Source organism: Streptomyces sp. NPDC052301, from assembly GCF_044593395.1.
Lineage (GTDB): Bacteria > Actinomycetota > Actinomycetes > Streptomycetales > Streptomycetaceae > Streptomyces.
In genome coordinates this window covers 1-55,071 of record NZ_JBIUBE010000027.1, presented here as the reverse complement: position 1 = coordinate 55,071, position 55,071 = coordinate 1, and the positions used below count along the sequence as shown (strand labels likewise).

The 55,071-nt window shown below is 68.8% G+C and carries 52 protein-coding genes and 7 pseudogenes; 33 read left to right on the top strand and 26 right to left on the bottom strand.

The genetic code is table 11. From position 1 onward, the window contains the following. The first annotated feature begins 521 nt into the window (after positions 1-521). The 4 genes from ACIHEJ_RS40295 to ACIHEJ_RS40280 all read left to right on the top strand — a co-directional run bounded on the left by ACIHEJ_RS40295 (position 522) and on the right by ACIHEJ_RS40280 (position 3,263). Entirely contained in the window at positions 522-743 is a 222-nt protein-coding gene (locus tag ACIHEJ_RS40295) for a hypothetical protein (RefSeq protein WP_400142861.1), read from the top strand. An 8-nt stretch (positions 744-751) separates the two neighbouring features. Further along, a complete protein-coding gene (locus tag ACIHEJ_RS40290) occupies positions 752-1,162 on the top strand; it encodes a hypothetical protein (RefSeq protein ID WP_400142859.1) in 411 nt (136 codons plus the stop codon). A 452-nt stretch (positions 1,163-1,614) separates the two neighbouring features. Then, entirely contained in the window at positions 1,615-2,595 is a 981-nt protein-coding gene (locus tag ACIHEJ_RS40285; protein WP_400142857.1) for a helix-turn-helix domain-containing protein, read from the top strand. Between the two features lie 284 nt (positions 2,596-2,879). After that, entirely contained in the window at positions 2,880-3,263 is a 384-nt protein-coding gene (locus ACIHEJ_RS40280) for a peptidase inhibitor family I36 protein (RefSeq protein ID WP_400142855.1), read from the top strand. Between the two features lie 173 nt (positions 3,264-3,436). On the opposite strand, the gene ACIHEJ_RS40275 is transcribed toward ACIHEJ_RS40280, so the two are convergent. Then, a complete protein-coding gene (locus ACIHEJ_RS40275; RefSeq protein ID WP_400142853.1) occupies positions 3,437-4,309 on the bottom strand; it encodes a hypothetical protein in 873 nt (290 codons plus the stop codon). An 820-nt stretch (positions 4,310-5,129) separates the two neighbouring features. Between ACIHEJ_RS40275 and ACIHEJ_RS40270 the strand changes: the two genes are divergently transcribed. From ACIHEJ_RS40270 to ACIHEJ_RS40255, 4 genes are all read left to right on the top strand, one after another. Next, complete coding sequence (locus ACIHEJ_RS40270) at positions 5,130-6,524, top strand: patatin-like phospholipase family protein (RefSeq protein ID WP_400142851.1); 1,395 nt, start codon at positions 5,130-5,132, stop codon at positions 6,522-6,524. 263 nt (positions 6,525-6,787) lie between these two features. Continuing rightward, positions 6,788-7,582, top strand: a complete 795-nt coding sequence (locus ACIHEJ_RS40265; protein ID WP_400142849.1) for a hypothetical protein — start codon at positions 6,788-6,790, stop codon at positions 7,580-7,582. A gap of 398 nt (positions 7,583-7,980) precedes the next feature. After that, on the top strand, positions 7,981-9,024 hold the full coding sequence (locus tag ACIHEJ_RS40260) for a hypothetical protein (protein WP_400142847.1): 1,044 nt from the start codon (positions 7,981-7,983) through the stop codon (positions 9,022-9,024). Between the two features lie 89 nt (positions 9,025-9,113). After that, positions 9,114-9,611, top strand: a complete 498-nt coding sequence (locus tag ACIHEJ_RS40255; RefSeq protein WP_400142846.1) for a DUF1877 family protein — start codon at positions 9,114-9,116, stop codon at positions 9,609-9,611. An 18-nt stretch (positions 9,612-9,629) separates the two neighbouring features. Here ACIHEJ_RS40255 and ACIHEJ_RS40250 read toward each other — a convergent pair. Together ACIHEJ_RS40250 and ACIHEJ_RS40245 are read right to left on the bottom strand one after the other, a co-directional pair. Further along, a pseudogene (locus ACIHEJ_RS40250) lies at positions 9,630-10,503 on the bottom strand (IS5 family transposase). A 64-nt stretch (positions 10,504-10,567) separates the two neighbouring features. Then, positions 10,568-11,044, bottom strand: a pseudogene (locus ACIHEJ_RS40245) (IS5 family transposase); the annotation flags it as partial. A gap of 123 nt (positions 11,045-11,167) precedes the next feature. On the opposite strand from ACIHEJ_RS40245, the gene ACIHEJ_RS40240 reads away from it, so the two are divergent. Further along, positions 11,168-11,833, top strand: a complete 666-nt coding sequence (locus ACIHEJ_RS40240) for a nitroreductase (RefSeq protein WP_400142845.1) — start codon at positions 11,168-11,170, stop codon at positions 11,831-11,833. A gap of 374 nt (positions 11,834-12,207) precedes the next feature. Further along, a pseudogene (locus tag ACIHEJ_RS40235) lies at positions 12,208-13,463 on the top strand (IS256 family transposase). A gap of 112 nt (positions 13,464-13,575) precedes the next feature. Here ACIHEJ_RS40235 and ACIHEJ_RS40230 read toward each other — a convergent pair. Next, complete coding sequence (locus tag ACIHEJ_RS40230) at positions 13,576-14,535, bottom strand: ArsR/SmtB family transcription factor (RefSeq protein ID WP_400142843.1); 960 nt, start codon at positions 14,533-14,535, stop codon at positions 13,576-13,578. A 102-nt stretch (positions 14,536-14,637) separates the two neighbouring features. Between ACIHEJ_RS40230 and ACIHEJ_RS40225 the strand changes: the two genes are divergently transcribed. Next, entirely contained in the window at positions 14,638-15,891 is a 1,254-nt protein-coding gene (locus ACIHEJ_RS40225) for an alpha/beta hydrolase family protein (RefSeq protein ID WP_400142841.1), read from the top strand. A gap of 54 nt (positions 15,892-15,945) precedes the next feature. Next, the gene (locus tag ACIHEJ_RS40220) at positions 15,946-16,254 is read left to right on the top strand and encodes a hypothetical protein (RefSeq protein WP_400142839.1); all 309 of its coding nucleotides are present in this window, start codon (positions 15,946-15,948) and stop codon (positions 16,252-16,254) included. A 66-nt stretch (positions 16,255-16,320) separates the two neighbouring features. Here the strand turns inward: ACIHEJ_RS40220 and ACIHEJ_RS40215 are convergent, their stop codons facing one another. From ACIHEJ_RS40215 to ACIHEJ_RS40205, 3 genes are all read right to left on the bottom strand, one after another. Beyond that, the gene (locus ACIHEJ_RS40215; RefSeq protein WP_400142837.1) at positions 16,321-17,196 is read right to left on the bottom strand and encodes a hypothetical protein; all 876 of its coding nucleotides are present in this window, start codon (positions 17,194-17,196) and stop codon (positions 16,321-16,323) included. Continuing rightward, positions 17,193-17,720 (bottom strand): hypothetical protein, encoded by a 528-nt coding sequence (locus ACIHEJ_RS40210; protein WP_400142835.1) that lies wholly within the window; start codon positions 17,718-17,720, stop codon positions 17,193-17,195. Before ACIHEJ_RS40210 ends, ACIHEJ_RS40215 begins: the two co-directional genes overlap by 4 nt. Before the next feature lie 69 nt (positions 17,721-17,789). After that, entirely contained in the window at positions 17,790-17,954 is a 165-nt protein-coding gene (locus tag ACIHEJ_RS40205) for a DUF4253 domain-containing protein (RefSeq protein ID WP_400142892.1), read from the bottom strand. Positions 17,955-18,390: 436 nt separating this feature from the next. On the opposite strand from ACIHEJ_RS40205, the gene ACIHEJ_RS40200 reads away from it, so the two are divergent. From ACIHEJ_RS40200 to ACIHEJ_RS40190, 3 genes are read left to right on the top strand one after another with little or no spacing between them, the layout of a single operon-like run. Beyond that, a complete protein-coding gene (locus ACIHEJ_RS40200; RefSeq protein ID WP_400142833.1) occupies positions 18,391-18,645 on the top strand; it encodes a polyprenyl synthetase in 255 nt (84 codons plus the stop codon). Next, positions 18,638-19,690, top strand: coding sequence for a polyprenyl synthetase family protein (locus ACIHEJ_RS40195; RefSeq protein WP_400142831.1), 1,053 nt, complete (start codon positions 18,638-18,640; stop codon positions 19,688-19,690). The genes ACIHEJ_RS40200 and ACIHEJ_RS40195 overlap by 8 nt, the downstream gene beginning before the upstream one ends. A gap of 60 nt (positions 19,691-19,750) precedes the next feature. Further along, on the top strand, positions 19,751-20,914 hold the full coding sequence (locus ACIHEJ_RS40190) for an oxygenase MpaB family protein (protein WP_400142829.1): 1,164 nt from the start codon (positions 19,751-19,753) through the stop codon (positions 20,912-20,914). A gap of 191 nt (positions 20,915-21,105) precedes the next feature. Here ACIHEJ_RS40190 and ACIHEJ_RS40185 read toward each other — a convergent pair whose 3' ends face one another. The 3 genes from ACIHEJ_RS40185 to ACIHEJ_RS40175 all read right to left on the bottom strand — a co-directional run bounded on the left by ACIHEJ_RS40185 (position 21,106) and on the right by ACIHEJ_RS40175 (position 23,691). Further along, on the bottom strand, positions 21,106-21,417 hold the full coding sequence (locus ACIHEJ_RS40185; RefSeq protein WP_400142827.1) for a hypothetical protein: 312 nt from the start codon (positions 21,415-21,417) through the stop codon (positions 21,106-21,108). Positions 21,418-21,886: 469 nt separating this feature from the next. Further along, positions 21,887-22,720: a PIG-L family deacetylase gene (locus ACIHEJ_RS40180; RefSeq protein ID WP_400142825.1), complete on the bottom strand. Its 834-nt coding sequence runs from the start codon at positions 22,718-22,720 to the stop codon at positions 21,887-21,889. A 743-nt stretch (positions 22,721-23,463) separates the two neighbouring features. Further along, complete coding sequence (locus ACIHEJ_RS40175; RefSeq protein ID WP_400142823.1) at positions 23,464-23,691, bottom strand: hypothetical protein; 228 nt, start codon at positions 23,689-23,691, stop codon at positions 23,464-23,466. A 281-nt stretch (positions 23,692-23,972) separates the two neighbouring features. On the opposite strand from ACIHEJ_RS40175, the pseudogene ACIHEJ_RS40170 reads away from it, so the two are divergent. The 6 genes and pseudogenes from ACIHEJ_RS40170 to ACIHEJ_RS40145 form a co-directional block, all read left to right on the top strand. Beyond that, positions 23,973-24,104: pseudogene (locus tag ACIHEJ_RS40170) on the top strand (IS110 family transposase); the annotation flags it as partial. Between the two features lie 449 nt (positions 24,105-24,553). Further along, positions 24,554-25,108: a hypothetical protein gene (locus tag ACIHEJ_RS40165; protein WP_400142821.1), complete on the top strand. Its 555-nt coding sequence runs from the start codon at positions 24,554-24,556 to the stop codon at positions 25,106-25,108. A gap of 169 nt (positions 25,109-25,277) precedes the next feature. Beyond that, on the top strand, positions 25,278-25,793 hold the full coding sequence (locus tag ACIHEJ_RS40160) for a hypothetical protein (protein ID WP_400142819.1): 516 nt from the start codon (positions 25,278-25,280) through the stop codon (positions 25,791-25,793). A 498-nt stretch (positions 25,794-26,291) separates the two neighbouring features. Further along, positions 26,292-26,822, top strand: a complete 531-nt coding sequence (locus ACIHEJ_RS40155) for a (2Fe-2S)-binding protein (RefSeq protein WP_400142817.1) — start codon at positions 26,292-26,294, stop codon at positions 26,820-26,822. Next, complete coding sequence (locus ACIHEJ_RS40150) at positions 26,809-27,798, top strand: FAD binding domain-containing protein (RefSeq protein ID WP_400142815.1); 990 nt, start codon at positions 26,809-26,811, stop codon at positions 27,796-27,798. Before ACIHEJ_RS40155 ends, ACIHEJ_RS40150 begins: the two co-directional genes overlap by 14 nt. Continuing rightward, positions 27,795-30,002: a xanthine dehydrogenase family protein molybdopterin-binding subunit gene (locus ACIHEJ_RS40145; protein ID WP_400142813.1), complete on the top strand. Its 2,208-nt coding sequence runs from the start codon at positions 27,795-27,797 to the stop codon at positions 30,000-30,002. Before ACIHEJ_RS40150 ends, ACIHEJ_RS40145 begins: the two co-directional genes overlap by 4 nt. A 153-nt stretch (positions 30,003-30,155) precedes the next feature. Here ACIHEJ_RS40145 and ACIHEJ_RS40140 read toward each other — a convergent pair whose 3' ends face one another. From ACIHEJ_RS40140 to ACIHEJ_RS40120, 5 genes and pseudogenes are all read right to left on the bottom strand, one after another. Beyond that, positions 30,156-30,602, bottom strand: a complete 447-nt coding sequence (locus ACIHEJ_RS40140; RefSeq protein ID WP_400142811.1) for a hypothetical protein — start codon at positions 30,600-30,602, stop codon at positions 30,156-30,158. A gap of 182 nt (positions 30,603-30,784) precedes the next feature. Further along, a pseudogene (locus ACIHEJ_RS40135) lies at positions 30,785-30,979 on the bottom strand (hypothetical protein); the annotation flags it as partial. Positions 30,980-31,986: 1,007 nt separating this feature from the next. Then, positions 31,987-32,373, bottom strand: coding sequence for an ArsR/SmtB family transcription factor (locus tag ACIHEJ_RS40130; RefSeq protein ID WP_400142809.1), 387 nt, complete (start codon positions 32,371-32,373; stop codon positions 31,987-31,989). A gap of 193 nt (positions 32,374-32,566) precedes the next feature. Next, entirely contained in the window at positions 32,567-32,941 is a 375-nt protein-coding gene (locus ACIHEJ_RS40125) for a hypothetical protein (RefSeq protein WP_400142807.1), read from the bottom strand. Between the two features lie 452 nt (positions 32,942-33,393). Beyond that, complete coding sequence (locus ACIHEJ_RS40120) at positions 33,394-34,344, bottom strand: RNA-binding protein (protein WP_400142805.1); 951 nt, start codon at positions 34,342-34,344, stop codon at positions 33,394-33,396. 387 nt (positions 34,345-34,731) lie between these two features. Here ACIHEJ_RS40120 and ACIHEJ_RS40115 point away from each other — a divergent pair, with 387 nt between their 5' ends. Next, positions 34,732-35,259, top strand: coding sequence for a CGNR zinc finger domain-containing protein (locus ACIHEJ_RS40115; protein ID WP_400142801.1), 528 nt, complete (start codon positions 34,732-34,734; stop codon positions 35,257-35,259). 290 nt (positions 35,260-35,549) lie between these two features. Here ACIHEJ_RS40115 and ACIHEJ_RS40110 read toward each other — a convergent pair whose 3' ends face one another. Then, positions 35,550-35,816: a DUF3592 domain-containing protein gene (locus tag ACIHEJ_RS40110; protein WP_400142799.1), complete on the bottom strand. Its 267-nt coding sequence runs from the start codon at positions 35,814-35,816 to the stop codon at positions 35,550-35,552. A gap of 99 nt (positions 35,817-35,915) precedes the next feature. On the opposite strand from ACIHEJ_RS40110, the pseudogene ACIHEJ_RS40105 reads away from it, so the two are divergent. After that, a pseudogene (locus ACIHEJ_RS40105) lies at positions 35,916-36,215 on the top strand (IS5/IS1182 family transposase); the annotation flags it as partial. A 69-nt stretch (positions 36,216-36,284) separates the two neighbouring features. On the opposite strand, the gene ACIHEJ_RS40100 reads toward ACIHEJ_RS40105, so the two are convergent. The 4 genes from ACIHEJ_RS40100 to ACIHEJ_RS40085 all read right to left on the bottom strand — a co-directional run bounded on the left by ACIHEJ_RS40100 (position 36,285) and on the right by ACIHEJ_RS40085 (position 39,812). After that, positions 36,285-37,025, bottom strand: a complete 741-nt coding sequence (locus ACIHEJ_RS40100) for a class I SAM-dependent methyltransferase (protein ID WP_400142797.1) — start codon at positions 37,023-37,025, stop codon at positions 36,285-36,287. 159 nt (positions 37,026-37,184) lie between these two features. Further along, positions 37,185-37,964, bottom strand: coding sequence for a hypothetical protein (locus ACIHEJ_RS40095; protein WP_400142795.1), 780 nt, complete (start codon positions 37,962-37,964; stop codon positions 37,185-37,187). A gap of 344 nt (positions 37,965-38,308) precedes the next feature. Beyond that, complete coding sequence (locus tag ACIHEJ_RS40090; protein ID WP_400142891.1) at positions 38,309-38,716, bottom strand: hypothetical protein; 408 nt, start codon at positions 38,714-38,716, stop codon at positions 38,309-38,311. Positions 38,717-39,185: 469 nt separating this feature from the next. Continuing rightward, positions 39,186-39,812, bottom strand: a complete 627-nt coding sequence (locus tag ACIHEJ_RS40085; RefSeq protein WP_400142793.1) for a hypothetical protein — start codon at positions 39,810-39,812, stop codon at positions 39,186-39,188. Positions 39,813-40,049: 237 nt separating this feature from the next. Here ACIHEJ_RS40085 and ACIHEJ_RS40080 point away from each other — a divergent pair, with 237 nt between their 5' ends. Beyond that, positions 40,050-40,301, top strand: a complete 252-nt coding sequence (locus ACIHEJ_RS40080) for a winged helix-turn-helix transcriptional regulator (RefSeq protein WP_400142791.1) — start codon at positions 40,050-40,052, stop codon at positions 40,299-40,301. A gap of 928 nt (positions 40,302-41,229) precedes the next feature. After that, positions 41,230-41,388: an SCO3870 family protein gene (locus ACIHEJ_RS40075; RefSeq protein ID WP_400142890.1), complete on the top strand. Its 159-nt coding sequence runs from the start codon at positions 41,230-41,232 to the stop codon at positions 41,386-41,388. 371 nt (positions 41,389-41,759) lie between these two features. Here ACIHEJ_RS40075 and ACIHEJ_RS40070 read toward each other — a convergent pair whose 3' ends face one another. Beyond that, entirely contained in the window at positions 41,760-42,254 is a 495-nt protein-coding gene (locus tag ACIHEJ_RS40070) for a hypothetical protein (RefSeq protein ID WP_400142790.1), read from the bottom strand. Positions 42,255-42,344: 90 nt separating this feature from the next. On the opposite strand from ACIHEJ_RS40070, the gene ACIHEJ_RS40065 reads away from it, so the two are divergent. Further along, positions 42,345-42,740, top strand: a complete 396-nt coding sequence (locus tag ACIHEJ_RS40065; RefSeq protein WP_400142789.1) for a hypothetical protein — start codon at positions 42,345-42,347, stop codon at positions 42,738-42,740. A gap of 313 nt (positions 42,741-43,053) precedes the next feature. Here the strand turns inward: ACIHEJ_RS40065 and ACIHEJ_RS40060 are convergent, their stop codons facing one another. Beyond that, entirely contained in the window at positions 43,054-43,704 is a 651-nt protein-coding gene (locus tag ACIHEJ_RS40060; protein WP_400142788.1) for a formylglycine-generating enzyme family protein, read from the bottom strand. 406 nt (positions 43,705-44,110) lie between these two features. Between ACIHEJ_RS40060 and ACIHEJ_RS40055 the strand changes: the two genes are divergently transcribed. From ACIHEJ_RS40055 to ACIHEJ_RS40035, 5 genes and pseudogenes are all read left to right on the top strand, one after another. Next, entirely contained in the window at positions 44,111-44,884 is a 774-nt protein-coding gene (locus ACIHEJ_RS40055; RefSeq protein ID WP_400142787.1) for a 3-oxoacyl-ACP reductase family protein, read from the top strand. 327 nt (positions 44,885-45,211) lie between these two features. Then, a complete protein-coding gene (locus ACIHEJ_RS40050) occupies positions 45,212-46,882 on the top strand; it encodes a PP2C family protein-serine/threonine phosphatase (RefSeq protein ID WP_400142889.1) in 1,671 nt (556 codons plus the stop codon). Then, on the top strand, positions 46,879-47,967 hold the full coding sequence (locus tag ACIHEJ_RS40045) for a B12-binding domain-containing protein (RefSeq protein ID WP_400142786.1): 1,089 nt from the start codon (positions 46,879-46,881) through the stop codon (positions 47,965-47,967). The genes ACIHEJ_RS40050 and ACIHEJ_RS40045 overlap by 4 nt, the downstream gene beginning before the upstream one ends. After that, entirely contained in the window at positions 47,964-48,350 is a 387-nt protein-coding gene (locus ACIHEJ_RS40040; RefSeq protein WP_400142785.1) for an STAS domain-containing protein, read from the top strand. Before ACIHEJ_RS40045 ends, ACIHEJ_RS40040 begins: the two co-directional genes overlap by 4 nt. Positions 48,351-48,478: 128 nt before the next feature. Next, positions 48,479-48,710: pseudogene (locus ACIHEJ_RS40035) on the top strand (IS5/IS1182 family transposase); the annotation flags it as partial. Positions 48,711-50,026: 1,316 nt separating this feature from the next. On the opposite strand, the gene ACIHEJ_RS40030 reads toward ACIHEJ_RS40035, so the two are convergent. The 4 genes from ACIHEJ_RS40030 to ACIHEJ_RS40015 all read right to left on the bottom strand — a co-directional run bounded on the left by ACIHEJ_RS40030 (position 50,027) and on the right by ACIHEJ_RS40015 (position 52,845). After that, positions 50,027-50,476, bottom strand: coding sequence for an ATP-binding protein (locus tag ACIHEJ_RS40030; protein ID WP_400142784.1), 450 nt, complete (start codon positions 50,474-50,476; stop codon positions 50,027-50,029). A gap of 101 nt (positions 50,477-50,577) precedes the next feature. Further along, a complete protein-coding gene (locus ACIHEJ_RS40025) occupies positions 50,578-50,925 on the bottom strand; it encodes an STAS domain-containing protein (protein ID WP_400142783.1) in 348 nt (115 codons plus the stop codon). A 624-nt stretch (positions 50,926-51,549) separates the two neighbouring features. After that, positions 51,550-52,167, bottom strand: coding sequence for a VOC family protein (locus ACIHEJ_RS40020; RefSeq protein ID WP_400142782.1), 618 nt, complete (start codon positions 52,165-52,167; stop codon positions 51,550-51,552). Positions 52,168-52,296: 129 nt separating this feature from the next. After that, positions 52,297-52,845, bottom strand: a complete 549-nt coding sequence (locus ACIHEJ_RS40015) for a hypothetical protein (protein WP_400142781.1) — start codon at positions 52,843-52,845, stop codon at positions 52,297-52,299. Between the two features lie 302 nt (positions 52,846-53,147). Here ACIHEJ_RS40015 and ACIHEJ_RS40010 point away from each other — a divergent pair, with 302 nt between their 5' ends. Both ACIHEJ_RS40010 and ACIHEJ_RS40005 read left to right on the top strand, forming a co-directional pair. Further along, positions 53,148-53,783 carry a phospholipase D-like domain-containing protein gene (locus tag ACIHEJ_RS40010; RefSeq protein ID WP_400142780.1) on the top strand — a complete coding sequence of 212 codons (636 nt, stop codon included), beginning with the start codon at positions 53,148-53,150 and terminating at the stop codon, positions 53,781-53,783. A 538-nt stretch (positions 53,784-54,321) separates the two neighbouring features. Further along, complete coding sequence (locus tag ACIHEJ_RS40005) at positions 54,322-54,723, top strand: TraR/DksA family transcriptional regulator (RefSeq protein WP_400142779.1); 402 nt, start codon at positions 54,322-54,324, stop codon at positions 54,721-54,723. Positions 54,724-55,071: the final 348 nt, after the last annotated feature.

Genomic DNA, 55,071 nt, shown 5'->3' with positions numbered 1-55,071 from the left:
CCATCCGGAGATTCGTTGTGGTGATTATGTGAAATTCGGCTGTGACGAAACTGTTGATATTACTGATCCGTACAACAAGGTCTGGGCCCATGGAGGAAACAATGTGTCAGCGTGCGGTTTGCGGGTCATGCCGGAAGGCGACCTATGAAGGCTGCGGAAGGCACGTGGAGCAAGTGCTCGCCGACGTGCCGGCATTCCAGCGATGCACGTGCGCGCCGACGCGGCGCACAGGTGCAGGCCCGGGGGAGTCCACACCTCGAACGAGGCCGGTGTCGGTCCGACCGGGCGCCGAGGACGGCTGGTGGGCCCGGCTCATCGCTTGGATGAAAAGACCAGCATGACGTCATCAGCGGGCCGTCCGCAGAGCGCGACGCCGACGGCTCCGGCCCGGCTGGTACCGCAGCTGACGTCGATGTCGAGGGCGCCACGGTGCGCCACCGTGTGGTGGCGCTGCAGTCCGCGGACGGCGTCCCCGAGCGAGTACGCGTGGCCACGCGATGCCGGTCAGTAGGGTGATGAGTATGTCTGACGGGATCGCCTGGATCGGCGCACACAGCGCCACAGACGGATCCGCTGCCCTGCCAGGCATGCTCGGCGGGATATCGCTGACCTGTGCCCGCGGCGTGGACGCGGAAGAGTTCCTCATCGCGCTGGGCGCCGACTTCGACGAGCTGTCCGCCCGCCCCCCTGCAGGGACGTCACCGTGCCGGCAAGGCGCCGAGGCGATCAGCCACCTGACGTGAACCGCGCCATGTACGGCACACACGGGGAGGGGGTGTACGTACTGGAGGACTGGGGCACGGCGACGTGGTACACCGGCTTCCGGAAGGTTGAGTCGATGCGGCCGAGCCCGGACGAGGAGATCGTCTGCGTGACGATGAACCGGTGGAGCCCGCCGCGGAGGATCGTCCATGTACCAGGTGACGGGCACGCCCGGCAGGCCGAGTTCGGAGAGGACACCGGGGAGGGTTCCGCACTGGACGCGGCGCTCCGGGCCATCGGGGACGTCGGGGAGGCCGCAATGGTGGCGTACTACGAGGAGTGCGGGCCCCGGCTGCCGGCGGCGGTGTTCACCGCTGTCGGCGACTACTGCGGCCTGGTCATCGATCAGGAGGCCGTTCAGGCCGGCGACCTTTCCGCGCTCCTGCTGCCCATGGTGTGACGACGAACAGGGAACGGCCCCCCACCCCCGCATGCACGGGGTGGGGGCCGTTCCTCACTCCTGAACGGCAGTTAACAGACGTGTCCTGAAACGCGGTCGCTCCGCAAGTGCGGGGATCCCGTGAAGGCCGGTGCGCAGAACTCGGCGGACGCAAAAGGCGGTTCAGGATTCACCTCTGCCCCGGCGCCCCGGCCCCGCATCCGCGCGACTGTCTGGCCCCGGGCCGAGCCCGATCCGGGGCGGAGGGGTTTGGTTCGGGGCCCCGGCCGCCTGCCGGCTCGCCCGGTTGGTTGTTCGGCGGGCAGGCCGTTGGCGTCACCGCGCTCCTGCGACTGGCTGGTTGTGCACCGACGGGGAAGGGCACGCGCACGTTGCCTGATTCGGTTCTGTCGATGCAGGGCGTCGACTGGTAAGCCGGTGCACGTCGCCGATTGACCCGGAGCGGGAGGATCATGGAACGGGTTTTCGACAGCAAGAACTTCACTGGGCAAGAGGCTCTGGCCGCGTGGACAGAGGTGACCCGGCGGGCGGTGATGCCGAAAATGTTCCGTGCTGTGGACAGCGATGTGTTCCGCGGCTGGTTCGACGAAATGTCCTTGGGGTCGGTGCAGGTCTCGTCGATGGCCTACTCCTCGATCACCACGTCCCGGACACCGAAATTGATCCGCGTCTCCGACCCGGAGTGCCTGTATGTCGTGGCGCCACTTTCCGGCCCTCATTTCATTGAGCAGAATCGGCGCAGCACTCTCGTCCGGCCCGGGGAGTTGGTGCTTTTCGGTAGTTCTCGGCCCTTCGAGTCGTACGCCGTCGGCAAAGCGATGCTCATGCAGTTCCCGATCGCCCTGCTACCGCTCAGTGTTCGCCATGTCGACCAGATGGTCGCCTGCCGGCTGCCCGGCGACAAGGGAATCGGTCAGTTGTTGGTCGACTACTTGGCCCGTGTGACGGACGACCACACGTGCTACACACCCGCAGACATGCCTCGGCTGGGCACGATCGGTCTCGACCTGGCCGCGGCCGTTCTCGCCCATCATCTGGAGCGTGAAGACGAGATTCCGGCCGACAGCCGGCAACGAGCCCTGTACACCCGCGTCACCTCGTTCATCCGAGATCATCTCGGCGACCCCTCGCTCAGCGTCGACGGCATAGCGGCGGCCCACCACATCTCCGTCCGTTCACTGCACCGGCTCTTCCAAGCGCACGGCGCGAGCGTCCGCGCTTCCATTCGCGAGCAGCGTCTGGAAGGCTGCCGCCGCGACCTGGGCGATCCGATGCAGCGTCACGTGCCCGTCAAGGCCATCGCCGCCCGCTGGGGTTATCCCCGTCCCGCCGATTTCACCCGCGCCTTCCGCTCCGCCTACGGCGTTGCGCCTGTCGAGTATCGACACCAGGCCCTGCAGCGCCCACGTGCGGGCAAGACCTCGCGTGCATGATCTTTCCCTCTCCTCGCCCCTCCGAGTGATCATTCGTTTCTGGCGCTCCGAGTCAACGGTTTGGCACGGCTCGCCAAGGCGATGGGTGCTGCGTGCCCCGAGACTGGATGCGCCTGAACCGTGCCGCGTTCCGGGCGGTCCAGTAGGAGGGGAAGCCTGAGAGGCATCCCGCGGTGAATGTCAGGCTCACGACGCGACCGCTGCCTTGCCGGAACGACGCACTCAGGGCGCACAAGTGTCAACCCACTGAAACTCGGCATCGAGTTCGACGAAGAGGAGTCAGCATGCGCACAACCAGGAAGTTCGGAGCCATTGCCGGCGGCATCGTGCTGACCGGTGGTCTGCTGGCAGGAAGCGCAGCGGCTGCCGGTGCGGCTCAGGCCGCGCCGCAGGCGGCGTCGGACTGCCCGTCGGGCTGGTTCTGCGTCTGGTCCGGGCAGAACTACACCGGCCACATGCAGAAGGTCGCGGGGAACAACGCGGACCTCACCAAGTACTCGGTCTTCCAGAACTTCCGCTCCTACTACAACCACGGGAAGTCCTGTGACTTCGAGGGGTTCTCGGAGAAGAATTACCACGGATCCAGCGGAGTCGCCCCGAGGGGAGACAAGGGGAGCAGCAGCACGCCCGGCTGGGTGAAGTCCAACAAGTGGGTCAACTGCGGCTGACCGGCGACCAGCCCGGCAACAGGCCGGCGCCCCGCCAGGACATCCTTCGGGCCGCCACCGCTGTGACCCGACTACGTCCTGTCGAACTCGCCGCTTCCGGGGGGCGCCGGCCTTCCTGCGGGCCCGGAGGTGGGCCGTCTGCGGGACGGATGCAGAGCGACTCCAGAGGGCGGTCAGCTCTGGGGCAGTGCTCCGGGGGTGAGTTCGACGCGCAGGTCGTCACCGTCCTGCAGGATGTACGTCGCGGCCTTCTCATGCGTCCAGCCGACCGGGATGAGGTAGTAGCGCCCCGACCGGTCGATGAGGCGCCGCAGCCCGGTGTAGCGGTAGCGGAAATGCACCGCCGGACCGAGGTCCTGTACGGCGACTCCCGGTCCGGCGATGCTGTACCGCTCGGTGGTGAAGACGGTCACCCCCGTGAGTCGTACGACGTGGTGGCCGAGCCCCCGCGCGTCGTCGTTCCCCATCTGCGCGGCCGCCGATGTGCCCGACCACAGCAGGAGCAGGACGACGGCGAGGGTGCGCGCGTCGGCGCGGCGGGGGCCTGTGCCGGCGAACCCGGTTCGGCGGGCGTCGAGGCGAGCCAGTTGGATGCCGACGGCGAGTACCAGCGGGGCCGGCCAGTCGTACCGGACGACGCTCGGCAGGACGGCGAACAGCGCGACACCGGCGGCTACGACCAGCAGATGACCGCGTGTCAGCAGGGCCAGCAGACGCGACCAGGCGGCTGCGAGCCGGTCGGCGTGGGGGATGCGACGGGCAAGGGGGAGGGTGGTCGGGTTCCGGAGGACCAGAAAGGCCATGGCGAGCCCGACGACCAGGGGCCTGTTGACGACGCGGAGGCTCTGGATCGCCAGCTCGGCGTATCCGATGCCGAGGGTGAAGACGTCGAGGCGGAAGTAGGCGTAGTAATTGGCAAGGTAGACGGCGCCCAGGTAGAACATGAGCGCCGTGATGAGGGAGGCCTGCGTCACGGCGGCGCCGAGCACCGTGGGCAGGGACGCGGCACGGGCAGCCGTGCGGGCCGGCGGGTCGGAACAGCTCATCGGGTTCCCGTCGGGTCGGCCGTCGGGCATGGTGTGCCCGGTCCGGACGGCGAGGGCTTCGGCGAGGAGCCTGTGCTGGGGGGCGCATCACCGGTCCGGCTCGACACGCCGGACGACGTTCCGCCGGCCGCCTCCGATGTGGTTCCACCGCCCGTCTGCGGCGTCCCCGTCGGCCCGCTCGGCGGGCAGGTGCCTGTGCCGCCGTCCGAGCTTTCCCCGTTCGCGCTTCCCCCGGAGGAGCCGCTCCCGCCCCCCGGGTCGATGCCCGGCGGAGGCAGGGGTCCCGCGGAGGCGGAGGGCGGCGGATCGATGGGGGGAATGGGATCACCGCCGTACGGCGGCACGCCGCCCCCCGCCGATGACGCACCACCCGCCGCCGCGGCACCGCCGACCACGTGGCCCTGGGACGGCACGGGGCTCGCAGAACCGCTGGTTGCCGAGGAGACGACACCGGTACCGGGGGTCTCCGAGTGTGGACGGCTTTGATGCGTACAGCCGGCACATAAGCCCCCCACGACGGCACTCACCACGACGGTGCATAAGACCCTAGCCAGCCCTGCAGGCATGCTCCTCCCCCTTCAAGGGCCCACCTTCAACAGAAGACCTTCCCCGCCCCTCTTGCGGTCAAGCCATGCTCGGTGCCGCCGACTTGTGCCACTGGCGGATGCCCTGTTCGATGCAGCCGAAGGGGTACCGGGCCATGCGCGCGCCGTGCGGGTGTGTGCCGGTGCCTGGCCCCTGGCGCCGTGAATCTCTCGTCGACGGCGGCAGCTTGCCGCGAAGACCGACGCGGATCAGTCGGCGACGGTAGTGTGCGTGCGTGAGTCAGAAAAGGGGCTTACGGGCCGTACGTGCTCGACCGCAACGTCGGCGCACAGGGCTCGTGCTGTCGGGCGGGGGTTTCCGGGGGGCGTACCAGACGGGTTTCCTGAAGGCTGCCGAGGAGTTCGGATTTCAGCCGGACGTCGTGAGCGGCACGTCGGTGGGAACGCTGAACGCCTTTCTGCTGCGCTACCTGACGCCAAGCCAACTCGTTGCGTACTGGCAAGAGAAGGTCACCTTCGGACACTTCTACCAGCCTTATCCAGTCGGCACAGTGGTCCGGTTGGTCTGCTGGTTCTTGCTCGCACCCTGGATCCCCCTCTACTGGATGTTCGGCACGTTGCGCTTCGGCGGGGCGCAGGGCCAGCTGCTTACGGACACCGAAACGGCCATCTCCACGAAGCAGAGGAACCCCTGGACGCTCACAGCCCATGGTTGCATTGTGTTCATCCCCGTCCTCACGACCGGTGCCGCTTGCTCGTTCTTCGCGGGTGATTTCGGCGTCTCGACGGAGTCCGGTGAGTTCGGTTACGGCCTGGTGCTGTTCGCCCTCGGAAGCGCCGTCGTCGTGACGATGGCACCGCGCATCGCCCGGCGTGCGGAGAGCAGCGGTTTCACTCTGTTCCGCTCCTTGCTCGACGTCAGACTCGAAGAGGTCGTCCCGCCCGGATCCAAGCCGCGAGCAGGAGCCCCGCGGGTCTTCGCCACAGTGTCGGTCGCGGAGCGCATCTTCGACTACTCGAACATCGAGTACTACCCGCCACCTGGTCGGCAGTTGACCGGACTGGAGCGGGTGACAAGTGTGTTGAGGGGCGACATCGAACCCGTAGTGCGCCCCACACTGATGCCGCACTACGTGCACATCAAGGAACGCAGTGACTCCCTCGCCATCGCCGCTGCGAGCGCGGCGTTGCCACTCGGCATGCTCCCGGGACGGCTGCACGACGGCCGGCTCTTCCGAGATGGTGGCTCCGCCGACAACATTCCGGTCTTTCCCCTGCTGGACCAAGGCCTCCACGAGATCCTCATCCTGGACATTGCCAAGAACCGGTGGGATCGGGAAGCATTCCTCTCCGGTCTCAAGGGTGCCTGCCGCAGGCAGTTGCTCCGGGCCGTAAGCGCCGAAGCCATGACCATCGCGACGGACCGGGTCGAGGAACGCAGGGGCCTGCGGGGAGCGAGGACCGTCGCGAAGATCACCAATGAGCTCGACGGACGATTCGGGTTAAAAACCCCGCGTGTCCCGGAAATCCACCATGTCCGGCTGTGCGAGAAGCGAATCGGGCTCACAACGGTCTGGGCGTCGCGGCGCCGCATCCAGGCCATGCAGGAGCACGGATACCAGGCAGGCCGTGCCTTTTTCGCGGCGCGCCGCGACGCTGGGACGGTGTGACGGCGACCGCTGCCCTGCATGAGCACATGGCACTGCCAACAGAGGGGGACGCAATGTGGAAGTACATCGCGCAGGATGGGCGTTGGGGGCTGTGGCTGGTCTGTGCCTGTTATCTGATGGTGGTGTACATCACCTCCCGGGGGCTGATCGCTGCCCCGAGATACCGGCTGCTCCAGGCGCGGATCCGGGACTGCCGCGCACGGGCGGCGGTCGTTGCTGCGGCCCTTTCACCCGATAGCCCCGGCGCACCGACCTCGCCTGCCATGGCCTCGGCCCTCACCGCTGTCACCGAACGGCTGGACGCGCTCGAGAGGAACGGGCAGGTCGTTTGGCGACTGCTGCCCCGGCATTCGGTCGTCGCCATCCCGCTGTCCAAACTCTCCGCGGCCTGGCGGACGGTGCACGAGGCGGAGACGCAACTCCTGCGTCTGGAGCCGCAAGAGGAAATTGCGCTGCGCGCCCAGTCCCTGCGACTGCGCCTGATCACCGATCCCGGCCCGGTCAACGACCGGCTCGTGAGGGAACTCGCCGAGCACCACGGTGACGTCTCGTCCGAGCGCGCCATCCTCGTCGCCGCCATGGAGCAACTACACGACACGGAGGACACCGAGTACGAGCGCGAGTACGAGCTTCAGCGCACCGCGCTGTGGCTGGCGCTCACCGGGCTGGGCGCTGTCCTGCTGATCGGGCTGGTCTTCGACCACCGCCTCTCCATGCTCGTCGGCGGCCTCGGAGGCTTTCTGTCCCCCCTGATCGGCGTCATGCGTTCCCAGCGGCCGTCCTCCTGGGGAGTGCTCGTCCTGGCGCCGGTGGGTGGGGCGCTTGCGGCACCAGGCGGGCTGCTCCTGGTACGGATGCTGGCCGATCCAGAGCTCAATCTCCTCGGCCGGGTCTTTCTGGAGAACTCCTGGAGCGCCCCCTCGCGCCCCATCTCCTTGGCGATTGCCCTGCTGTTCGGCTTCTCCGGCACCCTGTTCTCCCGCCTGGCGCTCGCCGCCACCGGCCAGATCGCCCCCCTCCCAGCCCGTACGGCCCAGAGTGTGTCGACGACGGCGTGATTCCCGAAGCGAGTACGGCATGCGGGCGGCGGGTTCAGGCTCTGGGGAGTGAGAGGCGGGCACATACCGACTTCCCGGATCTGCGAGCAATGCTCAAGACCAGCAGCGGTGGCGGGCTGTGAACGCACCCCACCTCGTCGCCCTCGTCCGCGCTGGAGCCCGCTTCGAACGAGGACAACTCGTCGAACGAACCGCCACCGTCGTGGCATGAGTGACCCACCATCGGCACTGAGCCTGCGGTTTGCGAGGGAGCGTTCGTCAGGGTGGCGCGTGCCCGGTCCGTCTGGATGACGAGACCGGGCTCCACCGTCCGGCGGACGTGAACGCTCCCGGTGGTGGACGTACACGAGCAGGGTGATGTCCGAGGCTGGAGTCCCCGCCGAGAAAGGGGCATCCAGGTGGAACGCTGGGACCGGGTCGGACGGTGCGCGGGATACGGGGCGGCGCTGGCAGTGTCGTCCTATTTGTTGATCAAGGTGTCGTGGGTCGTCGGCTCGCTGCTGGGACTGGCGCCGATCGGGAAGGGCTTCAACCTGGCCGGTTGGGTCCTCCTCAATACCGTGACCATCGGCATGGCGGGGATCGGTATCGCCCTGGCGCTCGCCCTGGTGCGGCCCTGGGGCATGCGGATACCTGGGTGGCTGGTGGCCTTCTGCGCCTGGGCAGGGGCAGGATTCCTCGTGTCGATCCTGCCGTACGCCGTGCTCAGTACGGTACTGGATGCCGTACGCGGCGACACAGCGAACAGTGGGGGCGACGACTCCGCCATGCCTGGCTGGGGAGGCGCGCTGATCCAGTTCAGCTTCATCGGGATGGGGCTGGGGCTGGCCCTCGCGCTCCCCGCCTACCTGCGGCGTCGCTGGCCGGAAGCGTTCACCGCACGAGTCGGGGACAGCCCCCGTACCGCTGTGCCATGGGCCGCTGCCGTCGCAGCCGTCGTCGGACTTGCCTGGCTGCACTGGGCAGTTGGCGGCACCCTCGGAGTCGCACACCCGGCGGAGCGGAACACCGATGGGTACCTGCTGACGGGCGTGGGTGCGCTATGGGCCATCGCCGGATCCGCCGCCATCTGGACGCTCGCCCGACAACGTCCCGCCCGAGTGCCCCACCACCTCCTGCTGACGCTCGGCTGGCTCGGGTCGGGCTCGCTCTTCGCGTGGAGCGGCTGGAAACTGCCCCTCACCCTGTTCGTAGCCCTGGCCCACCCGACCGACCTCACCCTGCCGGAAAACCTCGCCGTCGCCGCAGTGCTGCACCTCGCCGCCGTCGTGGCGGGCGCCGGCATGCCGAGATCACTTGTCGGCTCACGCCCACGCACCACCGCTAGGGCCTGTTGCGAAAGTCCGTTCGGATGTGTACCTGTCCGCAGTGCTCGATCTCGACGATACGCGGCGCTCGGGTGTCGGAGGGCGTCCTGGCAGAGCCGGGCATCCCGGCGTTAAGAGACGAGCATCGCGCCGTCAGTGCCGTCGAGTAGGTTCTCTCCGTTCGGCCCGACAGGCGGGCCGCCGAACTGGGAGGACTCGTCGCCGTGAGCATCCACATGCACATGCGCGCCGTCGCGGAATCCGAGATCCGGGACGACCACACCTGGCTTGCAGCGTTCATGTGGGAGGCTTGGGAGAACCACCCCGACGAGTACGCAGCGGGCATCGCCGAGTCGATCGACAAGGTCTGGGGCTCCGTCAATGACCTGTATGCCGCTGCCGATGTCCTCGATGCGGATGCCGACGACTCTTGGGAGCTGCCGATTTACGGCGGGCGCCCCGTGGCACACAGCGCCGATGCCGACCCCTCCAACCCGCCCCTGGGGATTCTGGAGCCGCCTGGGGTGTCACAGGCCGCAGGCTTCCTCGCGAGTGTCTCCTTCGACGGGCTGTGGAACGTCGCCGGTGCCAAGCTCGTCTGGGCCGGCTGGGACGAAGCGCAGGTCAGGCAGGAGTTCCTCGACTATCACAGGGGCCTCCAAGCGTTCTACGGGCGGGCGGCTGCAGCGGGCCACGCCGTGGTCAGGGCGGTATGGGCTTGAGGCGTGGTCGCGTGCCGGTCACAGCCATTCGTTGATGGCGGCGACCAGCAATGTCGCTTCGTAGCGGACAGCAAGTTTGTCGTATCGCGTGGCGACGGCCCGGTGCCGCTTCAGCCGGTTGATGCCGCACTCGACGGCGTGCCGGGCCTTGTAGTCCTCCGGGTCGAACTTCGGTGGACGGCCGCCGCGGGGCCGAGCTTCTTTCGGTTGCGGGCCTGGTCGACCTTGTCAGGGATGGTGCAGCGGATTCTACGTCTGCGCAGGTAAGCGCGGTTTTTCCGGGAAGCGTACGCTTTGTCGGCGCGCACGCGATCGGGCCGAGTGCGCGGCCTGCCCGGCCCCATGCGGGGCACGCGGACCTTGTCCAGGACGGGCTCGAACTGCGGGGAGTCGCCGCGCTGTCCGGCTGTGACCACGATGGACATGGGCTTCTGCCCCTGCTCGGCGGCCAGGTGTAGCTTCGTGGTCAGGCCGCCGCGGGAGCGCCCGAGCCCATGGTCGTCCGGCTCAATGACGATGCCGCCGGGCGGTTCCTTTTGCAGGTCCCCCTTTTCCTTGCCCCAGCCGCGTGCTGGTGGGCCCGGACGATGGTGGAGTCGACGTTGAGGTCCCAGGTGATCAGGTCCTGGGCGTCGGCCCGGGCCTGCAGCTCGGTAAAGATCCGCTGCCAGATACCGTCTCGCTGCCAGCGGCGAAACAGGTCGTACGCCCGACCCCAGGGCCCGTACCGCTCCGGAACATCCCGCCACGGCGTCCCTGTTCGGGTCCGCCACCGTATGCCGTCGATCAGTCGTCGCCGGGTCCATATCGCCGGCCGGCCCGACTTCTTGCCCTTCGGCAACAGCGGCTCCAGCACCGCCCACTGCGCATCCGTCAGATCTCCTCGCCCCACGAATCGAGATCATCGCATGCTCAAGATCCACTTTCGATACACGCCCTAGGGCCTGTCCTGGCGATCACGAGCGGAGCCAGATGACGAGTGCGGCTGCGGTGACGGTGCCGAGGTAGACGTAGCCGCGCTTGTCGAACCTGGTCGCAACCGCGCGGAAGGTCTTCAGCCTGTTGATCGCCCGTTCAACGGTGTTGCGCTTCTCGTAGCGGTGCTGGTCGAAACCGGGCGGCCGACCCCCGGCGCTGCCGCGCCGGACCCGGTTGGCGGCCTGGTCGGCCTTCTCCGGGATGGCGTGCCGGATTCCTCGTCTGCGCAGGTAACGGCGGGTTCGGCGGTTGCTGTAGCCCTGGTCGGCGCTGACACTGTCCGGCTTGGTGCGCGGCCTGCCGCAGGTCAGCCGCGGCACGCGGATCCTGTCCATGACCGACTCGAACTGGGTGCAGTCGGCGTATTGCCCGGGCGTGATGACCAGCGAGAGCACCCGGCAGCGGCCGTCCGCACTCAGGTGGATCTTGGTAGTGAACCCGCCACGCGAGCGGCCGAACTCCCCATAGTCGTACCAACGACTGACTGATCGTCGGAACATCGTCCAGCCCCCAGCGATGTTCGGTCCTGACCGCTGAATACGGTGGAGGGGCCCGGTTGAATGAGAGGACGCGAAGACGTGGATGTGTATGAGGCCGTGGACAGCCGCCGGGCCGTACGGGCGTTCAGCGATGAGCCGGTGCCCAAGGAGGTCCTCGAACGAGTGCTGACCGCAGCAACGCGGGCTCCGTCCAGCGGGAACCTCCAGCCGTGGCACATGTATGTCGTGAGCGGCGAACCCTTGGCCGAACTGAAGAGGCGCGCGACGGCCAGGGCACTGGCGGGAGACCTGGGTGATGAGCGGGAGTATCCGATGTACCCGGACGAACTGACCTCGCCGTATCTGGACCGCTTCTCCGCTGCGGCGGCTCAGCGATACGAAGCGCTGGGGATTGAGCGCGACGACCCCGACCGGCCCCAGAAGATCGCTACCTTGAACTCGGAGGCGTTCGGAGCGCCGGTCGTCTTGTTCTGCTACCTCGACCGGACGATGGGGCCCGGACAGTGGGGTGATGCGGGGATGTACTTGCAGACGGTCATGCTGTTGCTGAGGGCGGAAGGGTTGCACAGCTGCCCCCAGGTGATGTGGACCATGTACCGCAAGACCGTCAGCCGAACAGTGGGAGCCGATGGCGAGCTTGTGCTGTACTGCGGCATCTCAGTGGGATTTGAGAAGGAAGGCGTGCCAAGGCTGCGTACCGGGCGGGCAGACATGACGGAAACGGTGAGCTTCATCGGAGTGTGACCGCTGACGGCCGAGATCGACAGGACAGGGCCTAGCACCAGCCCGACACGAATGCAGCCGTGATCATTGCTGTCTCGGACGGGCACGACCCGGCCTACCAGCTGCAGACGAGCCTGCTCACGCTGGTCTTCGGCGTAGCGCTCATCAGCGTCGGGCGAATGCTGCGGCGGACCGGACGGCCACCTGCATATCTCGGCTTCAGACAGAAGGCGTGGGCTCGCTGGTGCAGCAAGAGGGCAGGAGTGCCGGCGGAGCAATGCTCAGGACTTGTGGATCGGTTCCGGGAGGGATGCGAAGGGCGTACCGTCCCGAATGATCCTGTGATGGTCACCGAGTAGGCCCGCGTTCGCAGCGCGGGTCGGGAAGGCACGCCTGTGCTCAGCGTAGTCACCTCCGATGGCTCCACGCAGTCCGGCTACCTGATCGACGAGATCGTGCGCGAGGGCGCCCGCAGGATGCTCGCCGCCGCGCTGGAAGCCGAAGTCAACCAGTACATAGCCGAGTTGGCGGCGGAGACGGACGAGCGAGGCCGTCGCCTGGTGGTCCGCAACGGCCACCACCGGCCCCGGGCCGTGGTCACCGCCGCCGGGCCGGTCGAGGTCAGGGCCCCGCGGGTGAACGACCGCCGCGCCGACGAGGAGACCGGCGAGCGCAAGCGCTTCTCCTCGAAGATCCTGCCGCCGTGGTGCCGCAAGTCGCCGAAGATCTCCGAGGTGCTGCCGCTGCTCTACCTACACGGCCTGTCATCCGGAGACTTCGTGCCCGCGCTGGAGCAGTTCCTCGGCGGCGCGGCCGGCCTGTCACCCGCGACGGTGACCCGGCTGACCAGACAGTGGAGCGACGACCACGCCGCCTTCCAGGACCGGGACCTGTCGGACCGCGACTACGTCTACGTGTGGGCCGACGGTGTGCACCCCAAGGTCCGGCTCGGCCAGGCGCACTCGTGCGTGCTGGTCCTGCTCGGGGTGCGCACGGACGGCACCAAGGAACTGATCGCGCTCGCGGAGGGACTGCGCGAATCCACCGAGTCGTGGGCCGACCTGCTGCGCGACTGCCGCCGCCGCGGGGATGCGCGACCCCGAACTGGTCGTCGGCGACGGCGCGATGGGGTTGTGGAAGGCGCTGGCCGAGGTGTTCCCCACCGCCCGTCACCAGCGGTGCTGGGTCCATAAAGCCTGGAATGTCACGAATGCCCTGCCGAAGTCCGCACAGCCGGGCGCGACGAAAGCGATGCAGGAGATCTACAACGCCGAAGACCGCGCGCGCCGAGAAGGCGATCGAGGCGTTCGCGCGCACCTACGGCGCCAAGTGGCCCAAGGCGGTCGCGAAGATCACCGAGGACCGCGAGGAGCTGCTGGCGTTCTACGACTTCCCGGCCCAGCACTGGATCCACCTGCGCACCACGAATCCCATCGAGTCCACGTTCTCCACGGTCAAGCTCCGCACCGAGGTCACCCGCGGCGCCGGCAGCCCCGCCGCCGCGCTGGCGATGGTATTCAAGCTGGTCGAGTCCGCCCAGTCCCGATGGCGCGCGATCACCGGCGCCCACCTGGTCGCCCTAGTCCGAGCGGGAGCCCGCTTCGAGAACGGCGTCCTGGTCGAGCGCGACGAAGAGGTCGCCGCAGCCTGATCACACATCACCCAATTCACAACCCTTGACAATTGCTTCGGTGTTTTTCGGGTAACAGCCGCAACCGAAACGTCGGCGAAGACACTGCTTACCGATGTCAGGGCGGTTCACTCTAGGCGCACTGCCGCAGCAGCAGGCTGCCGAGCGTGGTGCGCCGGTGCAGAACGGCCTTCCCGGCGCGCGTCGTGGAGATCAGCCCGGCGCCGCGAAGGGCCGCTGTGTGGGCGGAGACCGTCGCGGCGCTGACATGGAGGTGTCGGGCGAGGTCGGTCGTGGTGCGGTCTTCGGCCAGTAGGTGCAGCAGCTCGGTGCGGGTGGTCCCGATCACCTTGATCAGCGCCTGCGGGCCGGTGGAGCCGCCGGGCTGCGGCGGGAAGCCAGGACCGGCCGGGTAAGTGAGCGCGACCGGGCGGTCCGGGAGGTTGGACAGCAGCGGCCCGCCGGACCAGTGGAAGCTGGGCAGCAGAAGCAGCCCGCGCCCGCCGAGGTGGACGTCCTGCGGCCGGCCTGGGAGTTCCCAGATTCCGCCGTGCAGACGGGCGCCCGGCAGCAGCCCGGCCAGCAGCAAGCCGACGCCGCCTTCGGCGAGTTGCACAGCCCGGCGCACGAACTCGGCGTGGTGCAGGTCCTGCACCTGCGCCCAGACCGGGCCAAGCAGCGCCTCGAATGCCGCGTGCTGCGCGCGGTGGATCAGGCGCCAGGCATCGGCGTCACCTCGGTGCAGGTCGTGGATCCACGCCGGCGTGGGCGTTCGCGTGGGTGCGTAGACGCGTTCCAGTTCGGCGCTGACCACCTCGGCCGGGGTCGAGCGGATCTGTTCCAGGGCCTCTGGGAGGGAGTCCGCCACCACGTCCAGGAAGCTCGGCGCCCGCCCGGCCGGGACGAGGTCCGCGAGCGGGTCGACCGCCTTCGGCAGGGCACGCAGCACTCTGCGCCGCCAAGGGCCGTGGAGCAGGTCGCCATCCCGGCGGCACATCATCGCCAGCGCCACGTTGAGTTCCTGGAGCGGGGCTGGCCGGGGCGCGAGGCTGACCCGGGCGAAGTCGTCCGGCGTGAAGTGGATCCGGAGCACGACGCCCCCTGCGTATCGGCCTGACAGTGTCCAGGGCGCCATCCTTGAGCCCCGAGCCTAAATGATCGCCCGCGCCGGGCCCGGCGGGACAGCATGCACGACATGACCTACGACTTCTCGATCAGCCGACGCGCCGTCACCAGGTCCGCGCTGCTGGGCTCCGCCGCGCTGGTGTTGGGCGTCGGCAGCCGACGTGCCCACGCCGACTCTCGTCCCACGGCGGCGGACCGTCCCACTACTGCGGATTCGGTCCCGGGCGACGCCGTGCTCACCCTGCCCGCGCCGACCGGCCGCCACCCGGTGGGGTGTCAGTCGGTGTACCTCGTCGACGGTTCCCGACGTGACCCGTGGGATCCCGCGATCCCGGTGCGGGAGCTGATGCTGACGGTCTTCTACCCGGCCCGCGAGGCCACTGGCCTACCCCCGGCTCCGCAGCTGCCGCCGCAGGCCGCGAGCGTGTTCGGACAGGTCACTCCGCGCAGCCCCCTCCACCTGCCCGCCGCCGGTGTGGACTGGGGCGCCACCCTGTCCCACTCGCATCCGGGCGCCGCGGCGCTGCCGGGCAGGCGTCCGGTGCTGGTGCACAGCCCGGGCGGCGGCGACCCGCGCGGCCTGGGGACGCTCCTGGCTGAGGACCTGGCCAGCCACGGAGCCGTGGTCGTCTCGGTCGACCACCCCGGCGACGCCGCCGCGGTCGAGTTCCCGGGCGTGACGACCTTCCGGGACGAGCAGACGCGGACGACGGTCTTCCGCGGCGACCCGCGGGACCAGCCGGCCGTCGCCCACACCATGATCGACGCGCGCATCGCCGACCTGCACTTCGTCCTCGACCGGCTCGGGCGGCCAGCCGACCTGCCACTGCCGCCCGGGCTCGCCGAGGCGCTCGACCTGCGCCGCGTCGGCGTGTACGGGCACTCGGCGGGCGGGAGCGCTGTCGCCGAGGTGATGTACGAGAACCGGCGGGTGCGCGCCGGGATCAACCTGGAGGGCTACCTGGACTACCCGCCCGCCACACCCGACGGCAGCGCCGAACCGTTCCCGGTCACAGTGGACGGAGTGGACCGTCCGCTGCTGCTGCTCGGCACCGATGAGTTCGACCGCCGACCTGAGCTGGATCGCTCCTGGTCGGCCGTAGCCGCCCGCTCGGGTCGGTGGGTCCGCAGCATGCGCATCGCCGACGCCAACCACTGGGTCTTCACCGACTACGCCGCGATGCTCCCCCAGCTCCAGGCGGCGGGGTTGATGACGGCGGTGGGGAGGGACAAGGTGATCGGCGACATCGACCCGACCGTCTCGGTTCCGAAGGTCCGCCATGCGGTGCGTGGGTTCTTCGCACGGCACCTGGCCGCCCGCTGATCCGAAAGAAACAGGTGCAACATCGGGATGGGCTGCGCCGCCCTCGGTCTGACGGTGCAGAACCCCGGCATGACCTTCGGGGCTGGCGCACTGGCCGCCCTGCACCTCGCCTCGACCGCCTGCATCGCCCGAGCCGAGCGGCACTACGCGTCTGCCGCGCTGGCAACGAGCGCGCGGCGACGGATGCTCCTTGCCTGGCGGGCCACACCGCAGTCACTGCGGGCATTGCTCCATCCACAGGTATTGACAATTACTCGTGCCGGCGTCGGGAGGCTCGGTGCAGCCATGATCGCCATGGGTGGGTTCTTCCTCTTCGGTACCGCATGCCTCGTACTCGGCGCGCTGGGCGTGCTTGGTCCCTGACGGCGGCCTCGTGAGAGGCCCCGCAGACCAGAGTAGAGCGCCACTGCAGCAGTGTGAGCTGTAGGCCTACGGAGTGCCCGTGGGGAAGGTCTGCGTCGTGCAGACGGCGCTTGACGGGCAGAAGGAGCGCACTGCGATGTCGAGTGGTTCGCGGATGAGGATGAGAGGGAGTGACGTGGAGCTGCTTGTGCGGATCGCGTAGACGTTGCCGTCCGCCGCTCGAAAGCGATGGTCGTTGACTTGCAGAGCTCCTTTGTCTTTGTCGTTGTAGCGGTAGGTGAGTTCCGCCCAGTCGGTTCCTGAGGCGCGGTGCAGAGCCTTGTAGCCGGGTTGGCTGGTGTAGCCGTAGTCGGGATCTTTCTCGGCAAGGCTGAGGGATTCCATGGGGCTGCTTTCCGCGGCCTCGAAGATCTGAAGTTGGCGCCCGTCTTCGGGAGAGTCGTAGTAGACCACCGGCGTCAGCTCACCCTGCACTTGCTTTCGGGGCCAGCCGCGTGGGACGACGACTGTGAATCCGGCTGGATCCCTGACCGTGTGATAGTCCGCGGTGACCGGCGTACTGGGCGGAGCAGACCTTGGAGCAGGTGACAGCAGACGAGCAGCACCGAAGGCCATGACAATGATGAGCAGGGCGGCAAACGCCATGCTGGTGCCCCCCCACCAACGCCTGGGAGGCTGCTCAGCCGCTGCCCCGACGTCGAAGGCCGTGTCCAGAGCGTGGAACGCGGTCGAAGCCGGCGCTGCGTCGGAGGCCGATGCATCGCCGTTCGTCTGCCTTCGATCCAGAGCTGCCGCCTGCGTCATCGGCACATCGAGGAGGGAAGCCAAATACCTTCGCCACAGCGCCCCCTCCCGTGACCGTCCCCGTTCGATCATCTGGTCAAGGGATGGAACATCGGTATCCGACAGTGACGCCCAGTACCTCTGCGCGAGCTTGCTCATGACTCGGCTGCCTCCGCCTCGTCCGGCAGAACGACCGGCTCACCTGTCTCTGCACTTGAGTGCGTCGTGGTGATCAGTGCCTGAAGAGTGCGGGCGTTGCCCAACTGCCTGAGCAACGCCGGCGCAGAAGCGCCGACGGCAACTGTGGCCAACGCTCCGGTGAGTTGTGGTGAAAAGATCCATCCGGCCCCAGCGCCAAGCGATAGCCGCGTCAGGGCCGCCATGGCGTCTGACGGGGGATCGACGAACTTGTCGAGCCTGGGCAACTGCTTTCGCCGTCTGTTCCCTTCGAGGGCACGGTGCCGGGCCGCCTGCCATGCTGCAACCCGTCCGTAGAAGACCACGACCTCCACGACGAGGCCGCCCACCGCACCGTAAGCGATGGACATCGTCTCCTGCATAACCGTCCCCCCGGCAATGGCACCGTCCAGCGGATGTAGCGTCCCAGACCAATCGGTGATCAGGCAGCCGGTTCCCGCACAACCCGTCGGAAGGACGTCCGGCACCAGGTCGCCGACCTCCATGAAGCCTTCCTGGAACTCGCCTGCCGCCTGATCACACGCCGACAGCTCAGCTTGCTGTGTCGGCCGTTGTCAGTCCCGCCACAAGGACCAGACGGGAGAGTCGACGAGTGAGGCGGCGTAGTCGCGGTACGGGACGGTGCCGTCGTTGATGTTGTCGGCGCCGGTCAGCACATGTTCGAGAGCGAGATGACTGGCATGATCGGCCTCCCGGGGGCGGCCGCGCGACGGAGACAGCCGCGCTCACTGACACGACCCATCCCCGATCCGGGCAGCCGCAGTTTCCGAGACATGCCCGCACGGCAACGGCCACAGGCGTGCCGTGGGCTTCAGCGCTGTCTGAGCTGCCCCTCCGAGCGGTCGTCAGCCGCAGCCCAGTCTCCAGCGGGCGCTGCTGCCCGCGAGCCACGCCGGACCGCGAGGAACCCGTACCGGACCGCTCACCACGCCGACTCACGCCGGCAGCTGCGGTATGAGGCTCGTAGCGCGGGCTGAGCCGGCGGTCTGTGCAGGGTGGACGTGCGTTCCTGCCCGTCACTCGATGAGGTAATGCGGATAACGCGGACGGCCGGCGCGGTCATGCTGTGATCGGTACAGGGCTTCGACCTGCCTGTGCCGCATCATGCGACAGTGAGGGGCGCTCCACATGACATCGAGGCGCGGCAGTGGCGACTTGGACGAGCAGGCGGTGTTGCTCGTCGCTGGCCTGACGGACCTGGCTGTCACCACGATCAGCTCGGCCGTGGGAACTGTCCACCAGTTGCTGCGCCGCGCCGACGGGCCTGACATCGCACGTGATGCGCAGCAGGACCTGATGGCTCGCGGCCGTATCGCGCTGGACCGTTGCGCTGCCGCTCCCGCCGCCCACCTCGAGGTGTTGGCCCAGCACGCACGGTCCCGGCAGACGGTTGCCGGCGGCGATGCCTGAACGCTTCGTCCCCGCCGAGTTCAAGAACACCATCGACACCGTCCTGACCGAAGTCCTTGCGGAGGAGGCCGAGCAGCTCTGCGCGATCGACGGCGCGCTCCAGCCGGTGGCCGAGCAGCTGCAGGCGGTGGCCGGGCACGGCAAGCGGCTGCGCGCGGCGTTCTGCTACTGGGGATGGCGTGCGGCCGGCCAGCCCGACAGCGGCCCCCTGACGCGCGCGGCAGCCTCCATGGAACTGGTCCATGCCGCAGCAGTGGTACACGACGACCTCATCGACGACAGCCCGCTGCGACACGGCCTGCCCACCGCCCACGTCGCGCTGCGGGCCGCCGTCACCGGCCGTCCCGGGGCCCGAGCTGCCGCCCGCTCCTTGGCCATGCTGGTCGGGGACCATCTGATGGCGCTGGCGGGGCAACTCTTCGCCACCAGCGGCCTGCCCGCCGCATACCTCGCCCGTGCGCGTCCCATGTGGGCGGAGCTGGCACGGGAGTTGATCGCCGGCGAGTGCCTGGAGATCCTCCACACCGGCGCACACCCGGACCCGGACGTCTCACTGAAGGTCGTGCGCTACAAGACCGCCAAGTACACCGTCGAGCAACCCCTGCTCATCGGCGGCCTGCTCGCCGGAGCCACCGCCCGGCTGCGAGCGGGACTGTCCGCGTACGGCCTGCCACTGGGCGAGGCGTTCCAGCTACGCGACGACCTGCTGGGTCTGTTCGGCGAGACCGGCCGCACCGGCAAGGCGAGCTTGGACGACATCCGCGGACAGCGGCCCACCGCGTTGCTGGCCACGGCCTGGCAGGCCGCCTCGCCCGCCCAGCGCGAGCATCTCGCGGGCGTACTGGGCCGCAGGGACCTCACCGAGGAACATCTGCGCGACGTGCGCGAGCTGATGGTCACGCTCAAGGCGCCCGAGCGGGTGGAGGCCATGATCGCTTCTCGGGTGCGGGACGCCGTCAGCTGCCTGGACGCGCTCGACATGCCGCACCCGGCCCGGGGGGCCCTGACCGACCTTGCCCACGTGGCCACCGACCGCCACCACTGACCCGCCTGCCCCGACGGCTCAGCGTCGAAGCCGTGCGGCTCACCGAGAGGGACTGCCGACATGACCTACACCGATGCCTCCATGGACGCCCTGCGCCAGTCGGGAGACGAACTCGCCGACGCGGTGGTGGCCACCCTGTTCGAACGGGGGGAGGTGGGCACGTTCAACACCCTGATGCGCTACGTCTCCAGCGCCGGAACCCCTCTGCCCGACGGGCTGCCCGACGTCGCCCGCGAGTACCTCCACGCCACCAGCGTGCCACCGGCCTGGGTGGACTGGTCCGAGATGGAGAAGGCCCGGCTGTTCTTCATCGACAACAACGTGCACATCTCCACCGCGCTGTCCTTCGCCTCCATGCCGGCCTGCTACGTCGTCCCCCACGTCGCCAAGCTGCTGTCGGCCACCCATGGGCTGAGCTACCCGTCCAAACGGATGGCTGAGACCGGGCAGTTCACCGTCTACCTGATGCAGCCCGACGCCTTCGAAGCAGGCAGCCGGTTCATCCCGGCCGCGCAGAAGGTCCGCCTCCTGCACGCGTCCATCCGGCACCACCTCAAGCGCGAGGACCGTTGGGACACCGAGACGCTGGGTGTGCCGATCTGCCAGGAGGACATGATCGGGGGACAGATGTTCTTCTCCTTGCTCGTCCTGGACTGCCTGCACCGCCTCGGCATCCACATGAGCGTCGAAGGCGCGGAGGCGTACTTCTACGCCTGGCGCGTCGTCGGCGCCATCCTCGGTGTCGACCAGGACGCCGTCCCCCAAGGCCTGGAAGACGCCAGGCAGTTCCTCGACCTGTACATGGTCCGCCACATGGGGCCCAGCGCAGAGGGCGCACAACTGACCCGACAGCTGATCGACCTCTACGAGGAAGTCGTCCCCGGAACCTTCTTCGACCCCATCGTCTCCGCCCTGATCCGCTACCTGATCGGCGACACCTGCGCCGACTGGTTGCAGGTTCCCCGCACCGCCTGGGACAGCGTGGTCAAACTCGCCCCAAGCCTGCTCGGCGTCCTGGAGACCATCGAGGACCGCTCCCCGCTGGGCGCCTGGGCTCTGGACCGCCTGGGCCACCTCACCACGATCTTCGAACTGTCCTCCCTCACCCGGGGTCGCGTCATGCACTACGCCGTCCCCGAACAGCTGAAGAAGGACTTCGGCGTCACCGGTACCGTGCCGCGCTCCCACCGCTGGACACCACCCGCGCCGTCCGTCGCGTCATGACGGTGGTTGCTTTCCGCCAGGGCCGGATCGCCCGGCTGGGTCGGACGGGTCGGACGGGTCGGACGGGTCGGACGGGTCGGGCGGGTCGGGCGGGGACGTGGGCATGACGGCGATCACTCACGCCGTGGTCCGCCGGCCGAGCCGGGCGTGGACGCGCGGCCCGTGACCACCGGTCCACCGCCTGGGATCCGTCAGCGGGCCAGCAGAATTGCGGCGGCCGACATGAAGACCACGGTTGCCGCACAAAAAGCGAGGTGTGAGCGTGGGTAGTCGTACCGCTCACGTGTCACTCCCTGGTTGATCTCGTGCGCCCACTCCGCGAACAGCTTGCGAGTCGGGTACATGCCGATCGTCAGTCCGATGAGCGCGAACGAGCACACGACGAGCATGCTCTCCTGAGCGAACCCTTGCCATGCGCCGTACGCCACGGCTCCGGTGCCGCACACCACCCAGATGAAGGGGTACACCGTCCAGAACCTCTGGATCGGTATCCATGTCGCCATGGCGGAGCAGTGGACCACGAGGGCTGTGATGGCCGACAGCCACGGCCACTCCGTGGAAACCGACGTGAGCACGGACTTCCCCCTGAGTCATGTGATCTGCAGAGAATAACAGCGAGGTGAGAGGCAGCCCGTTGACGGGCTCGCCTGCCTCGGCCGTTACGTGCTGGCTGAAAGCCACCGCGGCGACCTCGTACCCGAAGCGGGCCTCAGAAGAGACACTGTTCGGTCCCCGACCCCGAACCCGCAATGGAGCCGCAGCTACCCGGCCCCGACTTCGCTCGCGATATCCGCGGACTCGCGGCCTGCTGCGCCACGGATGCACAGGGGTCTGGGACAGTTCCCTGTCCCAGACCCCTGTGCAGGGTGCATACCGCTGGGCTCGAGGGTGAGCAGGCCGCCAGGCAGGCGAACCCGCTCGATCGAGCCGTACCGACCATCAGCTTTCCCGGGTCCCCGAGAAGCGGGCGGATCAGCGCAGTCCGGCGAAGAGGTCGTTCTCGGGCACGGCCGCGCCGGTGGTGTCCTGGACACGTACGAAGGTCTCGACGCCCATCAACTCGGTGAACTTCTTCTGGCCCATCTTGAGGAAGAAGATGTTCTCGCCCTGGCTGGCGTGCGCGGCCAGGGCATCGAATTTCTGACCGCCGAACGCAGTGGTGTCCACCCAGGTGGTGATCTCCTCGTCGGGAAGTCCGATCTCGGCCATCGCGGCGGCCTCGGCGGGATCCGGCTCCTGCCAGTCCGCACCGAACTCACGCATGGCCTCCCCGAACCGCTGCATCATCGAACGGGGCGCCGTCGTCCAGTACACCTTCGGCGTCTGCCCGGTCATCGCCAGCGCCGTCATCGTGATGCGATTGGCCTGGATGTGGTCGGGGTGGCCGTAGAAGCCGTTCTCGTCGTAGGTGACGACCACGTCGGGTTGGTGGCGGCGCAGGAGTTCCGCGAGTCGGGCGGCGCCCTCCTCCACTGGCGTCTGCCAGAAGGATCCGGGGGCGTCGTTGGTCGGCCAGCCCATCATCCCGGAGTCGGCGTAGTCCAGCGTCTCCAGATGACCGACCTTCAGGATGTTGCAGCTCGCCTCGAGCTCTTGGCGCCGCATCAAGGCGACGGCCGCCGGATCGTGGGCGGGGTCGTCCGGCTTGACACCCCCGGGTCCGTCTCCGCAACGGCCGTCGGTGCACGTCACGAGAACCGTGCGGATGCCTTCCGCCGCGTACCGTGCCAGGACACCTCCCGTTCCAGTGGCCTCGTCGTCGGGGTGGGCGTGCACCGCCATGAGCGTCAAGCGCCGGTCATTCATGAAAACAGTCCTCCTGTGTGAAAAAGCCTCGGTCCGAGTCTGCGGCAGGCGCATCAGGGGTCGCCCCGATTTCGGGTGACCGGGCGTACCGCGGACCGGGGGCCCGGATAGCGTCGGGGAGGACGATCTTTTGGTCTCTCTGGTCCCCGTCCGCGCGTGCCGGTCCCTCGGCTGGTGCAACAGTGCTGGCCGGACCGGCTGTTCCCGCCGAGCGCAGGGACATTTCCTGGCCTCGGCGCCGGCGCCCGTGTACTGGCCGCCGCGGATTCACGGTGACCCGTTCCACGGGATGCTCGTCGGAGAGCGAGCAGAACGGAATGCCCTTGCGACGGCATGCTCCTGATGCGGCGCCTCGGCATCGAGGACGCGGAACGCGGGAGGGCCGCCGCGGTGATGGACGCCGTGATCACACACCGTCTCCGAGCCGTCTCCGGGCTCGGGGCCTTGCGCGCCCGGAGGGGCAGCGCCCTCGTACTCGCCTACGTCGTCCAGGCCGCGCTCGCCGGCGACCTCCACATCCTGCGCACCACCGTCCAGTTCCTGGCGTACGTCTGCGGGGTCCCTGGTTCGGCTGCTCACCACTGGAGCCGGCCCGCCCGGCCGACCATGACGGGCTCGTGTTCGTCGAGGACGGTCTGCCGAGGCGGACGGTGCAGCGCCCCGCGCCCCCGCGGTGAAGACGAGTGTGCCCGCCCCGGCGGGGGCGGGCACACAGGCGCTGCGGAGGCGGCGGCGACGCCGACCTACTTCTCGTCCTCCAGGGGCTTCCCCAGCCGGACGATGGTCGAGCAGTCCAGTTGCTGCCGGTACTCCGTGGACTTCTCCGTGTACCAGAAGCGACAGCCGGACAGATTGCCGTGGATCGGGCCGGTGACCTTGATCCGGGCCACGTAGTACACGTGGGAGCCGGTCTTCGCCTTGACCGTCACGGGATGGCCCGCGTAGTTCCGCACCTTGAACAGGTCGGCCACGCTGCCCTTGCCGTCGGTGCGGGCGAACAGGACGTTGCCGTCGGTGTCCTCACCGTTGAGGGCCCGGTACTCGATGACCTTGATCCCCTCGGGGACGTGGGTGAACTCGGCCCTCGTGATCCGGACGTCGTGGCCGGACTCGTTCCAGGGCAGGGGCAGGCCCGCCCGTCTTGAGGCACTCGACGAGCAGGCCGTCGTGGATGGTCGCCGGCACCCTCGACAACGTGATCCCGTCCCCGGCCCGCTCGTTCGCGGCCGTCCCCGAACAACGACCGGCGGCCACCAAGTCGTCGGGAACGCCGGTCCACGGCGAACACGCGCCCCGGGGCGGCAACCGGCAGCTCGAACGCGCGATGATCCTGTTCGCGTTCGCGGCCCTGCTCGACCCCGCCTCCGACCAAAGACACAGAGGCACCCCCCGAAAGGCCGGGCCACCACACGTTCCCGGAGCTGAACAGGTTGTGGCATCCCGCCGAGGATCTGCGTCGCCCGGCCGCGTACGTCGTCGCCGCGAACAGCGATCTGTCTCTGTCGGCACACGGGCCGGTGATGAACCTGGCCGGAGCGCGGCCGTTAGGCCGGATGCCGTCTGCGGATGCATGCCGTGGCCGTCCACCGCAGCATCCTGATCATGCGGACATCTACTGTCATACGGGCCTGTCCTGTGCCGGTGCGGCGCGGTGGGGTGCGTCATGCCATATCCGTGGCTCTTGCCTGCGGTGTGCTGTTGGCGGGCACCGCGGCGTGCGCCGGAGCCGGCGGGCGCGGTAGCCGCGCCGGCGCACCGGGTCTCAACAACCCGGCGGTGTCCGGCTCCCTCGGACCGGAAGCGGCTCCCCGCCTCCCGGGCGTCGGAAGCCGCATGTGGAAGCGCGTGCCGGTCGACAGCCGCCAGGCGGTGGTCGTCTACGGCGACGGCCGGGACTCCGCCGAGAGCACCGTCGTGCTCTATGAGAAGCAGGGCACTGCCTGGAAAAGGACGGGCAGTTGGCCCGCGCACAACGGCAGGCTGGGCTGGACGACCGACCATCACATGGACGACGAGCGCAGTCCGGTCGGTGCGTTTTCCCTGACGGATGCGGGAGGGGCTCGCAAGGATCCGGGCAGCCGCTTGCGCTACTGGTACGACGACAACGCCTTCGCGTCCATGACGGAGGAGGGCGACGAGCACGCCCACGACTTCGACTACGTCATCGCCATCGACTACAACCGGCTCAAGGGCCTCCCGCCGTTCGACTGGAACCGTCCCCAGGGAGTGGAGAAGGGTGGCGGCATATGGCTGCACCTGGACCACGGCGACGGCACGTCTGCCTGTGTCACCGTTCCCGAGTCCGGGATGAAGACCCTGTTGGGCACCCTCGATCCCCGCCTTCACCCCGTCGTGGTGATGGGGGACCGTGGGCGCCTGAGCGCCTGACGGCGGGCCGCTTCGTCCGGGGCGGCGAGACGCGGCCCATCGTCAACGAGGCATGCGTCCTCCCCCCAGTTCTCGGCCACATCGGGCATCGCGCGTTCGCCGTGCCCCGCAGCAGGGGAGGGACGCGCGTCAGAGGACGTCGTGGGGCCGGGGGCTGCCCCGCGGGTCCGTGGCCGCCTGTCTGCCGGCCGTCGACGGTGCTGCCGGTTCCCGGCCCGCCCGGCCCCCCCGATCCCTCGCCGTACCGGGCGAGTTGAAGTCCGTCGTACATCAGGAACGCGGGCGCGCGTACGCCAGGGACGAGTTGCCCGCGGCGTTCGTCGCCGACACCGGAGAGGTGGTCATGGGACTCTCGGATCCGGACGAGGCCCGGCCCTTCCTCAGGGGCGACAGCCGTGCCGCCGCCTCCGACCGCCCGGTCCGGCGCCTGCCTCGGATCGCCAAGTTCTCGGCAGCCGTGCACAGTCGCACGGTCGGCGGTGCGCTGATGGCCGCCCTGATCTCCGCTCCCGTCCTCTACGTCGGCCCCGACGCCATGCCCTGGGCGCTCGACTGGCTTCTCTGCGCCCTGGCCGCGGTCCCGGTCGTCGTACTGCCGGTGCGCGGTATCGCGGAGGCCTCCCATGCCCTTCCGGACGGTGTGCGCTGGACCGTACAGGAGGAGTCGGACCCGTCGATCGCCTGAGGCGCGGCAAGACTGCCGGTGGCGTGTGCCGGCCCTGGGTCATGCGTTTCGACCTTGCCGTCCGGGACTGCGTCCGACCGGAGGACGATGCTGCCGCCGTCCGGTGCTTCCTCGGCCGGTACGGCCGCCGTGTCGAGGCCGATGACGAGCCCCCCGGCATGCCCTGCAGCGCGCCGTCCACGACCCACCCCATCCGCTGAGCAGAACCGCCCGCCCTGCCCCTGGGCGGGCATCGGGGCCATCGCCGAAGCGAGAAGAGGCACAAGGCGGTGTGACGTGCAGACCGTCGCCGAGCGCGGCCGACCAGCGCCGAGCGCGCCGCGACACGGTGCCGAGGCCAGGAACGACCACTCCAGGCTCAAACCAAACCGAATGCAGAAACACCTGTTCGGCCGATAAGGTGGCATAACACCCAAATCTGCACGTAAGGGTCGTACGGCCCTCGGTTCCGTCCCTGAGCAGGGCCAACCCCATGCGACCCGTCCGGAGGAGGACGCGATGGCGGACGCGGCAAGCAGCCGGGACGTGGTGGAGCGTCCCGCGAGCACCGAGCGGATCGTGACACTCACCGTGAACGGGCAGTCGCACACTCTGCGCCTCGACACCCGGGTCACCCTTCTGGACGCCCTGCGTGACCGGCTGGGGCTCGTGGGCACGAAGAAGGGCTGCGACCAGGGAGCCTGTGGTGCATGCACGGTCCATGTGGACGGCCGACGCGTACTGGCCTGTCTGACGCTCGCGGCCCAGGCCGAGGGCCGGGAGATCACCACCGTCGAGGGCCTCTCCGCCGGTGACGCGCCGCATCCGGTGCAGCAGGCGTTCATGGAGCACGACGGCTTCCAGTGCGGATTCTGCACACCCGGACAGATCATGTCCGCGGTGGCGCTCATGGCCGAGGGCAGGACCGGCTCCGACGAGGAGATCCGGGAGTTCATGAGTGGCAACCTGTGCCGCTGCGGCGCCTATCCCAACATCGTCGCGGCGATACGAGACGCGGCGTCCCGAGGAGGCCGCGATGCGCACCTTTGACTACGTCCGGGCCACCGACACCCGCGAGGCCGTCCGCATGCTGGCGGACGATCCCGCCGCCTCCTGCCTGGCGGGCGGCACCACACAGCTCGACCTGATGAAGGACGGGGTCCTGGAGCCGCCGCGGCTGATCGACATCACCCGGCTCCCGCTGCACGGCATCGAGCGCCGAGGCGAGACCCTGCACGTACAGGCGCTGGTGACCATGGAGGAACTGGCAGCCGACACCACGGTGAGCGAGCGGCTGCCCATGGTGCGTGAGGCTCTGCTGCTGGGCGCCTCGGTCCAGCTGCGGAACATGGCCACCATCGGCGGCAACCTGCTGCAGCGCACGCGGTGCCGCTACTTCCGGGACCCCACGGTCGGCGCGTGCAACAAACGCGCCCCGGGTTCCGGCTGCGCCGCGGTGAACGGGGTGGCGCGGATGCACGCCGTGCTCGGTGCGAGCGAACGGTGCATCGCGCTGCACGCCTCGGACCTCGCGGTCGCGCTGGTGGCGCTCGGCGCGATCGTGCACATCCAGGGTCCGTCGCGATCCCGCACGGTGCCGCTGACGGAGTTCTACGTGACGGCCGACGAGAGCCCGGAGCGTGAGAACGTGCTGGAGCACGCCGAGCTGATCACCGAGGTGGAGATCCCGCTGCCCCCGCCGGCCGCCCGATCCGGCTACCTCAAGGTCCGTGACCGGGCGTCGTACGAGTTCGCCCTCACGTCGGCCGCGGTCATGCTGGTCGTCGAGGGCGGCACGATCCGGCTGGCGCGGGTCGGCCTGGGCGGCGTGGGCACGAAGCCCTGGCGGGCCTACGAGGCCGAGCACGTACTGACCGGTGGCCCAGCGACCACGGCCACCTTCCGGGACGCTGCCGACGCGACGATGCGGGACGCGTGGACCGTACCCGGCACGGCGTTCAAGGTGCCGCTCGCCCGCCGCACCCTGGTGCGTGAACTGCAGACCGTTTCCGGAGTGTCCTCATGAGCACCGTCAGCAGCAGACCGCTGGTCGGCACGGGCGTCAACCGGGTCGACGGCCCGCGCAAGGTCACCGGCACCGCCCCGTACCCCATGGACTTCGACGTCCCCGGCCAGACCTACGGGGCACTGGTGCAGAGCACCATCGCCGCGGGGCGGATCGTCCGGATGCACACCGAGGCCGCCGAGGCGGCCCCCGGCGTCCTGACGGTCCTCACCCACGAGAACGCCCCGAAGGTCGGGACCGGTCCGGTGACCGCGCTCGGCGCGTCCCCCGCCACACCGCTGCGCAACGACCGGATCATGCATCACGGACAGCACATCGCCTTCGTGGTGGCCGAGACCCCGGAACAGGCCACCGCCGCGGCACGCCTGGTGCACGCCGACTACGAGGTCACGGAGCCACTGCTCGACCTCCACGACCCACGTGCCGAGCAGGTCGTCGACCCTTGGGACATGGACACCACACGCGGTGACCCCGCCGCGGCGCTGGAGTCCGCCGACGTGGTCGTGTCAGCCGTGTACACGACGCCGGACAACACCAACAATCCCCTCGGTCTCTTCGCCACGCTGGCCGCCTGGGAAGGCGACAGCCTGACCGTGCACGACACCAGCCAGTGGCCGTCCATGGTGCGCACCACCCTCGCCATGGTCTTCGGCATCCCCGAGAGTTCGGTGCGCGTCCTCGTGCCTTACGTCGGCGGGGGCTTCGGCGCCGGCCTGCGCGCGTGGCCGCACGTCATCCTGACCGCCATGGCCGCCCGGACGCTGAACCGGCCGGTCAAACTGGTACTGACCCGGCCGCAGATGTTCACCTCCGTCGGCCACCGCCCCAGCGGCGTGCAGTGGCTGAGCGTCGGAGCCACCCGTGACGGCCGGCTGGTCGCCTTGGACCACCGCAGCCTCAGCTCCCTGGGCATGGAGGACACCGACTTCGAACCGTTCACCTCGGGCACCGCGTACGCCTACCGGTGTCCCGACGTGATCACCCGGGACCGGCAGGCCCGGCTGAACATCGCCCTGCCGACGTCGATGCGGGCCCCCGCCGAGGCGCAGGGCAGCTTCGCGCTGGAGTCGGCCCTGGACGAACTGGCGTACGCGCTCGGCATGGACCCCTTGGAGCTACGGCTGCGCAACCACACGGAGGTCGATCCGCGCAATGAGCTGCCCTGGTCCGGCAAGGCGCTCCTGGAGTGCTACGACGTGGGCGCGCGGCGCTTCGGCTGGGCCGACCGTGATCCGCGGCCGGGCTCCATGCGCGACGGCAACTGGCTCGTCGGCTACGGCATGGCGAGCGCGATGTTCCCCTACTTCGCGCTGCCGTGCGCGGCGCAGGCCACCGTGAACAGCGACGGCAGCGCGCTGGTGCGCAGCGCGGCGACCGACATCGGCACCGGAACCTACACGGTGATGGCGCAGCTCGCCGCCGAAGAACTGGGCCTGCCCCTCGACCTGGTCCGGTTCGACCTGGGCGACTCCGACATGCCCAACTCGATGATGGCGGGCGGCTCCGGACTGACCGGTGCGCTGGGCAACGCCGTCCACGACGCGTGCCGGCGCCTGGTGCGGTCGTTCGCGGAACTCGCGGCCGGCGACGCCGATTCACCCTTGCGGGGCACGCCGGCCGAGGACGTGCGGTGCTCCGAAGGGAAGCTGCATCCCGTGGGCCGGCCGGACCGTGCGGAGACGTACGGCGCCATCCTCGAACGACACGGCCGGTCCGAGCTCACGGCGAACGGGAACAGCACTCCACCCGCCCCCACCGATCTGGGCATGTCCCTCGCCGGGGCCTACGGCGCGAAGTTCGTGGAGGTCCGGGTGGACGCGGACCTCGGCCTCATCCGGGTCGCCCGGGTGGTCTCCGCGATCGACGGCGGCCGCATCCTGAACGCGAAGACGGCCAGGAGCCAGATCATCGGCGGTACCGTCGGCGGCATCGGCATGGCCCTGCTGGAGGACACGGCCACCGATCCGTCCACCGGACGCATCGCGAACGGCACGTTCGGCGACTACCTCGTCGCCGTCAACGCCGATGTCCCGGACCTGGACGTGGTCTTCGTCGGCGAGCCGGACCGGGCCACCCCCACCGGGACGAAGGGCGTCGGCGAGGTCGGCCTGGTCGGGATCGCGCCCGCGATCGCCAACGCCGTGTACCACGCCACCGGCAGACGCCTGCGCGAACTTCCGATCACCCTGGACGCCTTCCTGTGACGTCACGTCAGGGCCTGGTGGTGCCGCGACGGCCGCCCGGGCCTGGTGGTGCCGCGACGGCCGCCCGGGCCTGGTGGTGTCGCGACGGCCGCCCGGGCCTGGTGGTGCCGCGACGGCCGCCCGCCCCGGCGCTGCGTCCGCGTGCGACTTCCGTCAGCGCGCCGCGTGGCGCAGGCCGGTGACGAAGCCGGCGCCGTTGGGTGTGCCGACGCCCGTCATGGTGTCGTAGCCCTTCACGGTGACCTGCTGGGTCTGGGCGCGGTCCTCGGCGTCGAAGACATCGATACCCGTTCCGTCCTGAGCACCACCGGGAGGGAGGTACGCACCCCGGTCCTGCTGGGGCATCGACGAACCGACGGGCAGGACGTCGTGGAACGCCCGGGTGCCGGCAAGCCGGTAGATGAGCGGGTTGATGAGGCCGAAGGCCGACTTCCTGCCCTGCTGAGCGTCGGCGACGAGGCCGGCGATCAGCGGGCACGCGAGGCTGGTGCCGGCGTTCACCATGGTCCGGTACGGTCCCGCCCTGCCGTGGCTCGTCGACGTGATGTACCCGGTCAGCAGGCCGGTGTCGGGATCGGCGTCGGCGGCGATGTCGGGCACGGCCCGCTCGGTGACGATTCGGTTGCCGATACGGACACGCGCCATCGCCGTGGGGCGACGCCCTTTTGATAGGCAGGCTGTGCGTGGACGAGGCTGATGCCTCCTCCTCCGCCACTGACGCCCAGGTCGGTCCACTTGCCGTGGTCCAGGGAGCCGTAGTCGTCGGACCACCCGGTCTCGAAGACCCGGCCGGTGAAGCCGACGGCGGCCAGCCGGGAGCGGACCCAGCGAGCGCGCAGCCGGGTCTCGGTCGCGGCCGCGGTGGACTCGACGAGTGCGGCGGCGCGTTCCAGGCCGGGGCGCTCCTGCGGTGACGCTTCTGTCAGCGCCTGACGCAGGACCGTCGCGACCACGTCCGCGTCCCGGATGGCCAGCACGAAGCCACGACTGCGGCCGCGCTCGCGAGAGCAGCAGTCGCGACGTGGACCCTTCCGGGGCGCAGGGCGGTGGTGGGCCGGCTCGACGTGCGGGGCATGCGCATGATGGTCTCCAGTCGCTCGGTGTGCCTCCACCGTCGCCCCGCGGAGAACTGCCGTGCGTGAGTGCACAGACTCAGAAATGCCCGCGTCGATGCTCAACAGGGCGCAGAACCGGGCCGTTTCCTTCGGATCATCAGTGGGTCGGTCTGGTCTGTGGTTGCCTGACGGCCAGCGGGCACGCATGGAGCCGTTGCTGCCGGACCGGACTTCGAAGCGGGTGGTGTGAACGTCGGCGCGTCCTCGACGCGACCGCGTTCAAGCACCCCACCGGGCGGCTTCCGTCGCCTGCGTCGCCGCCACGAGCACAAGGCCGACCACATCATCGGCCAGACGGCGTGACGGGAAGCTGTTGGGGCTCCTGCCGGGTGGTGAGGTCCGGTGCCGGATGTGAGCGCCTGTGCGCCTGGCACGCTCTCTGCCCGGACACGGCCGGTACACCGCACGGTCGAACGCATGGGGGATGGCTGGGAGCAGGAGTGTGCGGGTCGCGGGGATGGCAGCGGATGCCCGTACGGGGCGGTACTCGCGATCGATGTGGGGATCCCGGAGTACCGGTGCGATGACTGCCGACACTACTGGGAACTGGACGAGACGGAGCCGGGACGCCGGGCGGGTGATCATGATGCGCTGACCCAGCCGATGGGGGACCCGGGGGAGACGGGGCCGGGGACAGCAGCGTGAACCCGGTGGATCTCGGTGGGGGAGGAACTGCACGGTCCCGAGCAAGGATCCTCGCCGCGGTCCTGGCAGCAGCCGACGCCGACGACGATATCGACTGGGATCGTATCGGTGGACGCGAGGGCGTGTTGGTGCGGTACTTACGCACCTTGCTGGCCGAGAACAACCCTGTGGTCGGCCCATGGGAATACCCGTCGGGACAGCGGTGACACGGGCGTGGCTTCCGCTCAGCGGGCGCCGGTCTCAACGGACGGCTCGGTTGATCTCGTTGTTCGTGGTGGCGAGGTGTCCGTCTGCTGCAATTCGGCCAGGAGCTGGTTCCGCCCGACCAGAAGCTCAGTGAGGATGCGGCGAGCGGCACGCAGGAGTTCTGCTACGTCGCCGCCGGCGAGCGCGTACGTGACGGTGGAGCCCTCCCGGGTGGACACGACGATGCCCGCGCGGCGCAGGACGGCCAGCTGTTGCGAGAGGCTGGAGGGCTCGATCTCGATGTCGGCAAGCAAGTCTCGTACAGGGACCGGGCCGTGCTGCAGAAGTTCCAGGACCCTGATGCGTGTGGGGTGTCCAAGCATGCGGAAGAACTCTGCTTTGGCTTGATAGAGAGGGACCTGCATAGCGCTCTTCCTGCCTGTCTAGGTGGCCTGTCATGGTGCGGCGGTGCCCCGAGGACACAGCCGCACCATGAGTCCTACCTGTTCATTTTTCTCGGTCCGGGCGGATTCCGTTCATGAATTGTCGTCCTCTCCATGTGACGGATTGAAGAAGTCTTCAATTGGTGAGCGTGCGTCAACCCGGCCGGGAAGGGGCCTAGACCTCGAGCTGTCCTTCGACCCGCTTGAGCTGATGGCGGGCCATGGCCAGGTTCGAGCGGTCCTTGTCCATCACGAGGTACAGGAACAGTCCGTTTCCGTTCCGGCCGGTCACCAGCCGGATGAGGTGGTACTGCGCTCCCAGCGTGATCAGGATGTCCTCGATCTCACTCTTGAGCCCAAGAAGCTCCATGGTCCGGACCTTGGCGCGGATCACGTCCGTGTTGCCGGCCGCGGCGACCGTCAGATCCAGGTCCTTGCCCCCGCCCAGGGTGCCCAGAGCCATGCCGCTGGTGTAGTCGACGACAGCCGCCCCCAGTGCCCCCTCGATCCCGGTCATCATTTCCTTCAACGCCACTTCCACCGTCGCCATCGGCGCCCTCCCCTTGGTTGTCGGCTGCGGTCGGCCCCGTTTCCGGACCCGCCGCCTGTGATCGCACCGTATGCGCATCGACCCGAAGGGAGAGAAGCCTGTTCGAGAACGATCCAGGATGATCGGAAGACACTCTGATATGACAACGCGGCGAGCGGAATTGCCAGGTCGTCTGAGGCCGAAGGTGCGCCGAGCAGGAAACCGTCGACCGTTGAAGTGGTCCGGTAGTCCGGCTCGCACACGGCCCGGTGCCCACGGCGGCGCGATTCTGGGTCAGCCAGTTCGTGGTGGCAGCCCACGCCACGGCATAACGCCCCGTCGGCGCGGGGTCGACGGGGCGTCGTGCACCAGGCGCGGGCTCGAACGGTCAGCGGGCTGTGACTGAGCAAGACACCTGGCCGGGGCGGACGACTTCGATGCACCGCGTGGCTGCCCGCCCCGTGCGAGCCGGGTCACCACCGGGCGCGCAGCACACCATCGCTGTCCGGTAGGACGGCGCAGAACAGTGGGTGGCGTTCGTCGAGGTACAGGGGCAGGGCGGAGGCCGCCTTCGCGCCGGCCACGAGGGCCGCAAGCTCCTGGTACTCGGTGTCGTCGACGATCGCGTGGGCGATCGTCCCGTCCTGTGCCTCCCAGACGAACTCCACAGATCCCTCCTCGGGCAGCGAGGCGAGGACCGCGCCGACGTCGGGGGTCAGCTCTGGCCAGACGGTCAGCAGAGCGCGCGGGCCAAGACCGGCGCGCACCGCGTCGAGGTTTTCCTCCGTGAGGCGGTGCCAGCGTGCGGCGTTACGAACGTAGGCCTCCTGCAGAAGTGCCGTCCGGCATGACGCCAGCATCGTGCGCACGCGCGCCCAGAAGTCCGCGTCGGCGACCTCCGTCACGTCCGGTTCCTCAAGCTCCACGGCGTACGGCGACGTCGTCACCGATTCCGGGAAGAGGCCGAGTTCCCGTGCGCGGGCCACGGCGTCCAGGCAGGGCCGGTCGCTGCCTACGTACACGTACTGGTCCCATCCGACGTGCACGGCAAAGCTGTCCCCCGCTTCCAGCCGGCACCAGGCGCCCTGGTCGCGGAGCATGGCCCGCACCAGCTCCAGAGCCACCGGAAGGGAGATCTCCGCCCCGTCGTGGTAGCCGGTCAGGTCGGGCGGGAAGAGCCCGGCGAGACCATGTCCGGCAACCGGCGGCTCCCCACCGAAGTGGACGAAGCCGGAGACCGCGGGCTCCCGGATCTCCAGCCGGTCGATGCCGGAGGCCTCCGCGAAGGCGGCGATCGCCGCCAGGTACGCCGCCTCGACCAGCCCGTGGTCACTGACCGTGTCCTCGGCACCGGTGTAGTTGCCGTGCTCGTCACGGTCGGCGGGGTCGTACTTGGTGATCCGGTGGACGAAGGCTGGCGGCACGCTGCTCCTCGGACTGGGCGGAGGGGTGCCAGCGTAGTTCCCGGTTCCGATTCCGTAGTCCGGGGGTAGCTCGGGGGACGGCCCGGGTCAGCCGACCGGGCGCTGCCGGAGGAGATCCAGCGGAAGGTGTTGGAACTGCCGGCCGACCTCCCCCCGCCCCTTCGGGCTCTGCGACCGACCTGCGCCCTGGTCGAACTCAGAGGAGCCCTGCGTCACCACGGCACCGACCCGGCCCACCTGGGGGGCCTTGAGGGTCAGGTCCATCGCCCGCCTCGGCGTCGACGTCCGCGTCGACATCGACCCCACGATCACTGTCGCCGCGACCGCCTCCCGCCAGATCACCGGCCCGGGAGGCGTCCTCGCCATCACCTCCGAGCAGGCCGCCGAATGGGTGCGGGCACCCTGTCGGAGCGTCACGGCAACGCCGTGGAGCGCATTCCCACGCCGCACCGACTCGTCGACTGGCTGGCGGTGAACGGCCTCGCCGTGGACTCCTGCACGCCTGCCCAGCTCGACCTCGCTCGGGAGCTGAGGGAGTCGATTCACGCTGCCGCGACAGCGGCGGCGATCCACGACGCTCTCCCTGCATCTGCTGTCCAAGTCATCAATGACTGCAGCGCTCAGGGTCGGGCCGCGGCCATCCTGACGCCCGACGGTAAGCGGCGATGGCGGCTCAGCTCGGCTTCCTGCGTGGAAGATGCCCTCAGCGTGATCGCCGCCGACGCGATCAGCATCATCGCGGGCGAACGAGACGGAAGATTGGCCTTGTGTGCGTCACCAACCTGCCAAGCTGCCTTCTTCGACATCAGTCAAAGTCGCACCCGCAAATGGTGTGACATGAACACGTGCGGGAATCGTCAGAAGAAAGCGCGCTTCCATGCGAATCACGGCAAAAACCCTAGATCAGGGGAGTGATCGTTACCTCGGTACTTCCAAGTGGGCCCCACGCCTGCGACACGTCCGTCGCGTTGGGTGCACGCCAAGCCCGTCCGTGCAGGGCATCGCGCTTGCAGGGCCTGTGGTGCCGGTTTGAGCAGGAGATACCCAGCGGCGGCGGCAGTCCGTTGCGGTCGCCGATCAGGTGGATCTTCGATCCCGGCTTGCCGTGATGGGTCGGATTCGGTCCGGTCAGCCCCCTTTTGTAGCCCGAATGCAGACCGAGTCGATTGCGGATCCGTTCGTGAGAAAGAGGAAGGAGAACAAGCTCAGCTTTTGAGCACGATCCACACCGCGACGCCGAGGAAGATCCCGCCTCCGGCAAGCATGCTGATGTACATGGGCCGGAGGTGCCTGCGGGTGAACCCCCTGACAGCCTCGGGGTGTTCGGGCAGATGGACGACCGGGACATGCGTTCCAAGGTCCAGCCCCGTCCCCGTCGCCACAGACGTGAACCTGACGGGTCTGCCCTGCCGGTCGGTGAATTCGATGACGGGCGTCAAATCATCGTCCGCCGACGCCAGATACTGGTCCACCACCACCCCCTCCGGCGTGGACGCCGTACCGACGCAGCCGCGCTTGTACGGCACCGAGCCCGGTCACCAATCACTCGGGCATGGTCTTCGATGGCTTGCTTGAACTCTGGCCAGTGGGGCGACGCCCCGCAGCTCATCCCGGTTATGGAACGCATCCGTGTCCACCGTCCAGGTGGCGGGCATCCGCGCACCCGGCCCGACCACCTGGGCGGCGATGAGGCGCATTCCTCCCGGCGCAACCGCCGCTACCTGCGACGTAGCCAGATCAAGCACACCATTTCCGAGCCCCGAGATCAGCGGGCCCACCGCAAAAGACGCGGCCACACGCTTCGACAAACGCGCCTACGTCTTCCACGGACCCCCACCCTCGCCTGCATCCGGCTCTGGCTCCGCCCATGATCAGCCGGACAGGCCCTGGACTAGGGCTCGTCGGCGAGGGGATGCCTTCACGTTTCGGCGCGGCGGAACTTACGGTTTGTGGGTTACCCAGAGCAGTTCCGCCGGCCAGCGGTGTGCCCAGTCGGGTGGGTCGGTTTCGTTGTAGCCGTTGGGTGTCCCGAGTTCGGGCCGCGGCTCGATGAGGTCGTCGATGATGAGGCCCGCGCCGCGCAGGACCTTGACCCAGCCGCCGTAGGTGAGCTGATAGCTGGTCGCGCCGTCGTCTTCGGCGATGGTGTTCAGCCCGAAGTAGTCCTGCTGCAGCGTCGTGGTCACGCGGCTGGCGGCTTCGTCGTAGCAAGCTTCGAACCATGGGCTGGCGACGTTGAACACCAGGCGCCCGCCTCGGCCCAAGACGCGTGCGGCCTGCGGGACGGCCAGGTGCGGGGGTGCCCAGCTGAGCCCACCGAAGTCACAGAACACCAGGTCGAAGCTGTCGGCGGCGAAGGGGAGTCGTTCGGCGGCGCCTTGCACCAGCGAGTAGCGGGCCGCTCCCATCGCGCGGGCCGCTGCGGCCAGTTGGGCTTCGGACAGGTCGAGCCCAACCACGGTGGCGCCCTCGGCGGCGAGCGCCCTGGACCACTGGCCGGCGCCGCAGCCGAGTTCTAGGACGCGCTTGCCGGTGACGTCGCCGAGGGCGTGCAGGTGCGCGTCGGGGATGGAGTACATGCCCCATAGCCGGGGTGTGGCGCCGATTTGCGGGTCGTGCTTGTGCTGGTAGGCGCTGCTGATCTGGTTCCAGAGCCGCCGGTTGGCGGGGATGCTGTCCACGTGCCGACTCCAGCACTGCCTGCCGGGGCGGTCAACACGATCAGGGCACTGGCCGGCCCTCGCCTCGGTCCGGCCCCGGCTCGCCCTATAATCCGCCGGACGAGCCTAGGCGTCGGTGACGATCTGGTCCGCGTCGTGTGGAGATGCGCTGTTCGTCGGCTACTTCAGGTTGAGTGTGTCCCCGGCCGACACCTTCAGAGAAGTGGTTGTGGTGCCGGGAAAGTACCAGCGCCAGTCGCCTGCCGAGGTGACGGTCACCTGGGTGGTCAGCTTTCCGGCGTCGCCGGTCGTGACGGACTTGACCGTGGTGTAGTGGGCAGCGCCCCTTTTCCTGAACTGAAGCTTGACCTGCTGGCCGGTGAACCCGTGGTACTTCAGGTCTTCCCAGTTGGCCCGTGACAGTTTGCCGGTGATGGTCACCTTGGCGCCTTTGGCGACCTTCTCCGGGGCGATCACCGTGGTGAGCTGGGCGGCCCGCTTGACCTTGTACTCGGCGATGTGGTCGGAGATCCAGTAGTCGCCGTCGTTCGCCTTGACGGTGGCGTTGACCTGCCAGACGCCGGCGACCTTGTTGGTGTCGATGTCATCGCTGTCGGCGATCCAGCCGGGGTCGATGGTCATCGTGGCCCGGCATACGGAGGTGGTCGCGCTCTTCTTCTTGCAGAACGAGTCGCCGTCCCAGGTCGCGAAGGTGTAGGCGTTCGCCTTGTTGAAGGTGCTGACGTGCGTGAGGCCCTTCACCCCTGAGTTGTCCTTGATGGTGATGTCGATCGGGTAGCGGATCGGCTTCGACGTACCCACGATGACGTTGCCGCCGCGGTTGACGACGGTATTCACCACCCGGATGTCGCCCCGCCCCTCCGCGTGTGCTCCGGTCGCTGTCGTCAGCACCAGTGCCGCCGCCCCACCGGCCGCGGCCCAGGCCGTTCTGCCTCTCATGATCCTCCCCTTGTCGTCTTCGTGCCAGGAAGGCTACGTGATCAAAGACTTGTCACGTCGTCGGTTTGCAGGCTGCGGCCAGCGTCGATGCGAAGGCGTCGAAGTCGAGCCGCGAGGACCTCGAATCAGGGCGGCACTTTGGGCTGTCGCACATGCCCAGGTGCCCTCATCCAGCCGCCCGATCCGATACGCCTGCCGTATGTGGGGCGACCGACTGCGGGCTTGGGGTTGCCTGCTGCTCGCCACCTCTTGAGGAAGCCCCAGGGTTGTCGCTGATACTTCGTCCTGGACACCGGGGCGAGGCGACGGCTGCACGAACCCGCCCACAGACGGACCGATGCAGATCAACACCTGGTGCCGTCTGCCCATGCCGAGATGTCAGCGACGCCCCGGCGGACGGCTTCTTCCGGGTCCCGGGCGAGCTTCCCGCAGGCCGCCGCAACGTCCGGCGCACCGCCCGCTCCTTCCAGCGCGTCATGCACCCCGCTCTGCAGCCAGTCGGCCTGGTCGTCGTCAGCCGCGGCAACCGCGAGAGCGATGAGCCTAATTGCGTTCACCGTGCCCACCCGTGCCAGGGCCTCTGCCGTCCGCCGGGTCACCGCCGTGTCCTCGACATCCAGCAGCAGCCCCACCAGCGTTGCCGCGGCCTCAGGAGTATCAGCGAAGGAAGCAAGGTCACGCCCGGCACGAACACGTTGCGTCCACGAAGGAGACAAAGCCTCAGCCAGGGCCGCCTCCAAGCCCCTCATCATCTCTGACACGACCACACAGTAGGCCGGCGACTCGCAGCTTCGCTGAGCGCCACGAAGTGCGTCGGCCACTCCAGCGCCGCTCGGACCGCCCCCGCGCCGCGCCGGGCCGGCTGGTTCTGCAACCGCTCGAGGGACAGCCGCCCCGCGGCATCCCAGACGACCGATTCACCGTCCAGCGCGGTCGCGTCCGGAAACTGCACGGTTCCCACCAGGACCTCCGGAAACGAGGCCGCCATCTCGGTGTTGCCCTACCCTCCTCGAGCACTGCACCACCCGGCCCGCGTCGACGGAGACCGTCGCCCCGAACCCGTCCCTGCGTTACCCCCGCCCGGGTACGCGAAGTCCCTGCACACGTACGCCTGACTTCCAGGCCCTCATGGCTGCCTAGCCGGCCAGCTCCTCTCCTGGGAGCGGCGCTGGGAAACAGGAAGCCCCTTGGATTGGCCGACTGGCCGGGCCGGGGAGCACGTCATTCGGCCTGGGCGCCGCCCTGCTCAGGTGCGCTGGTGGAGGTGTAGAAGACCGAGGAGCCCTGCTTGGTGCGCTGGGCGAGGTTCTTGGCCACGAGTCCTTCGAGTGTGGTCCGCACGACGGTGGCCTTGGTCCCGCGGTCGGGGTGGCTCTGGCCGAGCGCGGCGGTGATTTCCGCGGCGGAGCGGGGTTCGCTTTGCTCGGCGAGGTGGCTGCGTACCAGTTCGACCAGGGTGGACTTGGTCGTCTTCGCGGTTGTGTCCGTGCTCTCGGGGTGTTTGGCGGCTGCCTTCCCGGCCGTGGTGCGCCTCGGTCCGGTGGGGGACTTGCGGTCGCGTGTCTGCTTGCCCGCCGCTGATTTGGCGGCAGGCTTGCGGGGCGACGGTACGGTGCTGTCGGCGCCGGCAGCGGAGTCAGCCGGCGCGGCCTGTCCGTCGAGTGCCTGCCGCACGTTCACCAGTACCGTGTGGTCGCGCTGCAGGGCGGCCAACTGTGTTTCCAGCGCGCTGATCTCCTCGCGGAGGCGGTCCTGCTCCTTGGTGTTGCGTTCGAGGTCACCGCTTACTTGGGCGATGTACTGCGAAGCGAGCTCGGAGGTGGGGGCGGGGGAGGTGCTTTTGGGCATGGAGTCCACTCTTCCTCGGTTTGCGAGAGCACGGGAAGGCACTGCTGGGGGAGTGCTGTGTTACAGCGGGTTGCAGCTGCTATCAGGTGCCCGGAGTAGAGATAGTACGGAGAGCGCGGCAGGTTGTTCCCCTTGCTGCGCCATTTCGGTTCAACAGTCCCGGCGAGACAGTGCCTGGGTAATGCCGCAGGTTCTCGGCGGCTGTGCCGAAAGGGCAAACCTCAGTGGGTAGTTGACATGCGCGAGAGCTCAAAAGAGCTCACCCGAGCACTGCGGTCACTCGACCGCGACGGATTCACTTCCCGAGACACCGACGCTGACTCTCCTGGCTACCGCCTCACCCTACTCGGACAGAGCCTCCTCGCCGTTCTCCTGGACGTCTACACCTGGACCGCCGAGCACTGGGACGAACTCGTCGACGCCCGCGAGCGCGGAGACCGTCCGGAAGCCGGTTCGCCTGTCAACAACGTGCTGGCCCGCAACAACTAGCCGCCGAGCAGCTCGCTGGCCCAGGCGGAGGACTGCCCGGACATTGGAGACGCCCCGTCGGGCGTCGAGGCCTGGCCGCCGGCCGGCGTGACGGTGTGTGTGTGGGGGGCCAACGCCACGCTTGCGGTGGTCGGCGTCCACCGTCACTTCGCGAGCCTGCGCGAAGCAGTCCCCGGCATTCTCGCCTTCGCCCGGCTGGACGGATCAGTCGGAGGGGGTGATCACCGCGTGGCTGGTGTGATCACGGCGTCGAGTCGTGCTGTATGGCACCGTTCACCGAGCTGAACTCGCGCAAGTTCGCCAAGCCGGTGTCCCTCCTGTGGCGCGCTGGCGCGGACTCGGTCCGCAGCGGGCGATCGGGGAGCCTGTCCCTGGAAAGGCCGGGCGCTACTGGGCGCGGCGTACCGGCGGACCATTTTTTCGATGCGCCAGCTCGCCCCGCGTTGTTCGGGGTGGAGAAGTCGGCCCGCCGACCGCATCATCAACGACCTCGAGCCCGAGCTCACGCTGCAGCCCGGCAAGCCAGTGCGCAGCTTGGGAATCGGTCAGCAGCAGCCGTTCCAGTCGCATCGCGGCCTCTGTCCAAGGCAGCGCAGCCCGGCGTGATGGCGGCTGGGCGGCCTGATGCCGGGTGTCTTCTCGCTGAGCGGAAGGCGAGGCATGCCGCCTGCAGCCCGGTTGCTCGTAAGGTGGCGAGCAGGAGACCTCTCGAGGAGCGGCGGAGGGCAGCTCTACTGCTCTCTGTCTCCTTGATCGATCTCGGCGGCCCTTGAAAGCGGGAGAGGCACCGTCGTCGCCTGTGGACTGTTGGGAGACTGAGGGGAGTTGATGGTGTACACGTAGACTCGGTACCGACCAGTCGTCTCGCAGTTGGGAAGATGTACCAGTGGCGAAGATTCCGTTCGGTTCCCTGTCCGCCGCGATCGCAATGCTGGCAACAGCACTTGGCTCGCTGACACTTCAACTTCGGGCAGCCGGCTACGAGCAGTACGTCGAATCTGTGGCTTGCGCTAGCGTTGTGATGTACGTCACCGCGGCTTTAGTGGTGGTGACGTGGGTCCGCGCTCGCGGGCTGTACTCGGACTGAACTCTTTGAAGGCGCGGCCGGTGCCCGCACCAGTCCGCCGTCGGCTGTGACGTCAAAGGGGGGGCCTCGCCGAACATCAGGCCGAGACGCCGTAGCAGAGCCTGCTCGCCCGCCTGGCATGGGTGATGTGCAGGAGGTGTGGGCCTGGCCGCTCGCGCGGCGCCTTCCCAGCAGACTTCACCTGAGCGCGGACGGCTGCTGCAGTCCGTCGGTCCTGGTCATCACCAGCGGACAGAGGGCGGACTGCATCCAGTCCGAGACGGTAGTCGGAGAAGGCCTCGGTCCCGCGGTTCAACCAGGGCACGCCGCGCGAGAAGCCCGACAGTCTCACCGCGGGCAAGGCCTACAGCAACGGCCCGTGCCGCGAGTATCTACGAAGTCACGGCATCCGCCACACGGTCGGACATGCTCGGCTCAAGCCCAAGGGTATGGCCGACCGCCGCGAGCAGTTCGAGCGGCAATTCCTTATCCCCCTGTCCTATGGCGAGCCCAATCCAGCGGCCGAGCCCCCGGTGCTGCCACGCCTGCGTGCTTCCAGCCAGCTGACTCAGGCAGTTGATCGGCTCCCGCATGGCCTTCCTCTCGAGGCCGGCTCGTAGATACGGCAGCAGGTCAACGACGAGCGGCTCGCCCCAGCGTGCCGAAAGAGCTGCGATCAGGGCGTCCAGGTAGGCCCGCAGCTCTGCTTCAGCCTCGCGCGCCGCCTCGCCGTCATCGTCATCCCAGAACTCCTGACGGGCCCGCAGGATGCGCACACGATGCTCAGGGCCACCGCACCCGGCGCCGTCATCGAAGTTGGCCTCCGGGAAGGGCTGAGCGAGCAGCTCGTCGATCGATCGACGGCTGCAGCAGGCCGCATACGACACCGCACCGGACCCCGGCGGCGTTTCGGCGCCGCGCCCCGTCGAAGTGGATCGGGCGGCTGACGGCTTCGGGAATGGTTCTACGCTGAGGCCATGCCGAGGATCAGGTTGAACAACGAAACTGAGAAGATACTTGCAGTCTGGGTCGAGCCGTTGGGTGAGGACTACTGGATGAACCCAGAGGAGAGGTTCACCATCGCCACAAAAGCCGAGAGCGGGGACTTGGACGAAGCACCCTTCGATGTCGTCTTCCACGACCAGGGGGTCAGCGTCTGGGTGAACGTCGGCTATGAAGCTGTCGTCCGTGACCAGTCCGGCACCGAAGTGAACTGCGGACACCAGCGTCCCCTCGAAGTCCTGAGGAAGTGGACGGAAGCAGCCGAAGCCGCAGCCCAGCGAACCACCGGCTCGCTCACTCTCCGCGAGATGACTCGCGGGCACGCCGAGGCCACCGACGAGCGCGCACAGGAGCGTCCACTGTCACGATGACCACGGGGTCAGTGGTTGGAAGACCCAGACTTTTCTGCGCTGGCGAATGAGCACCGGCCGAATGCGCCGGCGCTTCCCCGGACGCCGGCCCGGGCAGCGGGTGAACCCGGTCATACTCCAAGCGCATCCGCGCAGGATCGGCGTCCCTCCTCGGCGTGGCAGGGCCTCCGTGATCCGCCAACTCGTCCTCCTGGCGCCGGCCCTCCGTCATCGCAAGGGACTGCGGCTACCACGACAGGACCGCCGCCCGCCCCGTCCCGGAAGCCGGCGGAATCAGGAGCAGATGCGCTCCTGGGATCACGCACGATGAGGATCAGGCGCTGACAGGCCGTGCGATGCGAAAGCCCACATCGTCGACCTGGAAGGTCGGGTGGCTACGGCGGCGCACGGAGGCCCGGCAGCTCCAGTGTTCGTCGAACCAGCCACCGCCGCGCAGCACACGATAGGTGCCATAGACCTCGGCGTCGTACACGTCCCAGCACCACTCCCAGACGTTGCCGAGCATGTCGTACAGGCCCCAGGGGTTCGGCCGCTTGCCGCCCACGTCATGCACTCGTTCCTGCGAGTTGCCGCGATACCAGGCGATCTCGTCGAGCGGCCCGTAACGCGGTCCGGTCGTCCCGGCACGGCAGGCGTGTTCCCACTCGGCCTCGGTCGGCAGCCGGTAACCATCGGCGGACGGATCCCACTCGATGCCTTCATCCTCGGCAGCCAAGCGATAGGCAGGTGTGAACCCGTCACGCTGCGACAGAGCGTTGCAGAACCGGACCGCGTCCCACCAGGAAACACCCTCCACGGGTGACTGGTCCCCCCGAGAGGTTCCCGGCCGCTTCCCGGTGATCTGTGCGTACAGCGCCTGAGTCACCTGATACGCCGCCAGTCGGTAAGGCGCGAGATCGACCGACCAACTGCGTTCTGTCCGCCGGTCCGACAGCGTCACCTGCCCCGGCAGGACGGCGATCATCTCGCTTCCTACGCCCGTGTTCATGGACAGGTAATCCTAGTGCCCCTCACTGGCGGCCCGCACGGTCCATCACCATGCGGGCACCAGGGTCCGGCCGCTCAACACTCACTGTGATGAAGCCGGCGCGCCGCCTGTCGAGTTAGGCGACACCTCACCATGCGAGGTCACCGGTCTCGACCTCAGGCTTCGGCGCAGGTGCCGTGGTCGGTGCGGCCGCGGTCCGGCCGCCCGGTGTGGGCGCGCCCGCCCGGAGTGCGCTTCGCCCGCGGCAGGGTCCGCGCCTGGTGATGGTGTGGGAGGCGCTCGCTGATGCCAGGGCACCTGGCCAGGGCGCCGGCCGGCATGCCTTTCCCGGCACCGACGCCGACTTGAATCTGACACTGGTGTCAGGTTCTACCCTCCCGGCATGACGAGCTCATCCGCCAGGGAGGCAACGGTGACGAAGGAACTGTTCGGCAAGGTGGCACTGGTGACCGGAGGCAGCCGCGGCATCGGCGCCGCGACGGCGAGGCGGCTGGCCGAGGCCGGTGCGGCAGTCGCGCTGACCTATGCGCGGTCGGCGGGCCAGGCGCGCGCGGTGGTCGAGCGGATCGAAGCGGACGGGGGCCGGGCCATGGCCATCCAGGCGGACCTCACTCAGCCGACCACAGCGGCCGACGCCGTGGAGCGGACGGTGCAGGAACTGGGCCGCCTCGACATCCTGGTCAACAACGCCGGGTTTCTCACCTACGGGCCGCTGGCCGAGGTGTCTGTCGAGGAATTGGACCGTGTTCTGGCCGTAGACGTCCGTTCGGTGTTCCTGGCGGTTCAGACCGCGGCCCGGCACATGCCCGGCGGGGGGCGCGTCATCAGCATCGGGTCGTGCTTCAACGGCCGCGTTCCAGCTTCGAATTTCGTGCTCCAGGCGACGGCCAAGTCCGCGCTGATCGGCCTGACCAAGGGTCTCGCCCGCGAGCTCGGCCCCCGCGGCATCACCGTCACCGTCGTGGATCCCGGCCCTGTCGACACCGACATGAACCCGGCCGACGGCGACAGCGCGGACTTCCAGCGCGGTCTCACCGCTCTCGGCCACTTCGGCCAGGCGGAGGACATCGCCGCCGCGGTGGCCTACCTGGCAGGCCCCGGTGGCCGCTTCGTCACCGGTACCTCCCTCGCCGTGGACGGCGGCTACACCGCCTGACACCTCCCTGTGCGCTCAGCGTCCGCGTCCGACTTGTGCAGCGGCCCGGTCGGCGGCCCTCCTGTGCCCGTTCGGTGCCGGGTTCTCGTAGTGCGTCGCGTTGCTGCTGGTTCAGTTGGCGCACCTCTGTGAGGGCGGTCAGTCCGCGCTGGAAGGCGGCTGCCGCCTTCCCGGAGGATTCCCAGCGTCCGGTCGGGGCTGTGTGGTTTGGGTGAGGCCTTTCCGGGTGGCTTGCAACGCCGGGGCAGGTGCGGGATTGTTGCCGAAAGGCATCTATTTTTTCGTCGCAGGAAGGTGGTGAGGTGCGCACCGTGCGTGCCTCTGTCTGTGTCTGTTTCCCGCGGTTCTTCCGCCCGTCCCCCCGAAGTCGGCCCTGGGTTCGCCACGGTGTGGACTGAGGCGCCCTATCCCGTGCTGGTTGTCGACCGGCACGGCGGCTTGAAGCGGTTCAATGACGCCGCTCAAGCACTTCTGCCCGCGGCGGCCAGCGGTGACCGGCTGCACGAGGCGGTACCGTCCTGGCTCGCAGAAGCGCACCAACGCCTTGGCCACCGCTCGCAGGCCTGTCCCGTCGGCCCGCTGAGCGGTGCCATCAACGACCGTCACTTCGAGGCGCACCCCACACCCGCAGACAACGGGGACGTGGTGTGGTGGCTGGTCGACGAGACCGACCGGCGTCTGGCTGAGAAGGCGCTGAGCACCGTCCAGACGCGTTCGGAAGTCCTCTCGAAGGCCTCCAGCGCGTTGCTGTCCACGCTGAATGTCTCGCGCTGTATGGAAGTGGCTGCTTCCATGGCTGCGGAGCATCTCGCCGAAGCCGCAGTCCTGATCGCCCCGTCCCAGGGCCATCGCATTCCCCTCACCTACGCTCGCCGGGGCAGCCCCGTCACGCAGACGACGCGGACGGTCGACGTCGCAGACGTACCGGGCCTGGCCGAGGCATTGCAGGGCTTTCCCCCTGTCCCGGCCCGCTGGATAGACCCGGCCGCCCTGCCCGACTGGGTGATCCCGGACGGCTTCGCCGGGACCGTCGGCTCGGTGATCGTCACTCCCCTCCCCGGCCACGGGGTGCCCGCCGGAGCCCTGATCCTGCTGCGCTCCAGTACCGAGCAGGCCTTCACCGAGGGCGAGGAGGTCTTCGCCCGTCTGTTCGCCGCCCGCGCAGGCGCCGCCCTGTCCGCTGCCCGTCTCTACACCGAACAGGCCTCCATCACGGCGACGCTGATGCGTGAACTGCTGCCGCCTGTACTGCACAACGTCCACGGCGTGGACTACGCCGGCAGCTACCGCGCCTCCATGGACCACGAGCGTATCGGCGGAGACTTCTATGACGTCCACCCCGGTACCCGCCCCGAGGAGGAAACCCTCGTCGTCCTCGGAGACGTCGCGGGCAAGGGCCTGGACGCAGCAGTCCTCACGGGCAAGATCCGCAACACACTTCACGCCCTGCTGCCCTTGGCCGAGGACCACGAGCGGATCCTGAACCTGCTCAACGGCGCGCTGCTCAACTCTCACCACGCCCGCTTCGCCACCCTCGTCCTGGCTTCCGTGCGCCGCCGGGGCGGCCGGACCCACTTGCGGCTGACCAGCGCAGGGCACATGCCGCCGTTGATCGTCCGGGCCGACGGCGCGGTGGAAGAGATGGCCACGCACGGCACGCTGGTCGGTGCGCTGCCGGCCGTCACGACCCACACGGTCGAGACGGTCCTCGCACCGGGGGACACATGCCTGCTTTACACCGACGGCATCACCGAGGCCCGCGGCGGCCCGCTGGGCGATGCCTTCTTCGGCGAAGCTCGCCTCAAGCGGGCTCTCGGCGAGTGTGTGGGCCTGCCCGCAGAGGCCGTCGTGGAGCGGATCCACATGCTGGCCGCCCAATGGCTGGGCGCGGGCCGGCATGACGACATGGCCACCGTCGCCATCAGCGCTCCGAAGACGGGCCCGCCGACGATTCTCAACGGACACCGGGCCGACCAGCCCCGCAGGAGGAAGACGTGACACACCCCACCGCCGCAGACGCTCTCCCTGATCGGCTGTGGCAGGCAGTGGCCGACGGCGACGAGTACGCGGCCGCCGGCATCCTTCACAAGGCACTGGCCGAGGGCGTGCACGAGGAAGCGCTGCTGCTCGATGTGATCGCGCCCGTCCAGGAGAGAGTCGGTATCGAATGGGCGGCCGACCGCATCACCGTGGCCCAGGAACACGCCGCCACCGCCATCAACGAACGCATCATCGCCTCCCTCGCCCACAGCGGGCAGGCAGGCGAGCGCCGCAGGACGGACCAGGGGCGAGTGACGGTCAGCTGCATCGACGGCGAATGGCACGCTCTGCCCGCCCGGCTCGTCGCCGAGGTACTGCGGCTACGCGGCTGGCAGGTCGACTACCTCGGCGCCCAGGTCCCCACCCCGCACCTGATCGCCCACCTGCACCGGACCGACCCGGACGCCATCCTGCTGTCCGGATCGATCCCCACCCACCTGCCCACCGCGCACGCAGCCATTACCGCCTGCCGGGCCATAAGCGTCCCCGTCCTGGCCGGCGGCCGCGCCTTCGGTCCCGAAGGCCGCTACGCCCGCGCCCTGGGCGCCGACCGGTGGGCGGCCGACGCGCGGGGCGCGGCCGCCGTACTGGCCGAAGGCATCGCGCGACCGGACGCCTCAGCGGGCCGGCACGCGGTGGACGACCTCCCGCACCTGGACGACCAGGAATACACCTTGGTCGTCCAGTCACGTTCCCAGCTCGTCAAGCAGACTCTGGTCGATCTGGAGGATCGTTTCCCCGCCGTGCGCGGCTACAGCGTCGATCAGCGCGAACGCACCGCTGAGGACCTCGCCCACATCGTCGACTTTCTCGCCACCGCCCTCTACGTCGACGACCCCGACCTCTTCACAACGTTCCTCACCTGGACCGCCGACATCCTCCAAGCCCGCAACGTCCCCGCCCACTCGCTACTGGTCGGGCTCGACATCCTCGCCGGTCAGTTGCGCGACTTTCCCCGCTCCCTGAACCTGCTCCAGGAGGGTGCCGCCGCCCTGGACCAGAGCACAGTCCGTCCTGCCTCCGACCCCGACATATGCGCATGACCAACCTGCACCCCACCGACTTCACCTTCAGCGTCCGCCGCGAACCAGGCACCCTGATCGTGCGTGTGGCCGGCGAACTCGACTACGACACGAGCGGCGACCTGACCGACGCCGTCGTCGAGCACTTGGCCGACGCGGCACCTCTTCACCATGTACGACTCGACTTCAGCGAGCTGACTTGGCTCGACTCCACAGGCCTGTCCGCCCTGCTGATGATCCACCGCCGCACCAGCGCGGTCGGCGCCAGGCTGCACCTGGACCACCGACCGGAAGTGCTGGAACGGATGCTTCGCATGACCAACGTCCTGGAGTACCTCACCGGCCCCGCACTCGGTACGGACACGAAGGGAAGAAAAGAGGATGACGATTTCGCTCGGGGCTGACACCTCCTGACTGACCGCAGAAACCCGCCCCCGAACTCATTGCGCGCACGGAAAGGCGCGGCGGCCAGCCGAGCGCATCCGCGGCCTGAGCAGAGGGATCCTCTCGGCAGGTGACGGTCCCCTTCCAACGGTCGGCCGTCGACGGCTCCCACATCCGGGCGTTGAAGCGGGGTCACAGCACGGGCCGAAGTCCCAGTTGACCGGGGCGAAATGGGCAGCACACACCATCTGATCACCGATGCCACCGGCATCCCGCTCGCCGCCACCCTGACCGGCGGCGACCGGCGGCACCGCTGCGAGCAGCGGGATGAGCTGGTGACATCGTTGCAGGGGCGACCGCGGCTACGACCACGACAAGTACCGCCGTATGGTCCGGGATCCGGTGAATGCCCTCTCCACGACCCAGCGTTGGGTGCCCGGACCGAAGGCGGTTGCAAAGTTCGCCGCTGCCGGCGCGGAGATGACAGGCGACGACCCCGTCGCCGCGCGGGCGATTGCTGCGCGCATCCGGGGTGCGCTCGTCATGCACGGTCGCCGCAACCGGCTCTTCCTCGTCGGCAACGGCGAGGTGATCGCACGCGAGAACACGGGGAGACGGTTGCTCGTCCTCCAGGAGGTCGCCAATACGATCCCCGACAGTTGCGGTCGGCGAGGTCGCCGAGGCGATGCTCACGCTCGGATGGAGGACGGCAGGTGCCGTACAGATCTGGCTCCACGCAGCGTCGTCACGCAAGCGCGGCCACAACCGACCGAAGCACTCCCCACCACTCCCAAGTCAGCGACAGAGCCCCGAAATGATGCGGGATCACCCCTTCCCGGCCGCCGTCGGCGCAACCGCTCTTTCACCTGGTGTGACGAATCATCGGTTATGTGCTGTGGGGCGGGGGCAGAGGGCACTGTGAAAGGCGGTGATTTTGTGGACGAGAGGATTCGCAGGTACTTCATCCGTGCCTCGCTGGCGGGGTTGGTGACCGGCGCCATGCTCGGCTTCGCCTCGGGAGGTGTCTTCGGGGCTCTGGTGGGCGCGGGGATCGGTTGTGCCCTGGCCGCCGGCAGCGTCCTGTACTGGGGCGAACATGGTGGTGCGCGCCGCCGTCGGCCGACAGGTGCGGTACTGCCAGGCCGTTCGGACGGCCGGCACCTCATGAGGGCTCGCAAGGTACCCAACCAGAGGACGGGCACGTCGACCGGTTGGCCGCGCGCGAATTACTGACCTCGCGGTCGACTCGATTGGTTCCACCTCGTCATGCCAGGCCTTCTGTCCTCTGTGCACGGTCGGACAAGGCCCGACCCCGACGTGGCGGCCTGTGCCACCAGCCCGCTGTGCGCGACTTCGCTCAGCCGTGCAGCCGGCGGCATCTCGGCGTCGGGGTGGTGGCGCAGGCGGCAGCCGAGGAACGCGATCGGCACGATGCCGGTACGTTCCTCGGCGCGCAGGGTGCCCGGCGCGGCGGACACCACGCTCAACCGAAGCGGAGAGGGCGAAGCCGTGCTGCAGGAGTTCATCGGCACAGATGTGTTGTCTCCCGGTTGTCGTCGCGCTGCCTGGCCCAACTGCGGGAAGGCATGCTCAGCGGCCACTGAAAGGCTGTCCTGAGAGCGGTTGCACAGCTGCCCGCCGGTGGGCCCGGCGCCTCAGAGGAATGCCGGGGATGCGCTGTCGGGAGGAGACGCCCTCAGCGGGCGGGCTTGAGGTGGAGGTGCGCGGCGATCTGTTTGCCGGAGTCCAGGGCAGTGGTGTGCAGCTGGTCGCAGAGTCGGCTGACCAGGTGCAGGCCGTGTCCACCGACGCGGTGGGCGTCGTGTGCCCGTGGTACAGGAAGGTCAGGCGAGCTGTCACTCACAATGATGCGCAGCAGGGTGGTGTCAGGAGTCAGTTCCAGCACCAGTGCGCCCGGGCCGGGTGCGTGTCGCACTGCATTGGTGACCAGCTCGCTGACGACGAGCTGAGCGTCTTGGCTTGACCGGTGGTGGGATGCGTGACCGGCCTGGACCAATAGCGTGCGTACGGCCGCCCGGGCCTTGGCTATCGACACATCTGCCGTGTCCTCCCAGGCAGCGCTGTACCGCAGCGACGCCGCAGGCTCCTGTTCATCCGATGCCCGATCCTTCAGCGGGGTGACCATGAACCTCTTCCTATGGGTCGTTCCTTGTCGTCTCACACAGACTGTTGTTGTCGCGTATGCACCTGCCCGCTGACGGCGTGCTCATTGGGCGTCGGACGCCCCTAGCTGATCGACGCGGGACCTGTGCTGGCGATCGTGAACTGGTCGAGCGTGCCGCTGATGGTGAGAAGGCGCGTGACGGCAGGCTGCAGCGGGCCGAGAAGAATGAGGTCCCGGCCGGCGGCCGCATGACGGTGCCGGGCCATGAGGAGGGCGTTGAGGAGCATGCTGTCGCCGAAGACGACCCGCGACAGGTCCACTGCGGTGGTGGGTAGCCCGGCCTCGTCGGCCGCGTCCCAGACAGCCGCGAACTCCTCGGCGTCTTCGTGGTCCACCTCGCCGCTGACTGTGATCAGCAATACCTGCTTGTGCCGGGTGACGTGCAGTTTCCTTCCGAAGGACGCATGCATGGCCTCATTTTCACACCTGCGCGTGACAGGAAACCAGCGAACCCCATGGACCACGGGTCACCAATACGCCGAACGGACGGTCAGCAGTGTCGGCTGCTTCGTGGTCGCCGGACAGGGCAGCCAGCTCGGCCGCGGCTGCGCCCGCCAGGTCGTCACCGCCCCCTCGACGAGGAAAACTCGGGTCTTCCACAGCGACGAACTGATCCCCCCAACGGTGCCTGCTGGCGGGTTTCTCGGTAGAGCCGGCCGTCAGCGAGCGGGAGGACCGAGCTCTCCGGCGATGAGAGGTGGCCTCCGCAGCGCACGGCAACCGCGCAGGCACGGCCAGCGGCTGTACCGAATCCAGAGCCGCCTCGCCGCGAGAGGTGAGAACTGCCCACATCTCCAAGCCGTCCCCGCGGCACCGATCGATCAGCGCGGGAGCTATGAAGAGACTAGGGCCCGAAGCAGGTGAGGACGCACTTCAGCCCCAGGCCGAGTCCCCTCCCGGTAGCGATCCTCTTCGTAGATCAACGGCTCTCAAGTCGCCCAACGCCCGGCATGCCGGAGAGCGTTCGTTCGCAGGCCTTGGCCTCCGGTGCTGCAGGAACACCTCGGTGATTCACCTGCCGTAGGGCGATGCGGTCACGACGGCAGTTCGGTCCCGGTCTGCTCACGCACCATGTACTGGGCGTACCAGTCCGGCCAGTTCCGGTCCTCCGCACCGATGTCTGCCTCATGCTCCCCGTGCGCGGCCGCGGCGCGGCGCAGCGCGCTCGCCAACTCCTCGGCCGAGGCGAACGTCGTGGTCGCGGGATCGAGGCGTCCCGGGAGCCGGGTGGTCACCTCCTGGAGAAGCCAGCCGTTGCCGTCCGGGTCGCTGAAGGACAGGAACGAGCCGTAGCTGGTGCGCTGCGGATCCGGCCCCGGCAGCCGGGCCTCCGTCCCGGCGTGGTGGAAGACGCCGCCAGCGTCGTGGAACACCTCGCTCGGCTCGGCGCCGAGCCGTTTCAGCTCATCGTATGCGGCGCTGATGTCGTCCACGATCAGGTGCAGGCCCTGAGCCGAGCCCGGCCTCTGGGACGTGACAGAGGTGCCGAAGATGACCGACGTCGGCGAGCCCGGCGGCGTCACCTGCACCACCCGGAAGTTCTCGTCCGGGGCGATGTCCGCGTCCAGTCTCCAGCCCAATCGCGTGTAGAAGCTCCTGGCCCGGTCGACGTCGGACACCGGCACCACCACGACTTCGAGTTTCATGTCCATGACCGAGACTTCCTGCTCTCGTGCAAAATGCCGCTACGACGAGACTCGCACGGCCGGATGCGGGCCGCGCCCGGGAATCCGGCAGACGGTGGCCCGGTCCACGTGCTTCGGCCTCGGCCGGCGGGCGGCTTACGAACTCTGGCCGACGGCGCCGATGCCGAGTCGGCTGAGCAGCCAGAAGGTGATTGCGGTACCGGTGCCGTATGCGACGTGCGCGCCGAGATCCCAGGCCACGATCTTGGCGTCGTACTGCCAGATCGGCTTGTAGAGCCCTGCGATCGGCAAGGTCACGTAGTCACTGGCGAACACCGCGGCACCGAAAGGCACGCCGTACACGGGGGAGGGCCTGGGCAGTGATCCGGCCAGGATGCCGTAGGCCGCGCCGGCCGTTGATCCGTAGGCCCAGTGCGCGACGGTGCTGGTGAGCCAGGCGGCACCATCAGGAAGTCGGCGCTGGGTGAAGCCCTCGATCACCCGCTTCGCCACCTGCCCCGGATCAGGGGCCTTCTCCCAGCTCTCGACCGGGGCGAATTCCCAGGCGAGCGGGTTGTCCTTCCCCCCTGCGCGACGGTACTTCAGGTAATGGACGGCATCCAGGCACACCGTTCCCACCGCCCCGGCCAGCAGGCCGGCCGTCACCGCCGCGAGGGGAGTCAGCGGATTCCTTCGGGAGCGCATGACGCAATCTCCTCATCGATCGGGGCCGGGAGGGAAGGTCGATGGTGTTCAGCACTCGGACTGCAGGTTGGGAGGCATCGAGCCCGCATCGAGTATCCGGCGGATGGGACGCGCTCGCACGAGGGGAACGTGCGCGAACGCGAGTGGTGAGGGACCTGCGACGGGCGGTCCTGAGCGGTCCTTCGGAAGCTGACCGCAGGGGGCGCCCGTCTGTCTGAACCGCATACCTACCGGGACAACCTGAACGGGTGAGCCCATTCGTTCGTCTGCTTCGCCGTGAATGCACCGCCGACACCCGGTGCGTGGCCGGCCTGCACGACAACACCAACGGGGACCGCGACTACGACACGGTCAACCCAGAAGAGAGCGCTCTGCGTTCGCTGATCTCCAGCGCCACCGAGCACATCGAGATCTCGCAACAGGACCTCAACGCCACCTGTCCGCCGCTGCCCCGCTACGACACCCGCGTCTACGACGCCCTGGCGGCGAAGCTCGCAGACGGTGTCAAGGTACGCATCGTCGTCAGCGACCCCGCCAACCGCGGGATCGTCGGCAGCGGCGGCTACTCGCAGATCAAGTCTCTCTCCGAGATCAGCGACGCGCTGCGCAGGTGGCTCGCTCGGGTCACCGGGAACGAGCAGAGCGCCCGGGCGGCCCTGTGCGGCAATCTTCAGCTCGCCCCGTTTCGCAGCTCCGTGAGCGAGAAGTGGGCCGACGGGCACCCCTATGCCCAGCACCACAAGCTCATCGCCGTCGACGGCTCGGCGTTCTACATCGGCTCAAAGAACCTCTACCCGGCGTGGCTCCAGGACTTCGGATACATCGTGGAGAGCCCGGACGCCGCTCGGCAGCTCGACGGCGACCTGCTCCAGCCGCAGTGGACCTACTCCCGGCCGTCGGCGACCGTCGACTACGAGCGAGGGATCTGCCGCATCTGACACCGCACGCCTCGCCCGCCACCGCCCGGCCGGTGGTGGCGGATGGCGCCCGGCTCAGCCGCTCATCGCCCGGCGGACCAGGACACCGAAGGCCGCGGCGACGGCGGCGGGCACGACCGCGCTGTCGAGGTCGGCAGGCAGAGGGCCCGCGTCGCCTCATCGGCCGGCGCGGTGCCCTCGAACCGCGGTACTCCGCGCCGCACCCCGCCCGTCACTGAGACGTGTATCTGCGGGTTGTGGCAGGAACGCGAGCTGCCGGCACGCATCGGCTCGATCACGGGCCTGCCCGCCCGCCTCCACGGCCCACCGCATCCTGACCCGCACCGCCTTATCCACGCCACGGCACCCCCTACGCCCTGGGGAGCGGCGCCCTCACCGAGTTCGCCGCGGATTCGCCGGTCGGCGCCGTCGTGTGCGGCTGCGGCCAGGTACGAGGCCCGCACCCCAGCGTCCTGCCGACGCAGGTACCGCACCTGCGCGGCACTGGGGCGGGGATGGCCTGGGGGAATCGGGCACTGCGCGTCAGCGTTGTCGCAGCATGGGCGATGCATCCCAGTACGGCCATGACGAGCCCGGCCCGTCCGCCCTCTCGTCCGCCCGCGCACGCCTCGCGGCCGACCGCGCCGACACACTCGCGCGGGCGGCCGCGCTGAGCCGCGACTTCGACGGGATCGTCGCAGCGAACGCCTTGGTCGCGGTGGACGACGAGCACGACCCCGAGGGGGGCACCACCGCTTTCGAGCGGGCCCACGTCGCCGCCCTGATGGCACAGGCGCGCGAGCACCTGGAAGATCTGGACCGGGCGCTGGAACGACTCGAACGGGGACAGTACGGGCGGTGTGAAGGCTGTGGCGGGACGATTCCGCCCGAACGCCTGGAGATCCGTCCGGCGGCGACCACCTGTGTCCGCTGCGCCGGGTCCGGCCCACGGCGTGCTTGACCGCCACAGGCCCGGCGCCGGGCCCGCCGCGCAGGAACTGGCTTGGGTGCCGCCCAGGGCTGGCCGGGGCGGGGTGCCGGCCGATCACCAGCAGGGGGCCGTCGTCTGCTGACGAAGGCAAAAGGCCCGACGGTGCCTGGCTGTCCTGCCAGGCCGGAGCCGGGCGTGGGGCCGGGCTTCGGGGGCTGTGGGGCGTGATGTGGGCCATGCGAGCGGGATCACATCCTAAAGAGGGCCGTAGCCCCGGACCTCCCTGAAATGCACCGATCGCTGCCCATGTGAACAATTCGGGCATTTCTTCGAAAGTGGGTAGTAGGTCACATCGTTGCGTCCGGTCCGGGCGGCCGC

Bases quoted from the DNA above. Each gene is read 5' to 3' on its own strand.
- ACIHEJ_RS40295 (WP_400142861.1), top strand. From the start codon at position 522: ATGTCTGACGGGATCGCCTGGATCGGCGCACACAGCGCCACAGACGGA.
- ACIHEJ_RS40290 (WP_400142859.1), top strand. From the start codon at position 752: ATGTACGGCACACACGGGGAGGGGGTGTACGTACTGGAGGACTGGGGC.
- ACIHEJ_RS40285 (WP_400142857.1), top strand. From the start codon at position 1,615: ATGGAACGGGTTTTCGACAGCAAGAACTTCACTGGGCAAGAGGCTCTG.
- ACIHEJ_RS40280 (WP_400142855.1), top strand. From the start codon at position 2,880: ATGCGCACAACCAGGAAGTTCGGAGCCATTGCCGGCGGCATCGTGCTG.
- ACIHEJ_RS40275 (WP_400142853.1), bottom strand. From the start codon at position 4,309: ATGAGCTGTTCCGACCCGCCGGCCCGCACGGCTGCCCGTGCCGCGTCC.
- ACIHEJ_RS40265 (WP_400142849.1), top strand. From the start codon at position 6,788: ATGGCCTCGGCCCTCACCGCTGTCACCGAACGGCTGGACGCGCTCGAG.
- ACIHEJ_RS40225 (WP_400142841.1), top strand. From the start codon at position 14,638: ATGACCTACGACTTCTCGATCAGCCGACGCGCCGTCACCAGGTCCGCG.
- ACIHEJ_RS40215 (WP_400142837.1), bottom strand. From the start codon at position 17,196: ATGAGCAAGCTCGCGCAGAGGTACTGGGCGTCACTGTCGGATACCGAT.
- ACIHEJ_RS40210 (WP_400142835.1), bottom strand. From the start codon at position 17,720: ATGGAGGTCGGCGACCTGGTGCCGGACGTCCTTCCGACGGGTTGTGCG.
- ACIHEJ_RS40195 (WP_400142831.1), top strand. From the start codon at position 18,638: ATGCCTGAACGCTTCGTCCCCGCCGAGTTCAAGAACACCATCGACACC.
- ACIHEJ_RS40190 (WP_400142829.1), top strand. From the start codon at position 19,751: ATGACCTACACCGATGCCTCCATGGACGCCCTGCGCCAGTCGGGAGAC.
- ACIHEJ_RS40185 (WP_400142827.1), bottom strand. From the start codon at position 21,417: ATGGCGACATGGATACCGATCCAGAGGTTCTGGACGGTGTACCCCTTC.
- ACIHEJ_RS40180 (WP_400142825.1), bottom strand. From the start codon at position 22,720: ATGAATGACCGGCGCTTGACGCTCATGGCGGTGCACGCCCACCCCGAC.
- ACIHEJ_RS40165 (WP_400142821.1), top strand. From the start codon at position 24,554: ATGTGGAAGCGCGTGCCGGTCGACAGCCGCCAGGCGGTGGTCGTCTAC.
- ACIHEJ_RS40155 (WP_400142817.1), top strand. From the start codon at position 26,292: ATGGCGGACGCGGCAAGCAGCCGGGACGTGGTGGAGCGTCCCGCGAGC.
- ACIHEJ_RS40150 (WP_400142815.1), top strand. From the start codon at position 26,809: ATGCGCACCTTTGACTACGTCCGGGCCACCGACACCCGCGAGGCCGTC.
- ACIHEJ_RS40145 (WP_400142813.1), top strand. From the start codon at position 27,795: ATGAGCACCGTCAGCAGCAGACCGCTGGTCGGCACGGGCGTCAACCGG.
- ACIHEJ_RS40130 (WP_400142809.1), bottom strand. From the start codon at position 32,373: ATGCAGGTCCCTCTCTATCAAGCCAAAGCAGAGTTCTTCCGCATGCTT.
- ACIHEJ_RS40125 (WP_400142807.1), bottom strand. From the start codon at position 32,941: ATGGCGACGGTGGAAGTGGCGTTGAAGGAAATGATGACCGGGATCGAG.
- ACIHEJ_RS40115 (WP_400142801.1), top strand. From the start codon at position 34,732: ATGGGTGCGGGCACCCTGTCGGAGCGTCACGGCAACGCCGTGGAGCGC.
- ACIHEJ_RS40095 (WP_400142795.1), bottom strand. From the start codon at position 37,964: ATGAGAGGCAGAACGGCCTGGGCCGCGGCCGGTGGGGCGGCGGCACTG.
- ACIHEJ_RS40090 (WP_400142891.1), bottom strand. From the start codon at position 38,716: ATGATGAGGGGCTTGGAGGCGGCCCTGGCTGAGGCTTTGTCTCCTTCG.
- ACIHEJ_RS40085 (WP_400142793.1), bottom strand. From the start codon at position 39,812: ATGCCCAAAAGCACCTCCCCCGCCCCCACCTCCGAGCTCGCTTCGCAG.
- ACIHEJ_RS40080 (WP_400142791.1), top strand. From the start codon at position 40,050: ATGCGCGAGAGCTCAAAAGAGCTCACCCGAGCACTGCGGTCACTCGAC.
- ACIHEJ_RS40075 (WP_400142890.1), top strand. From the start codon at position 41,230: ATGCTGGCAACAGCACTTGGCTCGCTGACACTTCAACTTCGGGCAGCC.
- ACIHEJ_RS40065 (WP_400142789.1), top strand. From the start codon at position 42,345: ATGCCGAGGATCAGGTTGAACAACGAAACTGAGAAGATACTTGCAGTC.
- ACIHEJ_RS40060 (WP_400142788.1), bottom strand. From the start codon at position 43,704: ATGATCGCCGTCCTGCCGGGGCAGGTGACGCTGTCGGACCGGCGGACA.
- ACIHEJ_RS40055 (WP_400142787.1), top strand. From the start codon at position 44,111: ATGACGAGCTCATCCGCCAGGGAGGCAACGGTGACGAAGGAACTGTTC.
- ACIHEJ_RS40040 (WP_400142785.1), top strand. From the start codon at position 47,964: ATGACCAACCTGCACCCCACCGACTTCACCTTCAGCGTCCGCCGCGAA.
- ACIHEJ_RS40030 (WP_400142784.1), bottom strand. From the start codon at position 50,476: ATGGTCACCCCGCTGAAGGATCGGGCATCGGATGAACAGGAGCCTGCG.
- ACIHEJ_RS40025 (WP_400142783.1), bottom strand. From the start codon at position 50,925: ATGCATGCGTCCTTCGGAAGGAAACTGCACGTCACCCGGCACAAGCAG.
- ACIHEJ_RS40020 (WP_400142782.1), bottom strand. From the start codon at position 52,167: ATGGACATGAAACTCGAAGTCGTGGTGGTGCCGGTGTCCGACGTCGAC.
- ACIHEJ_RS40015 (WP_400142781.1), bottom strand. From the start codon at position 52,845: ATGCGCTCCCGAAGGAATCCGCTGACTCCCCTCGCGGCGGTGACGGCC.
- ACIHEJ_RS40005 (WP_400142779.1), top strand. From the start codon at position 54,322: ATGGGCGATGCATCCCAGTACGGCCATGACGAGCCCGGCCCGTCCGCC.